The sequence below is a fragment of the Pseudomonas sp. ICMP 10191 genome, assembly GCF_001467335.1.
Lineage (GTDB): Bacteria > Pseudomonadota > Gammaproteobacteria > Pseudomonadales > Pseudomonadaceae > Aquipseudomonas > Aquipseudomonas cerasi.
In genome coordinates, this window is record NZ_LKGW01000179.1 from 112191 (window position 1) to 168023 (window position 55833).

Consider the following 55833-nt stretch of genomic DNA (forward strand, 5'->3'; position numbering starts at 1 on the left):
CGACTTCAAGGTCTACGCTGCGCCGGGTATCGAAATCTGGTGCGGTGATTTCTTCGCGCTGACTGTGCTCGATATCGGTCATTGCGCGGCGTTTTACGACCGCGCCGCGATGATCGCCTTGCCAGCGGACATGCGTGAACGCTATGTGCGGCAGCTTGAAGCGCTGATGCCGCAGACGTGCAGTGGTTTGCTGATCACCCTGGAATACGATCAGACCCTGCTCGAAGGCCCGCCCTTCTCCGTGCCGCACACATGGCTGCACAGGGTCATGTCAGGGAACTGGGAGGTCACCAAGGTTGGTGGGCAGGATACGCTGCACAGCAGTGCCAGGGGGTTGAAGGCCGGATTGGAGCGTATGGATGAGCATGTTTATGTGTTGGAGCGTCTGTGACTCTGAGAGCGCAGGCCTCCCGACTCTCACTTCCGTTGCTGTGCGTTGAGTCAATTCTTGGAGGCAGCACAACGTCATGCCTTGTCCATAGTCACTGCACACAAAAGCGCTTTTTTATCGCGATCGCACTGACGACGCAAATTGCGACGTTAGTGACGGCTGAGTCCTGGCGCTGATCCGGGGGTAACTCGGCAGGACGCCGAGTTAGCCGCACCGGGCCATGGATGGCCCGTTGCGGCGACCCCCGGATCAATGACAGGGCGAAGGAACCCGACGAAGTCGGGCCGGAAACAGGAGCGAGGGGATTTGCCTACTTTGGCCCCATCAAAGTAGGTCGCCGAGGGGCGAAAAGGTGACCTGAGTCGAACCTCATTTCCCCTGACAAAGAAAAACCAGCGTCTCACGCGGAGCGTGGGTGCGACCATCTGATTCAACCGCGGCGGCGCAGGGCCTCGATGCGTTGCTCCAGCGGCGGGTGGCTCATGAACAGGCCGGCGAGGCCTTTCTTGAGGCCGGCGTTGATACCGAAGGCAGTCAGGCTGTCGGGCATGTTCACCGGTACGCCCTGTTCGGAGCGCAGGCGTTGCAGCGCACCGATCATGGCACCCGTACCCGCCAGTCGCGCACCGGCATCGTCAGCGCGGAATTCGCGTTTGCGCGAGAACCACATGACGATGGCGCTGGCCAGAAAGCCCAGTACCAGCTCGGCAAAGATCGTCGTGATGTAGTAAGCGATGCCCTGACCGTTTTCAGTCTTGAAGATCACCTTGTCGACGAAATTACCGATGATGCGGGCGAAGAACATCACGAAGGTGTTCACCACACCCTGCACCAGCGCCAGCGTCACCATGTCGCCGTTGGCGACATGGCCGATTTCGTGCGCCAGTACGGCTTTCACCTCATCCGGCGAAAAGCGCTCGAGCAGGCCTTGGCTGACCGCGACCAGTGCATCGTTCTTGTTCCAGCCCGTGGCGAACGCATTGGCTTCGTACGCCGGGAAAATACCGACTTCCGGCATCTTGATGCCCGCGTCGCGGGACAGTTGTTCCACGGTCTGCAGCAACCATTGCTCATGGCGGGTGCGAGGCTGGCTGATGATCTGAGTACCGGTGCTCATCTTCGCCATCCACTTGGAGATGAACAGCGAGAACAGCGAGCCCGCGAAACCGAACACAGCGCAGAAAACCAGCAGCTGATTGAGGTTCAGATCAACCCCGTTGGCCGCCATGAACCCATTGAAGCCAAAAAGGCTCAGGGTGATGCTGGCAATCAGCACGACCGCAAGGTTAGTGGCCAAAAACAGCAAAATGCGCATCATGGTCGAAACGTTCTCCTCAGGTAAATATGTAACTCGATGCCGGGTATATAAGGTGATGCTTGCTGCTATTCAACAGAGGGACTATTTCAAACTGTGTCCTCTGGTCGCAATCAATGCTAATCCCGCAAGGCTGAACGGCGCCTGAGCCAGAGTGGTCGATGCCTGAAGCGTTTACGGCAGGAGGTTCATGCTGTTTCGGGCAGACAGAAATAAACTGCCCCGAGCGGGTCGGGGCAGAGAGGTCAGGCGAGAGGGCTCTGGCTGTTTACTGCCGATAACCCTTCAGGAAATTGCCGATGCGACCAATGGCCTGCTCCAGCTCATCGACGCGGGGCAGGGTCACGACGCGGAAGTGGTCAGGGTACGGCCAATTGAACGCAGTACCCTGAACCACCAGCAGCTTCTCGGAAAGCAGCAGGTCGAGGACGAACTTCTCGTCGTTGAGGATCGGGCAGACCTTCGGGTCAATGCGCGGGAACGCATACAGCGCGCCCATCGGCTTCACGCAGCTGACACCGGGAATGTCGTTGAGCAGTTCCCAGGTGCGGTTGCGCTGCTCCAGCAGGCGGCCAGGAGGAAGAATCAGGTCGTTGATACTCTGATAGCCGCCCAGTGCAGTCTGAATGGCGTGCTGGCTCGGTACGTTGGCACACAGGCGCATGTTGGCCAGAATGTCGATGCCTTCGATGTAGCTCTGCGCGTTGTGTTTCGGCCCGGAAATGGCGATCCAGCCGGAACGGAAGCCCGCAACCCGATACGACTTGGACAGACCGTTGAAGGTCAGACACAGCAGGTCCGGTGCCAGCGAGGCGGTGCAGATGTGCACTGCGTCGTCATAGAGAATCTTGTCGTAGATTTCGTCGGAGAACACCACCAGATTATGCTGGCGAGCCAGCTCCAGCATGCCCAGCAGTACTTCGCGCGAGTACACCGCACCCGTCGGGTTGTTCGGGTTGATGATGACCATCGCCTTGGTGTTCGGGGTGATCTTGGCCTTGATGTCTTCAAGATCCGGCCACCAGTTGGCCTGCTCGTCGCACAGATAATGCACCGGGCTGCCACCGGACAAGGCGACAGCAGCGGTCCACAGCGGATAGTCGGGGGCCGGAACCAGCACTTCGTCGCCATTGTTGAGCAGCGCCTGCATCGACATCACGATCAGCTCGGACACGCCGTTGCCCAGGTAGATGTCTTCGATGCCGACGCCTTCGACCTGCTTCTGCTGGTAATACTGCATTACCGCCTTGCGGGCGCTGAACAGGCCCTTGGAGTCGCTGTAGCCCTGCGCAGTCGGCAAGTTGCGGATCACGTCCTGCAAAATTTCGTCCGGCGCCTCGAAACCAAACGGTGCCGGGTTGCCGATGTTCAGCTTGAGGATGCGATGGCCTTCCTCTTCCAGGCGTTTGGCGTGCTTGAGCACCGGCCCGCGAATGTCATAGCAGACGTTTGCGAGCTTGTTCGATTTGTTGAACTGCATGGTGATGATCCCGAAAATGGACGAGCTGTCGCCGGCTTGCAATGAAGGTCGCTACATTCGCCATGAAAATGGGTTTGTGTACGACAAACGCGGGTGCCAGACTGACGTCTGACCTGGCGCAATGATACGTGCCACCTGATCTGCGGAAAAGGTACAGATCAGGGTTTTTCGAATTCGGAGGTGTACCCGTGGAAAAGTTGCAGAAAACGCTGGAAGAGTGGAAACAGATGCTCGACCCGGAGCAGTACAACGTCTGCCGTCTGAAAGGCACCGAGCGGCCGTTCTCCGGCAAGTACAACGAGACAAAGACCGACGGCATCTATCACTGCATCTGCTGCAATGAGCCGCTGTTTGATTCCACCACCAAGTTCGATTCAGGCTGCGGCTGGCCCAGCTTCTATGCGCCGCTCGAGGGCAGTGCGGTGGTCGAGGTTCGCGATATGAGCCACGGCATGATTCGTACCGAAGTGGTCTGCGCCAAATGTGATGCGCACCTGGGCCACGTGTTTCCGGATGGACCGCCACCCACCGGCCTGCGTTATTGCATCAATTCGGTATGCCTGGATCTGGTGCCACGCACCTAGACGTCTTGCAGATTCAGTCACCGCCCTGTTCCAATTTCAGTATCGAGGCCTCCTTTGATGAGTGAAAACCTGCTGAGCATCCCGGTCACGACGATCAAGGGCGAACAGAAAACCCTCGCTGATTTTTCCGGCAAGGCGTTGCTGGTGGTCAATACCGCCAGCAAATGTGGCTTTACCCCTCAATACAAGGGGCTGGAGAAGCTCTGGCAGGACTATCGGGATCAGGGGCTGGTGGTGCTGGGCTTTCCCTGCAACCAGTTCGGCAAGCAGGAGCCAGGCGACGAGGGAGCGATTTCCGGTTTTTGCGAGCTTAACTACGGCGTCAGCTTCCCGCTGTTCAAGAAGATTGATGTGAACGGCGAGCAGGCCCATCCATTGTTCGTGCAGCTCAAGCAGCAGGCTCCCGGTTTGCTGGGTACGGAGCGCATCAAGTGGAATTTCACCAAGTTCCTGATTGGCCAGGATGGCCGGCTGGTCAAACGTTTTGCGCCACTGACCAAGCCCGAGGAACTGACGGGAGACATCGAGGCGCTGTTGCGTTGAGCCTTCAGTCGATGCCGGTAATGGGTATCCACTGATCCAGAATGCTGACCAGTTCGGCACGCCGGAACGGCTTGGCCAGATAGTCATTCATGCCCGCCGCCTTGCAGCGCTCGCGTTCATCGGGCATGGCATTGGCGGTAAGAGCGACGATCGGCAGGTTCGGCCAGCGGCCACTGCTGCGGATCTGGCGGCTGGCTTCATAGCCGTCCATGACCGGCATGTTGCAGTCCATCAATACCAGGTCGAAATGGCCCTGCTCCAGCTGTTCCAGGGCTTCGCCGCCATGGCTGCTGATGATCACTTCACAACCCAGCTTGCCGAGTATGCCCTTGGCGACCAGTTGATTGACCGGGTTGTCCTCCACCAGTAACACCCGCGCCAGACGTGGCGCAGTGTGTTCGAGCGCCTGTGTGTCCTTGAGGCCCGTTTCTTCCTGACCCAGTATGCGCCGCAGTGTGTGGTAAAGCGCGTTGCGCGCCAATGGCCGGGCCTGCTGTTGCAGCGGGGCCAGGGCGGCGACCTGTTCGCCAGGCATGAAGTTGCCATAGGCGGTTACCAGCAGGATCGGCACGGGCGTGGTGGGGCGAATCGCGAACAGGCACTCGGGGCAGTCGGTAATCACCAGGTCCGGGCTGCTGTCGAGATCCACGGCTTCCGGGCGATCGTCGATGCTGCGTCGCTTGAGGTCGACGCCCCAGAACGGCAGCAGACTGCCAAGCAGCTCCACCAGGCCGCTGCCTGCCGAACTGACCACGGTCACCCGGCCTTTGAGCGGGGTCTGAGTGACCGCGGCCACGTGCACCGGCAGCGGCAGTTCGGCGCAGAACTGGCTGCCGAAGCCGGACTGTGACTGGATGCTCAGCGTGCCATTCATGGCCTCGCAGAGGTTATTGGTCAGCGCCAGGCCGAGTCCGGTGCCGCCGTACTGGCGGGTGATGGCGGTTTCAGCCTGGGTGAACGGCTGGAAGATTCGGGTCTGCGCGTCCTGCGCAATGCCGATGCCGGTGTCGCGGACTTCGATGCGCACCCGGTTTTCACCGGAGCTGGCGTCCCGATGGTGAGTCAGACGCACATCCACACGCCCGAAACGGGTGAATTTGAGGGCATTGGACAGCAGGTTGCTGACGATTTGTCGCACCCTGGTCGGATCGCCGGTGACCATGGCCGGGAAGTCCGGGGCGATCAGGCAGGTCAGTTCCACGCTGGGCGCTGCGTTCTGCGACAGCAGGTTGGCGGTGTCCTCGATCAACATCCCCAAGTCGAAAGGAATGCGTTCGATCTCCAGGTGACCGGCATCGAACTTTGACATGTCGAGAATATCGTTGAGCAGCTCGACCAGCACCTTGCCGGAGTCGTGGGCGATCATCAGTTGCTGGCGCTGTTCGGCACTCAGCGGACTGTCCAGCGACAGTGCCAGCATGCCCAGCAGGCCGTTGAGCGGGGTGCGAATCTCATGGCTCATGTGCGCCAGAAACGCAGAGCGCGCGTGAGCCATGTCCAGTGCGGTACTGCGCGCTATCTGCAGTTCTTCATTGGACTCGCGCAGGCGCAGGTTGCTGGCCTTGAGCTCGTTGGTGCGCGCCGAAACGATGTTTTCCAGTTCGTTGAGGTGGTCGGTCAGCCGGTCCTCGGCCGCGCGTCGCCTGGAAAACTCGCTGCTCATGGTTTCAAACTGACGGTTGAACGTCTCGACCAGCACGCCGATTTCATCCTGGGCATGGTAGGGCGGGCAGGTTATTTTCCCCTGGTCAGGGTTGCGCGGATCGCGACTGCTCAATTCGCGGATCACCCTCACCAGTGGCTTGGTCAGGGTCGCGTAAAACAGAATGGTCAGAATCCCGGCCAGCGCCAGGCTGCGGACAAAGCCGTTGAGCAGGGTGATTTCAGCGCGTTGCAGAAAATGGCTGCCGAACGCGAAGGTGTCCACGGTCAGGTACAGTGTGCCGATGGTTTCATTGGGCAGGTGATTGAGGTGCAGCTTTTCCTGAAACTGCCGGCTTTCGCCGAACAGCCAGTCGCTGAACACCCGATAACGCCCGGTGGCCATCGGACGCTCGACGCTGGAGAGCACGGCGTCGTTGTTATCGGTAAGCCTGGCGCTGACCACGGCAGGGGAGCGCAGCAGGCCGAGTGTGAGTTCCTGGGCCAGCTCGGAGTCGATGTTGTAGGCGATGCGCGACGCCGGGTTCTGAATGATTTCCAGCAGTGACTTGATTTCACGATTGATGGAAGCGTCTTCGCTGGCATAATCGATTGCAATCTGAAACAGGCTCAGCAAGGTCCCCAGCACGAAGCCGATCGATACAGCCAGGCGCGCCTGCTTGAACGACAGCCTGTTTTTGAGCGATATATCCATGAGTACTGCCACTTCTGGTGCCCGGTGCCGGCCAAGCATAGCTGATCGGCACCGCTGACTAATCAGTTAAATATAAGGAGATCCCGTGGATTCTCGGTTGGATGCTTTTCTGCAGCGCGCCGACGCCGTGCTGGCCCGACTGGAACCCTTGCTGCCAGCGCTGCGCGAGCCGGTCGACTGGTCGCAGGCACTGGCCGCGCGCTGGGTGCGAGAAGGCCGCAGCGGTTACCTGATGCCTTTGCAGGTGAGCCTGGATACACGCCTGACCGATCTGATCGGCGTCGACCTGCAACGTGATCAGTTGGGGCGCAATACCCGTCAGTTTATCGATGGGCTGCCTGCCAACCATGCCTTGCTGTGGGGTTCGCGCGGTACCGGCAAGTCGTCCTTGATCCGCGCGCTGCTGGCCGAGTACGCCCCGGCCGGCCTGCGTCTGATCGAGATCGAGCGTGATCATCTGGGCGACTTGCCGCGTGTGGTCGAACAACTGCACAAGCTGCCGCAGCGCTTTGTACTGTTCTGCGATGACCTGTCGTTCGAGTCGGGCGAGGGCGATTATCGCGTACTGAAAAGTGTGCTCGACGGCTCGCTGGAGCAGGCACCGGACAACGTGCTGCTGTACGCGACCTCCAACCGTCGTCACCTGGTGCCCGAGAAGGAAAGTGACAACGTTGACTGGAAGCACGTTGACGGCGAACTGCACCCCAGTGAGGCCGTCGAAGACAAGATCGCCTTGTCTGACCGGTTCGGGCTGTGGCTGTCGTTTTATCCGTTCACTCAGGAACATTATCTGAACGTGGTCGAACACTGGATCACGCAATTGGCGCAAAAAGCCGGATTGCAGTGGCAGCGTGACGAAAACCTGGAAAAAGCCGCGATTCGCTGGGCAACCGCGCGCGGCAATCGCAACGGCCGCTGCGCCTATCAATTTGCACGTTACTGGGTAGGACTTGAATTGTTGGAGCAACACACATGATTGATTTGCAAAACACCGGTGCGGGCCTGGACGGCTACGGTCTGTTGGCCGCCCAGCTCGAAGCCCTGCTGGCCGACGAGCGCGATTTCATCGCCAATGCGGCGCAGTTCTCGGCGTTTCTCTATACCCAGCTCGACGATCTGAACTGGGCGGGCTTTTACCTCAATCGCAATGAAGAACTGGTACTGGGGCCGTTTCAGGGGCAGATCGCCTGCGTGCGCATTCCTTTCGGTCGCGGCGTTTGCGGGGCGGCCGCGCAGAGTCGGCAAACCCAGCGCGTTGAGGACGTTCACGAGTTTCCCGGACACATTGCCTGCGACAGCGCATCGAACAGCGAGTTGGTGGTGCCATTGATCAAGGACGGGCGTCTGATCGGCGTTCTGGACCTGGACAGTCCAAGCGTGGGGCGTTTCAAGGAGGGGGATCAGGCAGGGATCGAGCGTCTCGCGGCTATCTTTCTGGCATCGACCGACTGCTGAGCCAGTCGGCCTGNCAATCGTAGATGACTTTCTTCTTCCATTCCGACTCGGTGTCGTCCTGCTTCAGGCCTTCGGTCAGTGCGTTGTCGTCGTCTTCGGTCGGTGCGGTGTTGGTCAGCACTACCGAGTTGGCACGGGCCAGTTGTTTTTCCATCGCCAGCAGCTGCTGTTGATAAGTAACCGGGTCCGGCTGGTTGCGCAAATACTGTACGCCGCGCTCGAACGCCAGACGTGCCTGGCCTGGCTGATCCTGAGAAAGTGCGGTCTGGCCAAGGTTGTTGAAGAACTCGATGTGCAGATTGACCAGAATCGTGCGGATTTCACGGATCCAGTGTTTCGCTTCGCTGGTCTGCAGGAAACCGTCATGTGCAGCGCGCGTCACCTGACCGTGCAGGGCTTCCAGCAGAAAACGCACGTCCTTGGCCTTGGCTTCGGTCTGGATCGGTGTGACCGGGTTGGGTATGTCGATGCCTTCGCCCTTGGCAATCTGCTGTTCCAGTTCGCCGATGCGGTGCTTGAGCTGAGCGTTGCCTTTCTCCATGTTCAGCATGCGCTGTACAACGTTCAGCTCCAGCCGCGTCAGCAACAGCTTCAAGGCGGGTGACATCAGCTGACCCGGGAACACTTCGGTGATCTCGCTGCAGCGACGCAGGCGATCCCCGAGTTCGACCTTGGTGCGAGCCTTCTCCAGTTTGCCGTTTTCAGCGACGTGATTCAGGTAGCCGATCGCGATGAGCAGTGCGATACCTGCTACTACCATCAGCGTGATCATGAGTGGAGTCACTGTGCAAACCTCATTCGTTCAATTAGTTTTAGTGCGAGTGTAGTGGCTAAGCACTACTGCGCATAGATGTCCCTCTCGGAGTTTGTCGGCATCTCTTCTATATAGATTAGGGGAGATTGATCAGCCGGGCGCCCGGCGACAGCCGGTCAGCGTCAGAACGGCATCGAAGTTATTGATTTCAATAAATTTTCACATGGGGGTTGACGACCCCTCAATCCATCCATAGAATGCGCGCCACTTACAGCGTAAAGCACACAGCGTAGCGCAAATAAGTAGTGAATGTTGTACGTGTGTCCCCTTCGTCTAGTGGCCTAGGACACCGCCCTTTCACGGCGGTAACAGGGGTTCGAGTCCCCTAGGGGACGCCATAATTGCGGGAATAGCTCAGTTGGTAGAGCACGACCTTGCCAAGGTCGGGGTCGCGAGTTCGAGTCTCGTTTCCCGCTCCAATTTTAAGCAGCTTTGCCTTAGGGCAGGGTTGAGTGAAACCAGAACACGTCTTCGGATGATGTCTGGAACTGAAACACACACCATTGTGTTTCAGGCAGTGTCCCCTTCGTCTAGTGGCCTAGGACACCGCCCTTTCACGGCGGTAACAGGGGTTCGAGTCCCCTAGGGGACGCCATNNNNCCGCTCAACAGAGCGGCGTTTTTGTTTGTGCGTTTTAAGCCAGATGTTTTAACGTTATATAAAGGAACGCCACTCTAAGAGCGGCGTTTTTTCATTTCAGGCTCGAGGCATCTGCGGCAATTCGTTTGCTCGCATGTCGAACACCAACACCTCTGCGTCAACCCCTGCGCTCAGGCTCAGAATCTGTTCGTCGCGTACACGCACGCCATCCCCTTCACCCAGTTGCTCGCTGTTGAGCACCACACTGCCACGGGCAACGTGTACGTAGGCATAGCGGTTGGCTGCCAGCTTCAGGGTCGCGCTTTCATCGCCATCGAACAGACCGGCATACACTCGAGCGTCCTGGCGCACCTTGAGCGCACCGTTCTCGCCTTCGGGCGAAATGATCAGCTGCAAGCGGCCGCGTTTCTGCTCTGGGCTGAAATGCCTCTCCTGATAGTCGGGCGCCGCGCCTGCAACATTCGGCACGATCCAGATCTGCAGAAAATGCACGCCCTCGGTCTGCGAATGGTTGAACTCGCTGTGTGCCACACCCGTGCCGGCGCTCATCAACTGCACGTCGCCAGGGCGAATCACCGAGCCAGTGCCCAGTGTATCCTTGTGTTCCAGCGCGCCTTCCAGCACATAGGAAAAGATCTCCATGTCCCGGTGAGGATGCTGACCGAAGCCTTTGCCTGCACTGACACGGTCGTCGTTGATCACCAGCAGGTCGGAAAAACCCTGTTCCTGCGGATTGCGATAGCCGGCAAAGGAAAAGGTGTGAAAGGATTTCAACCAGCCGTGGTCGGCTGCACCACGATCAGAGGCTTTGCGAAGAGTCAGCATGATTCTTTCTCCATCTATCGACGCTGCACATTCAGCAATCGATCACGTAGGAGCAAGAGTACGGCTTATCGACTGTCGCAATAAGTAGCTGAAATATGAATAACTGTCTCGCTGAGGTTGACAGTACCCAGCGCTGCGTTACGCTCTGTCGAACGCCATTAGCGCTTGATCAGGTCGCAACATATGAACCCTTTCGAAGACATGCGCATGTTCTGCCAGGTGATGGAGTCAGGCAGCCTGACCGCCGCGTCCGACAAGCTGGGCCTGTCCAAGCAGTTTGTCAGCCGGCGCCTGATGCAACTGGAGGAGCGGCTGGGCGTACGCCTGCTCAACCGTTCGACGCGACGTCTGGATGTCACGCCGTTGGGGCAGAGTTACTACGAATCCGCCCTGCGCCTGCTGGCCGAGCTGGAACAGGTGGAGCAGGGCATCGCCGGGCAGAACAACGAACCGCGTGGCACCTTGCGCGTGAGTGCGCCGCTGTCGTTTGCCGTTACGCACCTGGCGTGCCTGCTACCGCTGTTTTTGCAGCGCTATCGCGACGTGGCGGTGGAAGTGGACCTGAGTGATCGTCCGGTGGATGTGATCAGCGAAGGCTACGACGTGGTGCTGCGTATCGGGGTGCTGGAAGATTCCAGCCTGATCGCCCGGCGCATTGCCTCGATCGACCGGGTGTATTGCGCCAGTCCGGCGTACCTGGCCGAGCGCGGCACACCACAAAGGCCCGAAGACCTGCACACCCATGATTGCCTGCCCTATGGCCACAGCCGTCAGGCGCAATGGCGTTTTCAGGGGCACGACAAGCCTTTGACCCTCAATGTCAGCGGGCGCATGCGTGCCAATAATGGCGAGTTGCTGAGGGAATCGGCGATTGCCGGGCTGGGCATCACCTATTTGCCGACCTTCATTGTTGGCGCGGCGTTGCGCGACGGCAGCCTGGTGCGGGTGCTGGACGAGCTGCGCCCCGAGCCCTTGACGCTGTCAGCGGTTTACCCGCAACACCGTCAGGCGTCGCGACCGGTGCAGGCATTCATCGAGTTCCTGCGCGAGCGTCTGGAGTCAGGCATTGAGCTGAATGATCGGCAAGCTTGAAGCAGGCTGGCGGCCGATCTGTTGATGATTAACTTGCATCTTAGGCTAGAACAAAAATGAATTTAGCTAATTTTTGTTCGGGTGTTAGGGTCGTTGCCGATCATTTCGATTTGCCCAATGCCTGTGGAGAACGTACCTGTGCCAACGACCCTCGTCCTTTGGAGCCAACGCTTGCTGAAGGGGCTGGCGTTGGGCCTTGTGGCCTCGCTCAATACCCAGGCGGCCAATCTGATCGTCGGCGATCAGAGCTACAGCGCGCGTACCGTGATGGAAGCCGCCGGGGTGCTTGAGAATTTGCCTTACGAACTGGAATGGAAGCAGTTCACCGCAGGCTCGCCGGTCGCCGAGGCCTTGAACGTCGGCAGCCTGGACATCGGCTTGCTGGGTGATTCGCCTGCGCTGTTCATGGGCGCGCTGGGCGCTCCGATCAAGGTGATCGGAGTGTCACGGCAGAACCTCGACGGCGTTGCCATCGTTGTGCGCAAGGACTCGCCGATCAAGACCGTGGCGGATCTGGCGGGCAAGAAAGTCGCCATCTGGAAAGGTTCGTTCAGCCAGCAACTGATGCTCACTGCACTGGACAAGGCAGGTGTCGCCCGCGATGCCGTTGAATATCGCTACCTCAGCGCACTGGATTCCTCCCACGCGCTGGATGGCGGCTCGGTGGATGCGATTGCCACCTGGGAACCCTATGTGACTCAACAGGAGCGGCAGGGCGCGCGGATTATCGCCACTGCCGAGGGCTTGATTCCTGCGCAAAGCTTCATCGTCGCCAACGATCAGGCGATCAAGGACAAGCGTGCGCAGATCAGCGATTTCCTGCAGCGCCTGCAGGCCGCCCGCGCCTGGTCGGTCAGCGATCCGCAGCACAATGAACGCTATGCCAACGCCTGGGCCGCGCTGACCAAGGCCGATGCCGAGGTGGCTCGGCGCTGGTTTTCCCGTGCTCAGGTGGTGGTCGTGCCGATCACTGCACAAGTAGTTGCCGGTGCGCAGCAGACCATCGATTTTTTCAACAACGCGGGGCTCACCAAGCGTTATCCTGCTGCCAGCGTGTTTGACGAGTCGTTCAGTGCAGCGCTGGCCGATCAGGCGCAGGCAGCGCGCTGACCGAGCGCCTGCCACTGCGCTTATCCGGGGGCCTTCACCATGAGTTTCACATCACTGCATTGGGGCGCTTATCGTCCACAAGTCGAGGACGGCAAGTTGGCCGGGCTGCTGCCCGCAGAATGGGACAAGGACCCTTCTCCGATAGGCGATTCGGTTGCCGACGCGATTACCTCACCGACCCGCATCAGGCGCCCGGCGATACGCCGCAGTTTTCTTCAGCAGGCCGGTGGACGACCCGATCTGCGTGGTCAGGAGCCGTTTGTCGAGGTCTCCTGGGACGTCGCGCTGGATCTGGTCGCCAGCGAGTTGCAGCGAGTCAGGCACGAACATGGCAATCAGGCTATTTTTGGCGGCAGCTACGGCTGGGGCAGCGCGGGGCGCTTTCATCACGCACAAAGCCAGTTGCATCGCTTCCTCAACTGCATCGGCGGTTATGTGTTCAGCACCGACAGCTACAGCCTGGGTGCCGGGCGGGTGCTGATGCCGCACATCGTCGGCAACATGGACTGGTTGCTGGCGGCGCATACCTCGTGGAAGAACCTGGCCGAGCATTGTGAGCTGTTCGTCGCGTTCGGTGGCTTGCCCGCCAAGAATGCGCAGACCAGCCCCGGCGGTGCCAGCGACCATCTGTTGGGCGACGCGCTGCGACGCATGTCCGCCGCGGGCGTGCAGTTCGTCAATGTCAGCCCGCTGCGTGACGATCTGGTTGGCCCGACGCATAACCAGTGGCTGGCGGTACGTCCCGGCAGCGACACGGCGTTGATGATGGCGCTGTCCTGGGTGTTGATCAGCGAAGGGCTGCACAACGAGGATTTCGTCCAGCGCTATACCGTGGGCTATGAGCGTTTTCGCGATTATCTGCTGGGCCACACCGATGGCCAGCCGAAAGACCCGCGCTGGGCCGAGGCGCTGACCGATATTCCTGCGCAGCAGATTGTCGAGCTGGCACGACGCATGGCCAGCAAGCGCACCATGATCAACGTCGCCTATTCATTGCAGCGCTCGATACACGGCGAGCAACCCTTCTGGATGACGGTGACCCTGGCCGCGCTGTTGGGGCAGATCGGTTTGCCCGGTGCCGGTTTCGGCCTGGGGTATGGTTGCATGAACAACACCGGCAGTGGCCGCAAGGCGTTCTCGGGGCCGCGCTTTTCCCAAGGCAGCAACCCGGTCACGGACTTCATTCCGGTCGCGAGGGTGACGGATATGCTGCTCAATCCCGGCACACCCTTCGATTACAACGGACAGCAGCGCACGTACCCGGACATTCGCCTTGTGTACTGGGCGGGTGGCAATATCTTTCACCACCATCAGGACCTCAATCGGTTGCTGGAGGCGTGGCAGCGGCCGCAAACCATCATCGTTCACGAACAGTTCTGGACCGCCCAGGCGCGCTATGCAGACATCGTACTGCCGGCCACCACGGCTCTGGAGCGCAATGACATCGGCAGTTCGGCCTCCGACCGCTTCATGATCGCCATGCAGCAGGCGATCGAGCCAGTGGGCGAATCGCGTGACGACTACTCGATCCTGGCCGCGCTGGCCGAGCGACTGGGGGTGGCACAGGCGTTTACCGAAGGCCGGGATGCCCAGGAATGGCTGCACTTTATCTACGACGAGTCTCGGCAACGGGCCGAAACGTTTGGCATCACCCTGCCGGAGTTTGAGCAGTTCTGGCGTGAAGGTGTACTGGAAATAGACTACCCGCACACCGACAACATACTGCTCGAATCCTTTCGCCAAGACCCAGACGCGTATCCGTTGCCGACACCGTCCGGGCGCATCGAAATTTTCTCCGAGCGCATCGCAGGCTTTGGCTATGCCGATTGCCCCGGTCACCCGGTGTGGCTGGAGAAGCCTAGGCCAACCCACGCGCTGCACATGCTGTCCAACCAACCGAAAACCCGTCTGCACAGCCAGTACGACCACGGCAGCTACAGTCGCTCCTCGAAAATTCAGGCGCGCGAGCCGCTGACCCTTAATCCGCTGGATGCTCGCGCACGCGGACTGGTCGATGGCGATGTGGTCAAGGTGTTCAACGAGCGGGGCGCGTTTCTGGCCGGGGTGATCGTCTCGGACGGCATTCGCCCCGGCGTAGTGCAGATTGCCACCGGGGCCTGGTTCGACCCGCTGGTGCACGGCGAACGGGGCAGCCTGGAAAAACACGGCAACCCGAATGTGATCACCGAAGATGTAGGCGCCTCCAGCCTGTCACAGGGCTGTGCAGCGCAGACGGCATCGGTGGACATCGTCAAATGGGACCAGGATCTGCCGCCGGTGACGGCGTTCGAACCGCCGTCACTGCTCTGACAGGGGGTTAATGGTCTTTGCTGCGCGCCGCAAAGGCCGCCCTGCCCACGCCCGTCAGTACTGCGTCGTTCTGTGGGGTGTGCACCCGACCGCACAGGACGTTGCGGTAGTGGCGCTGTAATGGGTTGCTGCGTGACAGTCCCGGATTCCCCGAAGCCTCGATGGCCAGCTCTACCGCGCGGATGGCGTTGCCGGTCACCAGGTATTTGATCTGCCCGGCGTGCTGGGCAGGTGTGTGCCCGTGGGCAGCCGATTGCAACAGGCTGCGATTGGCGAACAGCAGGGTATCGATCTGCCCGACGGTTTCCTGAAAGCGCGGCAAGGTCGACAGCGACGCGCCGAGGTTGGAGGGCGTGCGCTGTTCCAGCCAGTGCACCAGCCAGTCGCGGGCGGATTGAGCGATGCCGTCGTAGACCGACGACAGCAGCACCGACATCCACAGCAGGCCCGATCCATCCAGTTCGGATTGTGGGGCGCTCCACGGGCTGACGCTGACGGCGTGATCAAGTGGCACCAGCACGTTGTCGAATCTGACTTCGTGGCTGCTGGAGGCGCGCATGCCCAGATGATCCCAGTCCTCAATGACGGTGATGCCCGGCGTGTCCTTGTGAACCAGCCAGCTGCCCACCAGCGGGTCATCGTCATCGCTGCGCGCCCACACGGCAAACCAGGTCAGACCGTGGCTGCCGGTGGAGTAGATCTTGCTGCCGCTGATGCGCCAGCCTTGAGCGGTGCGGCGCGCGATGGTGCCTGGCAGGCCACCCCGCGCGGGCGTTCCCAGATCGGGCTCGACGCGCAGAGCGTTGATCAACGCGCCCTCGCGCACGGCTTGTTCGGCCACTTGCACGCGCAGATGGCTTGGCCAGTTGCGGTTCTCCTGCAGCCTTGAATGCTGCAGGTATTGCATGACCAGAATCAGCGCCGTCGACGGCTCTCCCCTGGCCACCGCACTGATCACCTGTTGAGCACGGGGCAAGTCGGCACCGCCGCCGCCCAGTTCGGTCGGAACGGTCAGGCCAAGCAGGCCGTGAGCGTGCAGCAACTGGAAGTTGGCATGGGGAAATTGCGCGCTGATGTCGTATTGCTCGGCGGTTTCGGCCAGTGCTGCGGTCAGTTCCGCCAGCCGTTTGCTGAAGTCCTCGTCGGACTCGGGCGCGTTATGCAACTGGCGCGGGATAGGGCGCAGGGGCGAGAGTGTCATGCGGTGTCCTTGTCGCAGCGTTTATGGGGCGGTGGCCTGCGCGATCTGCGCGCGCGATGCGTTGAAGCTTTTGTCGAAGCCTGTCGAAACGTCGATCCGTTTGCTCAGGATGCCTTCAGCCAGGTAAGTGTTGGCCGTGTTTTGCAGGCCCTGGACAATCTGATCGTCAATCGGCGTACGTTGCATTTTCGTCGCCTTGGCTACCGCCAGATGCACCGCCAGGGGCAGGCCGGTGACTTTCGCCTGGGCCGCTGCGTACTCCTCGGGATGGGCGTTGGACCAATTGAAGGCGCGTTCCACACGCGCAACGAAATCGTCCAGTTGCGCGCGCTTGCCTTCGATGGCCTTGCTGGTTGCGGCAAGGTAGAGGTGGTTGCTCAGCAGTTCGCTGCCGCTGACCAGCACCCGCGCGTCGCTTTGCGTGATGGAGATCGTGGTGTACGGGTCCCAGGTCGCCCAGGCGTCCGCATCGCCACTGTCCAGCAGCAGACGCGATTCACTGGGTAGCAGATTGATGAAAGTGACGTCACTGGTTTTCAGCCCGGCCTCATGCAGGGCGCGGATCGCCAGATAATGGCCGATGGAACCGCGTCCGGTAACGATGCGTTTGCCCTTGAGGTCGGCAACGGTCTTGATCGGCGAGTCCTTGGGCACCAGCACAGCGGTGGTGAAGCGGCCCTGGGCATGGGTGATGCTGACCACTTTCAAGGGTGCACCCGCGCCCAGAGCGAATACATAAGGCGCATCACCCAGCGCACCGATATCCACCGCGCCCGCATTCAGTGCCTCTCCCAGCGGGGCTGCCGAGGGGAATTCGGAAAACTGGATCTCGTAAGGCACGTCTTTGAGCTCTCCGGAGACCTGCAGCAGGATTTTCAGCAGCGACTTTTGATTGGCGACCAGCAGCGGCGCCTGCTCGGCAGCCAGCACCTGCTGACCTGCCAGCAGGCTGAGCAATGCGCCCAGCAGCAGGCTTTTAAAGGGGCGGGCGGATTTGAAAAAAGGCAGCATCGAGGTGTTTCTCCATTGAGTTGATTGGTCGTCCAGACACCCATCGTTCCTCACGCAGAGCATTGGCACGATGGTCGTTTATCCGCTCAAATCACATAAAACCCGTGTGTGCCGTCACGTCCCAGTTGCTCCACCAGGCCGAATTCCCAGTCCAGATACGCCTGCATGGCTTCGCGCGGTGCGTCGGTGCCTTCGTACGGGCGGCGGTAGCGATCGATGCGTGGCGAGGCCAGTCGGCTTTCGCCGTGTTCCAGCGGCAGACCGGCCTTGATCCAGCTTGCGGTGCCGCCTTCGAGCAGAAACACCGGCTTGTCGGTCAACGCTTCGAGGTCGGCTACGGCAAAGCGCGCCAGACGGCTGCTGCCGCAGGTCAGAACATAACGGTCAGCGGGTGGCAGCTTGCCCAGCGCCTGTTTGAGGTCGGCGCGCAAGGTCCACCAGGCACCGGGAATGTGCTGTTTGACATAGTTGGCGCTGGCGGTGAAATCCAGCACCGCCACGTTGACCTGTGTCTGCCAGTGGGCGAGGGTCTCGACGCTGATCGCCTCCACCTGCGGTGGCGTCGGGAAGGGCGCGTCCCAGTCGCCCTGTTCGCTGAAGTCTGCTGCATCCAGGTCATCGAGCACCGACACGTCCCAACCCAATTGCGCCAGCCAGGACGCCGACATGTTGGCGCGTACGCCGTCGTCGTCCAGCAGAGCGATTCGCGCACCGCGTACGCTGGCGAAATGATCGGTTTCCTGCACCAGTTGCCCGCCCGGTGTAGAGCGCGCGCCTGGCAGATGGCCTTTGGCAAACTCTTCCGGGGTGCGGACATCGAACAGGTAAGTGGTGCGTGACGCATCGGCTTGCCAGTTTTGCAGATCAGCACGGCTGGCACGTTTGACGCTGGCGCGATCGGCCACCTTGCGGGCATCGGCACTGGCGGTTTCGCGGGTCTCTTCACTGACTGCCGCAAAGCGCCGGTTCTGGCCATGGTCCAGCGTCTGGCCGGCCAACAGCCAGCCAATCGTGCCATTGCGCAGCGCGTTGATCGGGTTGGGCAGGCCCGCGTTGACCAGTGACTGGGTGCCGATGATGCTGCGCGTGCGACCGGCACAATTGACGATGATTCGAGTAGAGGGATCTGGTGCCAGCTCACGTGCCCGCAGCACCAGTTCGGCGCCCGGTACGCTGATGCCGCCGGGAATGCTCATGGTCTGGTATTCGTCATAGCGCCGGGCATCGAGCACCACCACGTCGGCATTGCTGTCGAGCAGGCGCTTGACCTCTTCTGCGGCCAGCGACGGGGTGGCGCGGTGATGCTCCACCAGCTCGCCAAACGCCTTGCTCGGCACATTCACGTCGATGAACAGTTCGCCGCCAGCCGTGCGCCAGCCCTGCAGGCCGCCGTCGAGCAGCTTCACGTTGCTGTAGCCCAGTGTCTGCAGGCGTTGCAGGGCGACCTGCGCCAAGCCTTCGCCATCGTCGTACAGGGTCACGGCAGTGTCGCGTCGCGGAATGCGGGAGAAAGCCTCCAGCTCCAGCTTCGACAGCGGGATGTTCACGGCAAACAGTGGATGAGCCTGGGCAAAGGGGGCCTCTTCGCGGACATCTACCAAGGCCAGCTCCTGGCGGTCCAGCAAGGCCTGGCGAATATCGGCGAATGATCGGGTGGCAGATGTGGTCATGGGGTCGGGCTCCCTGTTGGCTGATCCTGATGGGCAGTGGCTGCGGCGTTCGAATAGCCGGAAATGAACAGTTTTTCGGTGCCGTCGAGGTCATAGACCGCACGCTTCACGGTGCCGATATCGGCGCCGTAAACGTGGATGCTGATCGACACCTGATCGCTGAAGGCGTTGCTGACCTGATGAACATCGTTGCTGTGCGGTGACAGCGCCTCGACCTGGCCGGGTTGCAGGCGAATCGCCGGGCCGCTGGTTTCCAGGCGTCCTTGCGCGTTGCGAAGGTAACCCTGGGAATCTTCCGCGCCGCGCAACATGCCGATCAGCCCCCACACGCGATGGTCGTGAATCGGCGTGCGTTGCCCTGGCCCCCAGACGAAACTGACTACCGAAAAGCGCTGCTGTGGATCGACATGCAGCAAAAATTGCTGGTAGCGATTGGCATCGGGTACGGCGAACTCTTCTGCCAGCCAGTCATCGTGGCTGACCAGTTGCGCCAGCAGCTTGCCGCCGCGGCGCAACAGATCGCCTTCGTGCGGTTCGCTGCCAAGCAGTTCGGTGAGTGCATCGATAAAGGCCCCGAGTCGTTCCGGGTGTCGGTTCTGAGTCATGTCCATTTCCAGATCAAGGCCGGGCAATGGTTTGATATAAGCATAATATGGATATTTAATATGCTATTTTTTAATGATTAGGTTATAACGAAAACGTCTTTTACTTCTTTGTGGTAATCCGCGAAATCTACGCTCGGGCTATCCATGAGCGCCTGCTGGTACTATGCTTTTTGCCTATGTTTAATCTCTTCTTTATGTGCGGTCCGAATGAAAATTGATGATATCGATGCGTTCGTTGCAGTCATCCGCTGCCAGTCGATCAGCCACGCCGCTGAATCGCTGGACCTGACCCAGCCCGCCATCACGCGCCGGGTGCAGAATTTCGAGCAAGCCCTCGGGGTCGAGCTGTTCGACCGCAATACCAAGCCGCTCAAGCCGACCCCGATGGGTCTTCAGGTGTACCAGAAGTGCCTGGCGATCCTGCGCGAGATGGATTCGTTGCGCGAGCTGGTGGCCAGTGACACGCCGCCCAGCGGTCTGCTGCGTCTGGGCGTGCCACAAACCATCGGTGACGTGGTGCTGCTCGATGCGCTCAGGCAGTTGCGTGGGGAATTTCCCGACCTGCGTGCTCAGGTCAGCACCGGTTGGGGCAGCCACCTGATCGGCAAGATCGAAAACGGCGAGCTGGATGCGGCGGCTGCACTGTTTCCGGCAGGCAAGATATTTCCGGACAACATCATTGGTCAGTCGATTGGCAAGATGGAGCTGGTGGTGGTCTGCGCCAAGGGCCTGGTGCCGAAAAAGCCCGGCAAGCTGGCAGACTGTTATGAGCAGGGCTGGGTGCTGAATCCGGACGGTTGCGGCTTTCGTGCAGGTTTGCAGCGCACGCTGACCGATCAGGGCCTGAGCATGAAGGTCAATCTGGAAACCTTCGGCACCGAGCTGCAACTGGGGCTGGTGGCCGATGGCATGGGGCTTGGCCTGGTGCCCAGGCCGTTGCTGGAACGAAGCGCGCACCGCGAGCAGTTGGTGGCGTTGCCGCTCAAGGACTTCAAGCCGGTGATGGACTTGTGGCTGTTCTACCCGCGCTTCCTGGGTAACCTGCAAGCGCCGGTCGAAGCCTTTGGCGCACTGGTTGCCCGCTCGCTCAAGCCGGTCTCGGCCGCCGCCTGAACACCGCATCGCGGGCAGGCGGTCTGGCGCTGGGCGTCAGACCGGCCCGCAGGATATAGGTTGAATCAGGCGACCTGTTCACGAGCCTGCTGTTCACGCTGCGCCACCAATGCGCGAGTCAGCGGGATCAGCTTCTTGCCGTAGTCGATGGCATCTTCCAATGGATCGAAGCCGCGAATCAGGAAAGTGGTAATCCCCAGGTCGTAGTAATCCAGCAGCGCTTCAGCGACCTGTTCCGGGGTACCGACCAGCGAGGTCGAATTGCCCTGGGCGCCGAGCAGGCCGGCAATGCCTGTCCACAGGCGCTTGTCCAGGCGCGATCCTTGTGCTGCGGCGGCCAGCAGACGGCGTGATCCTTCATTCGGTGGTTCGCGACGTACGAAGCCGTTGCGGTCTGCCAGGGCCTTGGCCTTTTCCAGAATGCTGTCGGCGCGTGCCCAGGCCTGTTCCTCGGTCTCGGCCAGAATCGGACGCAATGACAGGCTGAAACGAATGGTCCGCCCATGTCTGGCGGCTTCGGCGCGAACCTGTTTCACCACGTCACGCACCTGTTCGTATGTCTCGCCCCACAACGCATAGACATCGGCGTGTTTGCCGGCCACAGCAATTGCCGCTGCCGAGGAACCGCCGAAGTACAGAGGGATATGTGGCTGCTGCGGGGATTTGACCAGTGAGTGCGCACCCTCGAACTGATAGTAGGTGCCGTTATGATCGAACGGCTTGTCGCTGGTCCATTCCTGACGCACCACGCTGAGGTACTCGTCGCTGCGTGCGTAGCGTTCGTCCTTGCCGATGTGGCTGCCGTCGGCACGCAGTTCCTTGTCGTCACCGCCGGTGATGATATGCACGGCAGTGCGCCCGCCATTGAACACGTCCAGCGTCGCGAACTGCCGTGCCGCCACTGTAGGGGCGATGAAGCCCGGGCGATGGGCGACCAGGAACTTCAGTCTGGTGGTGACGCTGGCGGCATGCGCTGCGACCAGCGTGCTGTCCGGGCTGTTGGAGTGGTAGGCGATCAGTGCGCGATCAAAACCGGCATCTTCATGAGCCTTGGCCACGGTCTTCACGTAGTCGGGCTGGATGGTCGCGCCGCTGCGCGGGTGGATTTCAGAACCGGGTTGCGTGGCGATATAGCCAATGAATTCGATGCTCATGAAAACTCCTGCCAATGGTTGAGGTCCGTTCGACCTTGTCGAGAGGCACCATAAAGGCAAGGAGCAGACGATGTGAAATTCGATTTCGGTCTAAGTTAATTATAAAAAATATGCATTATCGTATCGGTTGGTGATCAAATATTTTAACTATTAGCTTAGGTCTAAATCGAATTTCACGTGGCGTTCTTATGCTCATAACATGGCCTTCATAATGCATCGGGTGCGCCTTGCCCGATTTGTCCAGGAAGGATGTACCCATGTCTGACACAACACTCATCCCCGCGGAACCCGGTTTTCTGGTGGTCAATAAACCCGCACAGGGCCGCGCCTCGCAACCGGGTCGCCCGCGCTGGCAAGTGCCGGGCTCTGTCTTGCGCCTGCTCAGCCCGCTGGCGCTGTTGCTGCTCTGGGAACTGGCCTCACACACCGGGCTGCTGCCAGTCCGCGTGATTGCCGCGCCGTCGCAGATCGGCGGTACGCTCTGGTCGATGATCGTCTCGGGCGAACTGGCTCACCACTTGTGGGTTTCATTGCAACGGGCGCTGTTGGGCTTGAGCATCGGCGTCAGTATTGGCGTGGTGGCTGCGCTGGTGACCGGGCTTTCCCGACGCGGCGAAATCGTTCTCGACTCGCCCATGCAGATGATGCGCACCGTTCCTTCGCTGGCACTGGTGCCACTGTTCATCCTCTGGTTCGGCATTGGCGAGTTCACCAAAGTGGCGCTGATCGTCATGGGCACCACCTTTCCGGTGTACCTGAACCTGTTCTCCGGCATCCGCAATATCGACCCGAAACTGATCGAGGCTGCCAACACGCTCGGGCTGAGCCGCCGAGAGCTGATCTGGCACGTCATCCTGCCCGGCTCGTTGCCTGCGTTTTTTGTCGGGCTGCGTTATTCACTGGGGATTTCGTGGCTGGCCCTGGTCTTTGTCGAGCAAATCAACACCACCGCTGGCATCGGTTATCTGGCCAGCGATGCGCGGGACTTCATGCGCACTGATGTAATCGTTATCTGTCTGTTGATCTACAGCGTCCTTGGCCTGGTGATCGACGGCATCATTCGTACGCTGGAGCGCTATGCGCTGGCCTGGCGGCCGACCTTCGTGAGGCATTGAAAACATGGCGACTCTCGATTTGCGCAACACTTCAACTGTCGCGCCCGAGGCAGGGCAGGCACCTGTGCAACTGCGCAGCGTGGTGCGTCAGTTTGGCCGGCAACGGGTCATCGACGGGCTGAATCTGGACATTGCTCCAGGGGAATTTGTCGCCTTGCTCGGCGCCAGTGGCTCTGGCAAGACCACCTTGCTGCGCACCCTGGCCGGGCTGGACGAGATCGACAGTGGCGAACTGCGTGTGCCGGTGGCGCGGGCGGCGGTGTTTCAGGAGCCGCGCCTGATGCCGTGGAAAAGCGCATGGAAAAACGTGGTTCTCGGCCTGCGCATCAACGATGCCAAGGCTCGGGCCGAAGCGGCCTTGACCGAAGTTGGCCTGGCGCATCGGCTGAATGCCTTTCCGGCCACCTTGTCCGGTGGCGAAGCGCAGCGTGTGGCGCTGGCGCGGGGGCTGGTCCGTGAGCCAAAACTGTTGCTGCTCGACGAGCCTTTCGCTGCACTCGATGCCCTGACGCGCATTCGCATGCATCAGCTGATCATCGACCTGTGGCGCAAGCACACCCCGGCAGTGCTGTTGGTGACGCACGATGTCGATGAGGCGATCCTGCTCGCGGACCGGGTCATCGTGCTGGCCGATGGCAGGATTGCCGATGACATTCGCGTCGACCTGCCGCGCCAGCGTGACAGCGGGCAGGCCGGGTTCCAGCTGATTCGCAGCCGCTTGCTGGGCTTGCTGGGCGTCAAGGTGCGCGCGGCTGCCGATACTGCTCCGCAAGCGCCGGAACAGGATGTGACCCTCAGTGCGCTGCGTCGCTTCGCCAGCGCTCGTTGATTCGGCGCACGCTGCGTATCATGGCCGTCTGAATTTCCGAAGGGGACGCCCATGTCTGCCGAAAAACCTGAAGTCATCATCACTTATTGCATTCAATGCCAGTGGCTATTGCGCGCTGCCTGGCTGGCCCAGGAACTGCTGAGCACGTTCAGCGACGATCTGGGTAAAGTCTCGCTGCAGCCAGGCACCGGCGGCGTGTTCCACATTACCTGCGACGGCGTACAACTCTGGGAACGCAAGGCCGATGGCGGCTTTCCCGAAGCCAAAGTGCTCAAGCAGCGGCTGCGTGACCAGATCGACCCGGCCCGCGATCTGGGCCACAACGACCGCCATACTCCGGAAAGTGCTCAGTAATACAGGCGACTGTCACGACATCGCCACGCACGTGTCACATTCGGTTAACCGGCATGCTCCACTCTTCTGGAAACCCTGCCGGAGGTCGTCACATGACCAGTGCTCAGCTCGCCACACCCAGCCGCAAACAACGCGTGCGCACCTTGTGGATTTCCGACGTTCACTTGGGCACGCGCGATTGCCAGGCCGAGCACCTCTCCGCGTTTCTCAAGCGCTATCAAGCTGACAAGGTGTATCTGGTCGGCGACATCATCGATGGCTGGAAACTGCGCGGCGGCATGTACTGGCCACAAGCACACACCAACGTGATTCGCCGCTTGCTGACCATGAGCAAGCGCGGCACTGAAGTCATTTACGTCACCGGCAATCACGATGAATTCCTGCGCCGCTACTCCAAGCTGGTGCTGGGCAACATCCAGCTGGTCGACGAAGTCGAACACGTGACGGCCGATGGACGTCGCTTCCTGGTCATTCACGGCGACCAGTTCGACGTGATCACCCGCTACCATCGCTGGCTGGCCTTTCTGGGCGACTCGGCCTATGAATTCACCCTGACCCTCAACCGCTGGCTCAACCACTGGCGCGCCAAGTACGGCTATGGCTACTGGTCGCTGTCGGCGTACCTCAAACACAAGGTCAAGAGTGCGGTGAATTTCATCAGCGATTTCGAGGAAGCCATCGCCCATGAATGCGTGAAGCGCGGGCTGGACGGGGTGGTCTGCGGGCACATCCACCATGCGGAAATCCGTCAGGTGGGCGGCGTGGAATACCTCAACTGCGGCGACTGGGTCGAATCCTGTACCGCCCTGATCGAACACCTGGACGGCAACATCGAACTGTTCCGTCTGGCGGATGCGCATTTGAAGGCGCAACAGGTTGCTGTCGAGGAACCCGCCAGCGAAACGCTTGCCTGAAGCAAGCGGCCTAGAACGGCACCTTGCCCAGGAGCATGTCGCGGTACATCACGAAGTCGCCGAGCAGGCTGTAAAACGGATGCTTGAACGTGGCCGGACGATTCTTCTCGAAAAAGAAATGCCCGGCCCAGGCAAAGCCGTAACCCGCGACCGGCAACAGCCACAACAACCCCCACCGGCCGCTGCCCACACCAAACGCCAGCAGGAAAATCACCAGCGATGTACCGACAAAATGCAGACGCCGACTGGTAGCGCTGCTGTGCTCGGCAAGATAGAAAGGATAGAACTCGGCAAAGCTCGAAAAACGCCTGATGGTATCCACGGTGCCTGTCCTCGTGTGGGTTCTTATTGTTATACACAAATTTAGCCGGCTGTCGTGCCGATGTGGAGTATTCGAGTCCTGCTCATGTTTACGACTATCGTGCCAACGCTCCGCGTGGGAACGATAAATCAAATGCCGTCTTCGCGAATAAGCGAAGCGTCGCTCGGTCCGCTCCGACGCCCAGCCAGACCTCAATGCCGCCAGAATGCCGGTACACAGAGCACCAGCACAGTAATGATTTCCAGACGGCCAAGCAGCATGCCGCCGGACAGAATCCATTTGGCCGCATCCGGCAGGGTAGAGAAATTGCCCGCTGGCCCGATGACCTCACCCAGCCCTGGCCCTACACCCGATACCGTACTGGCAGCGCCGGTCAGCGCCGTCATCCAGTCCAGCCCGAGCAGCGACAGCATCAGCGCGATCAGACAGATAGTGATCGTAAAGAAAAACGAAAAGGTCAGGATCGAGCGCACGATCTCATCGTCCAGTCGATGGCCATTGTATTTCTGCTTCATCACCGCGCGCGGATGGATCAGTTGATTGAGGTTGGTCTTGAGCAGAATGTAGGCCACCTGAAAACGGAAGATCTTCACGCCGCCCGCTGTCGAGCCGGAACAGCCGCCGATAAAGCCCAGATAAAAGAACAGCATCAGCGAGAAATTGCCCCACAGGCTGTAGTCACCCAGTGCAAAACCCGTCGTCGTCACCACCGAGGTCACGTTCAGCGCGACATGGCGCAGCGCCTCGGTCCACGGCAGGTCCGTGGTGTTGGCGTACCAGACCGTCATGACCAGCCAGGTGATCAACAGCAGCCCGATCAGCCCCTGAACCTGCTCATCCTTGATCAACGCCTTGCGATTGCCGCGCAGGGTGGCGACATACAGGGTAAAGGGCAGACTGCCGAGGATCATCACCACGATCGCCACCCAGTGCACCGCCGGTTGCGGCCATTTGGCCAGCGATTGGTCGGACGTGGAGAAGCCGCCGGTGGAAATCGCCGACATCGCATGGTTGATCGCGTCGAACAGACTCATGCCCGCCGCCCAGAAGGCCAGGCTGCCCAGCGCGGTAAAGCCGACGTAGGCGAGCACGATGAACTTGGCCACCATGTGCGAGCGGGGCATGACCTTTTCCGAGCGATCCGAGGACTCGGTCTGGAACAGACGCATGCCGCCGATGCGCAGCAAGGGCAGAATCGCCACGGCCATACCGATGAAGCCGATGCCGCCCAGCCAGTGCAGCATCGAACGCCAGATCAGAATGCCCGGTGACATGCTGTCCAGGTTGCTGAGTACTGTCGAACCGGTGGCAGTAATGCCCGACATGCTTTCAAAAAACGAGTCGGTGTAACTGATGTGCTGGGTCAGCAGAAAGGGCAGGGCGGCGAAAATGCACACCACGATCCAGCTGGAGACGGTCAGCATGTACATGTCCCGCGGGCGCAACTGAACGTTGTCGGGGCGTCCGGGCACCACCAGCGCCAGGCCGGCGATAAAGGTAATGGCGCTGGCCCACAGGAATTCGCGCAGGTCCTCGAAACGGTCGTAGATGACCAGCGTGGCCATGGGCACGATCATGGCGACAGCCAGGGTGATCAGGAAGATGCCGATAATGAAACCGATGATACGCAAGGTCGGCAACGACATGACAGGCTCTGGCTGGTGTGAGGAAAGGCGCCATTCTACCTGCGCTTGAGGGCATGTAAACCGGCGCCGCCGAGGACCGGCTGCGAGCGCAGAGGTAACGAATTGTCCGTCGCACTCGTTATTGACGCTAAACAGGCTCTAGAATGCTCGATCACTTTTCAAGGAGACAGTCCATGCAGGCGCTCGACGTTTTGCTCAATCGTGTATCGGTTCCACGACTGGTCGACCCGGCCCCGGACGCTGCGCAGCGGGAAATCCTGTTCGGTGCTGCATTGCGCGCGCCGGACCATGGACAGCTCAAGCCGTATCGTTTTCTGACGGTCGAAGGCGCGGCCCGTGACCGCATGGGCGAGATGCTGGCGCAGGCGCTGCAGGAGAGTGGCGCTGAAGTTACCCCGCAGGCGCTGGAAAAGGCCCGTCTTGGCCCATTGCGTGCACCCTTGGTGGTGGTCGTGATCGCGCGCTTGCAGGACCACTTCAAAGTCCCGCACTCGGAACAGCGGATCACCGCCGGATGCGCCGCACATGGCGTGTTGCTGGCAGCGTATGCACTGGGTATCGGTGCGGTCTGGAGGACTGGCGAGCTGTCCTATGCGCCTCAGGTGGCCAAGGGCTTCGGCCTTGAAGCCGGCGAAGAAGTGCTCGGCTTTCTGTACCTGGGCACCCCGCTGAACCCGCCGCGCGAAGCGCCAAAAGTCGATGTGGGCGGGTTTGTCAGCGAGTGGCAGGGCTGATCAGACAGACGATAAACTGAGCGGCTCTCTGGGCAGATCCAGCGTGGCGATAAACCCGCCTTCCGGGTGATTGCCCAGCATCAGGGTGCCGCCATGTCGCTCCGCTGCGCGTTTGGCGATCGCCAGCCCCAGGCCGTGACCGGGCGTGGTCTGGCCGGGGGCGCGGTAAAACGGCTCGCCCAGTTGTGCCAGATGTTCGTCGGCAACCCCCGGACCATGATCGCGGACGCTCAGACGGACGTGATCGCCGACCTGAGTTGCCTGCAGATCGATGCGCTGACCGGAGGGGTTGAAGCGCAGCGCGTTGCGCAGCAGGTTGTCCAGCGCACGTTCGATCATGTCCGGCCAGCCTTTGAACTGCAGGCTGTCCTGCACCTCGACGCGAATGTTCTGGTCGATACCATCCAGTTGGGTGTCGTTCTTCAGGCGCTGCAGCAGCGCTTCGAGGTCGACAGGCTCAGGGCCGCGAAGCTCGGCGTCGAGGCGCGCCAGGGCCAGGATCTCGCTGATCAGCGCCTCCAGCCGGTCACACTCACGGCCCAACCGTGGCCAGAGCTTTTCACGCTCGGCAGGCTCGGCACGTTCAGCCAGCGCCAGGGCGATGCGCAATCGGGCCAGCGGTGAGCGCAATTCATGAGACACATCGCGCAGCAACTGGCGCTGACTGCCGATCAGGCTTTGCAGGCGCGCGCCCATGCGGTTGAAGTCCTTGGCCAGCACGCCGAACTCGTCACGCCGGTTGGCCAGCTGTCCGAGGCTGTGCTGTTGATAGCTGGTTTGCCCCAGGTCGTGCACTGCACCGCGCAGGCGACTCAGCGGTCGTGTAATCGACAGCGTCACGAACAGGCTGAACAGGGTCAGCACCACCAGCGCAATGCCCAGCGCGCTCAGCGGCCACATCAGACTCTGACGGTGCCATTCGTCGAGCTCCGGGTGCGGAACGCGGTAGATGAACAGGTAGGTTTCGCCGGTCTTCGGGCTGCTGTACTCGGTGGCCAGACGGCGCCAGGGCAGTTTGCGCCCCTGATCGTCGTCTTCCCGCTGCCGCGCTTCCAGAGCTGCGGCGCGCGGCGGGAAGGTGCCACGCACCATCGGCTCGCCGCTGTCGCTGAGCACTTGTGTGTCGATACGATTGCGACGTTTGATGTCCTGAAGAAATTCCTGAGCGTTATCCGCGCCCTTGTCCTCGAAGCGTTGCGTCCACTGTTCGGGTAACGAGTTGAGCACCGGGTGACGACTGAGGATCCACGCATCCTGATTGAGCATGTGCCCCATGAGCACCGACAGGCCGCCTACCAGAGCGATGGCCAGCCAGAAGCTGGCCAGGATTCGCCAGAACAATGAACGCACGGGATTTCCTCGGTCTCAGTAAAAAAGCCCGGCATGCGCGTGCATGCCGGGTTGTGTTCAGCTCATCGGGCCGCGAGGCCTGATGGTTACAGCGTTTTTGCTGCTTTTGCCGCTTTCCAGGCCTTGAACTCGGCCCATTCGGCGCGACGCTCATCTTCTTTCTTCTTGATCTCGTCAAACAGCTTCTGCTGGTCAGGCCTCAGCAGTGCACGAACTTCGCTGTCGGTCTTGGAGCGTTTGGCTTCGATTTCGTCGTGCATTGCTTTCTGGTCGGCAGCAGGCATTTTTTCCAGGTAGCTTTGAGTGATTTCGCGACGCTCGTGCCGTTGCTCGCGCATCAAGCGTTCGATCTGCTGACGCTGTTCACGTGTCAGGTCCAGCTCGGCCATCGGTCCCATCGGGCCAGGGCCGCGATCCATACGTGGGCCAGGGCCAGGGCCGCGGTCATCGCGATCCATGTGCATGGCAGGTGCGTCAGCATCCGGGCCACCGGCAGGTGGCGCTGGTGGTGCGGCCATGGCAATGGTCGGCAGGGCAGTGGCAAACATCAAAGCGATCAGGGTCTTGCGCATTGTGTATCTCCTTGTCTCTAGTGCGGCTCGATGCCGATGAGCCCAGTTTAGGGAGATCAAGGTCAAGCGCAGTCAGCGCTTGGTAAAGCTTGTGTAAGGAGACCGTTGCAAGTTGTCAGCTTAAGGCTACACGCCAGAAGCGCCGGGCTTTCAGCTTGCTGCGTCAGGCTTGCCACGTGAAGCGACTCAAAGCGCGTAGTAATAGCCGCGGCTGCGCAGCGCGACGATGCGTGGGCGGCCATCGGCGTGCGGGCCGATTTTCTTGCGCAGGTTGCTGACGTGCATGTCCAGACTGCGGTCGTACAGGGTCAGTTTGCGGCCCAGGGCCAGTTGCGCCAGTTCCTGCTTGTCCAGCGGTTCGCCGGGCTGGCGCATCAGCGCTTCCAGCAAGCGGCTTTCGGACACCGTGAGGGTCAGCTCCTTTTCGTCGACACTGACCACACCGCGCATCGGGCTGAAGGTCAGGTCGCCCAGTTCTAGCTGGCTGGATGATGCGACCGGATGACTGCGGCGCAGCACGGCGCGCAGGCGGGCAGTGAGTTCGCGAGGGTCGCAGGGCTTTGCCAGGTAATCGTCAGCGCCCAGTTCAAGACCCAGAATGCGGTCCAGCGGCTCGCCGCGTGCCGAGAGCATGACCACCGGCAGGTCGGGGTGGTCGGCACGTAATTGCTTGAGCAACTCCAGACCGCTGCCGTCAGGCAGCATCACGTCCAGCACCACGGCAGCGGGTGCGGCGTCGGCCAATGCCTGACGCGCGCTGGTTCCGTCGTGACAGGCGCGCACCTGAAAGCCTTCCTGGCTCAGCCAACTGCTCAGCAGTTCGCACAGTTCCTGATCATCATCAATTAGTAACAGCTCGCTCATGACTCACTCAATTTAGCCACTGCCGACGTTGCCTACGCCAACCGCTGACCAATATACCGCACAGAAGGGCGAACATCGCAACGCCACCGCCTGCGATGAACCATTGTTGCTGCTCGGTCAGCAGGCGCGGGGGCGCTGCGGACAGTGCTTCTTTGAGCTGCAACTTGAGCTTTTGGTTCTCCTGACGCAAACGTGTCAGCAAGGCGTTGTTGCGTTCCGGATCGGCGTTCTGTAACTGCCGGGTCAATTCTTCGCGCTGCCGCTCGCTGTCCTTGAGACGCACCTGGAGGTCGGCCATCTGGCTGGCGGTGCCTGGCTGATGCGAAGACTGTACTGCGCCACCTTCACCGACCGTCTCGGCGTTTACCTGCACACTCGCCGCCATCAATATCGCCAACAGACACCACGTCGCTGAACGCATCTGAACTCCCTTTTACCGAGCCGTGTAAATTCGCACATTGAGCGGGTTATCGGCAGGCAGGCGGGAATGATGAATGAAGGGCGGGGCGGCAGGACGGCCCTGCTTCGTTGGAAGCAGGGCGTGCAGGTGTTGTCGAAGGGCGGGGATCAGGGCAGGACTTGCTTGAACGGCTTGACCACGACGTTGGCATAGACGCCAGCGGCAACAAATGGATCGGCTTCGGCCCACGTCTTGGCGGCGCTTTGCGATTCGAACTCGGCAACGATCAGGCTGCCGCTGAAACCGGCAGCGCCCGGGTCGTTGCTGTCGACTGCCGGGTGTGGACCGGCCAGCACCAGACGGCCTTCATCCTTGAGCGCGTTGAGGCGATCGAGGTGCGCCGGGCGAACGCTGAGGCGTTTTTCCAGCGAGTTTTCGACGTCGGTGGCGATGATTGCGTAGAGCATGTCAGTCCTCGGATTTGGTCGTATTGGGAGCGGTGTCGTGCAGGTGGCGTGACAGGTAGATTCCTTGGCCGACCAGGAAGATCAGGGTCATGCCCAGGCTGCCGAATACTTTGAAGTCGACCCAAAATTCCTGATAAGTGAAGGCCACATACAGGTTGGCTGCGCCACAGAACAGGAAGAATATGATCCAGGCGATGTTGAGCCGGGTCCAGATCGCTGCCGGCAGGGTCAGTGCATGCCCCATGATGCGCTGGATAAGCGGACGGTCGCCGATGAAATGACTGCCGGCGAAGGCGACGGCAAACAGCCAGTTGACCACCGGGGCTTTCCATTTCAGGAAGGTTTCGCTGTGGAAGGCCAGGGTCAGGCTGCCGAACACCAGGCACGCCACCAGCGTGAGCCATTGGCTTTTTTCCAGCTTGCGTTGTTTGACGTAGAGAATGCCGTAGACCACCACCGAACTGATGATCAGCATCGCCGTTGCACTGAAAATGCCGCCTACCATATAGGTATTGCCGAGGATATCCACGGCACGCGGCTCGGTTTTGTAAACGATGAAGAACAGGAGCAGCGGGATGAAGTCGATGAATTGTTTCACAATGGCAGCCAGAAGCAGGATGTGGCGGCATAATAACAAACATCAATGAACACGAAAGCATCACTATGAATGTAGACCTGCACTGCCACAGCACCGCTTCCGACGGGGCGCTCTCGCCTATGGCACTGGTTGCGCGTGCTCATGAAAACGGCGTGCGCGTCCTTTCGCTGACCGACCACGATACCCTCGAAGGGCTTGAAGAGGCCCGTGCGGCGGCGCATTCATTGGGTATGCAACTGGTCAACGGGGTGGAGCTGTCCTGCACCTGGGGCGGCGCGACCATCCATATTCTGGGTTACGGATTCGATACCCAGGCCCCGGCGCTGACCGAAGCCATCGGCCGTTTGCATGAAGGACGCTGGCTGCGTGCGGAAGAAATCAGCCGTAAATTGGCGATCAAAGGTATGCCTGGCGCGCTGGAAGGCGCTCGCGCGATTCAGCAGGAACTGGGTGACAGCGGTAATGCGCCTGCGCGTCCGCACTTTGCCGACTTCATGGTGCGCTCGGGTTTCGTCAAGGATCGCGCCGAGGCATTTCGCAAATGGCTGGGGGCGGGCAAACTGGGCGATGTGAAGCAGCACTGGCCGACGCTGGAGGACACGGTCGCCACCTTGCGGGCGTCGGGTGCGTGGGTCAGCCTTGCGCATCCTTCACATTATGACTTTACCCGCAGCAAACGGCGTAAACTGGTCGGCGATTTCGTCCAGGCCGGTGGGCACGCCATAGAAGTGGTCAATGGCATGCAGCCTGCCGATCAGGTCGGAACCCTGGCTATCCTTGCACGCGAGTTCGGTCTGCTGGTCTCTGCCGGCAGCGACTTCCACGGTCCTGGCACCTGGGGCGAGATCGGTACTTATCGTCCCGTGCCTGAAGATCTACCGCCTTTGTGGTGCAGATTCAAACATGAACAGCCTACTGCCGCCGTCTGAACAGGAAGTAATCGTGAGTCAATTTTTCCAGGTCCATCCGGAAAACCCGCAGCCGCGCCTGATCAAACAGGCCGCTGAAATCATCAAGGCCGGCGGGCTGGTGGTGTACCCGACAGATTCGTCCTATGCACTGGGCTGCCAGATCGGTGACAAGAGCGCCATCGAGCGCATCCGCCGCCTGCGTCAGCTGGACGACAAGCACAACTTCACCCTGATGTGCTGCGACCTGTCGCAGTTGGGGCTGTTTGCCAAGGTCGACACCGGCGCGTTCCGTGCACTGAAGGCGCACACGCCCGGGCCGTACACCTTCATTCTCAATGCCACCCGTGAGGTGCCGCGCCTGGTGCTGCACCCCAAGCGCCGCACCATCGGCCTGCGGGTGCCAAGCCATCCCATCGCCCAGGCCCTGCTGGAGCAATTGGGTGAGCCGCTGATGAGCGTCAGCCTGATCATGCCGGGCGACAGCGTGCCGCTCAGCGATCCCTACGAGATGCGCCAGATTCTCGAGCATCAGGTCGACCTGATCATCGACGGCGGGATCGGCGGTATTTCGGCGTCCACGGTCATTAACCTGGCCGAGGGTGAACCTCAGGTCGTTCGGGTCGGCTGTGGTGATCCGACGCCGTTCGGTGAACGTGCCTGATGACAGCCGTCGAGGCAGTGGACAGCCAGGCAGACGCCCAGCAGGAACTGCCGTTCGCGCTGGTCTACGGGCGTGCTGTCACGCAGATGCCGCTCGACCTGTACATCCCGCCCGACGCGCTGGAGGTCTTTCTCGAAGCGTTCGAAGGCCCGCTTGACCTGCTGTTGTACCTGATCCGCAAACAAAACATCGACATCCTCGATATTCCCGTTGCCGAGATCACCAAGCAGTACATGGGTTACGTCGAGCTGATGAAAACCGTGCGCCTGGAGCTGGCTGCCGAGTATCTGGTCATGGCCGCCATGCTGGCCGAGATCAAATCGCGCATGCTGTTGCCGCGCTCGGCGGAAGTCGAAGAGGAAGAAGGCGATCCACGCGCCGAGCTGATTCGCCGCTTGCAGGAATACGAACGCTTCAAAGTCGCCGCCGAGGGTATTGACGGGCTGAGCCGGGTGGGCCGCGATGTCATCGTGCCGAAACTGGACGCTCCCGAAGCCCGCGCACGCAAGTTGCTGCCGGATGTCAGCCTTGAAGAAGTGTTGATGTCGATGGCCGAAGTGCTGCACCGTGGCGACATGTTCGAAAGCCACCAGGTCAGCCGCGAGGCACTGTCCACCCGCGAGCGCATGAGCGATGTCCTGGAACGTCTCAAGGGCGGCGGTTTTGTGCCGTTCGCCGAGCTGTTTACCGCCGAAGAGGGGCGTCTGGGTGTGGTCGTGACGTTCATGGCGGTGCTTGAGCTGGTCAAGGAGTCACTTGTCGAACTGGTCCAAAACGAGCCCTTTGCGGCGATCCATGTCCGGGCGCGAGCCGAGTAGAGCAAGAACACACCCATGAACCTCAACGAACCCCGCGAACTGGCCCCGCTGCTTGAAGCATTTCTGCTGGCCTCCGGAAAACCGCAGACGCTGGAGCGCCTGTATGAGTTGTTCGAGGAAGGTGAGCGCCCTGAGCCTCCGGTGTTCAAAAAGGCACTCGAGGTGTTGCGCAAGTCCTGTGAGGGGCGCGCCTTCGAGCTCAAGGAAGTGGCATCGGGTTATCGCCTGCAGATTCGTGACCGCTTCTCGCCGTGGGTCGGGCGGTTGTGGGAAGAGCGGCCGCAGCGTTACTCCCGGGCCATGCTGGAGACCCTCGCGCTGATCGCTTACCGCCAGCCGATCACGCGAGGCGAGATCGAAGATGTCCGTGGTGTCGCGGTCAACAGCCACATCGTCAAGACTCTGCTCGAGCGCGAGTGGATTCGTGTGGTGGGCTACCGGGATGTGCCCGGCAAACCGGCCATGTTCGCGACCACCAAAGGCTTTCTCGACCACTTCAATCTCAAAAGCCTCGACGAGCTGCCGCCGCTGGCCGACCTGCGCGAGATGGAAACCGAGCCGGTGCTGGATTTCGAAGAGGCACCGGTGCCTGCGCACCTGCAAGCCCTGGCCGACGCCAGCCTCGACCCGGACGCAGAGCCGGAAGCCCCGCGTGACGAAACCAGCTTCCGCAGCCTGCTGGTGGAACTGGACTCGATGGAGCAGGGCCTCAAGACCGACTTCGACGACCTGCTGCGCGCGGAGCCAGAGCCTGAAGGCGACAAAGGCGACGATGAGGTCTGATTGACTCGCGCTCCCACGCTGAAGCGTTCAGCGTGGTACACAAGTCTCGTGGGAGCGAGCTTGCTCGCGAAGGCGATGGTGCAGGCTCGCTATTTTCGGATTCTGTGCGGGCCCTTTCGCGAGCAAGCTCGCTCCCACATGACCTGTATGTAGCCATGAGCGCTCTGCGTCCTCTTGATACCTCGTCCTGGAGCGTGCAGAACGATAATCAGGACTGTCGTGCCAACGCCCAGCGCATTTCGGTCGAATTCATACGCCAGCCCAGGGTCACATCTGATACCACTCGCCATGAGATTCGCTGCCCATGAGTTCGACCAAGAACCCCTGCATCAGCCTGTGCAAGTTCGATGATGACATTTGTCTGGGATGCGGCCGCAGCAAGCGCGAAATCAAGGCCTGGAAGAAACTCGACAAGGACGACAAGCGCACGGTGCTCGAGGAGTCTGCCAAGCGGCTGGCCAAGCTCAAGACCGCCGGTCGTAAAAAGAAGAAGTGATTCGGGCATTTGCCGTTGACGCCGGATGCGTAAACCGGCGCAGGGGCGTATGATGGCCGACCCTCGGCGATCAAGTGTCGCCCGGGCTTTCAAGTATTTCGCCTTGCCGCTATCCACAGCGCGCCGGGCACAGGTCTTGCCGGTTCTCGGCCAGCCCTGATTCGACACACCGGGAGGTGCCCAGATGAGTGAAAAAGACAAGCAGGACAGCCAGGAAATCGGACCCGCAGGCGAAAAGCTGCAGAAGGTTCTGGCGCGCATTGGCGTGGGTTCACGCCGTGACGTGGAAGCCTGGATTACCCAAGGCCGTATCAAGGTCAACGGCAAGGACGCGACCCTCGGTCAACGCGTCGACCTGCATGACGCCATCAGTGTCGACGGTCGCGTCATCAAGCGCGAAGAAGCGGCCGAAACGGTCCGTCGCGTCATCATGTACAACAAGCCCGATGGTGAAATCTGCACCCGTGACGACCCGGAAGGCCGTCCGACCGTGTTCGACCGTCTGCCGCGTCCGAAGGAAGGCCGCTGGATCAACATCGGTCGTCTCGACATCAACACCACCGGCCTGCTGATGTTCACCACCGACGGTGAACTCGCCAACCGCCTGATGCACCCGTCGTTTGAAATGGACCGTGAATACGCGGTTCGTGTGCGTGGCGAAGTCGATGACGACATGCTGCTGCGCCTCAAGAATGGCGTGATTCTCGAAGACGGTCCTGCACGCTTCACCGATATCCAGCAGGCACCGGGCGGCGAAGGCTTCAACCACTGGTATCACTGCGTGGTGATGGAAGGCCGTAACCGCGAAGTGCGTCGTCTCTGGGAATCCCAGGGGCTGGTGGTCAGCCGCCTGAAGCGCGTGCGTTACGGACCGGTGTTCCTCAACTCCGACCTGCCGATGGGCCGCTGGCGCGAAATGAGCCAGTACGAAGTCGATATTCTGGCAGCTGAAGTTGGTCTGCAACCTGTGGCCCAGCCGCAGATGAATGCCAAGACCAAAGACAAGATGGAGCGTCTGCAGCGTCAATCGTCGCGCCCTCTGGGCAAAGGCGAGCGTGTTCGTACCTTGCGTCCGGCGGCTGGTGCTCCGGCGACCGGCGGCGAGCGCGCACCGCGTCAGCCGCAGATCACCGGCAGCGAGCGCGATCGTCCGCGCGGTGGCGATTCGACTCAGCGTCCTTCGCCGCGCAAGGATTCGGGCAAGCCCGGTTCACGCGCGCCGCGTCCGGCCGACAACAGCCGTGGTACGCCGGTCGCCGAGCGTCCGAGCGACATGAACAAGCGTCCGGCCAAGCCGGGCCCGAAGCGTATCGGCATCAAGCTGGTCAACGATGATGCGCCGTCAGGCAAACGTCGTGGCCCACCGGCAGGTTCAGGTCAGCGTCCAGGCTTCGGTCGTCGCAAACCTGAGTGATCGCTCGGTGTGAATGAATGGCAACGCCAGTCCACAGGGCTGGCGTTGTCGTTTTCGGCGCTCTGAAAAGCGCTGTCACACTGCGGTCACGCATCGACCTTCCGGTTTTGAACCTCAGCCGGAATGCCCGTGTACAATGCTGCGCTTTTTTCTGTGAAACAGTGCTGTTCAACGCTCCGGGCCATCCGCCTCGAACGCTGCAATTCTGTTGCGTCACAAGCGCAGCAGGTTCTATTTCGTCACAGCACAAGATCGATCAGGTGGCTATTGAATGAGTGAAACAACCTCACCCTCGGGCGAACTGAAACGCGGCCTGAAGAATCGACACATCCAGTTGATCGCCTTGGGCGGTGCCATCGGGACGGGCCTGTTTCTCGGCTCGGCGGGCGTGCTGAAATCAGCCGGGCCGTCGATGATTCTCGGTTATGCCATCTGCGGCTTCATCGCCTTCATGATCATGCGCCAGCTGGGCGAGATGATCGTCGAAGAGCCGGTCGCCGGGTCGTTCAGCCACTTCGCGCACAACTACTGGGGCGGTTTCGCCGGGTTCCTGTCGGGCTGGAATTGCTGGCTGCTGTACATTTTGGTCGGCATGTCCGAGTTGACCGCCGTCGGCAAATACATCCATTACTGGTTGCCGGACATCCCGGGCTGGGTATCCGCAGCGGCCTTCTTCGTGCTGATCAATGCCATCAACCTGACCAACGTCAAGGTGTTCGGCGAGACCGAGTTCTGGTTCGCGATCATCAAGGTGGTGGCGATCATCGGCATGATCGCGCTGGGCAGTTACATGCTGGTCAGTGGCAGCGGTGGCCAGCAGGCCTCGGTGACTAACCTCTGGGAGCATGGCGGGTTTTTCCCTAACGGCGTCGGCGGCTTGGTGATGGCGCTGGCAATCATCATGTTCTCCTTCGGCGGGCTGGAGATGCTCGGTTTCACCGCTGCCGAAGCCGAACAGCCGAAGACCGTGATCCCCAAGGCAATCAACCAGGTCATCTACCGCATCCTGATTTTCTACATCGGCGCGCTGGTGGTGCTGTTGTCGCTGACGCCCTGGGACAGCCTGCTGGCCAGTCTCAATGCGTCTGGCGATTCCTACAGCGGCAGCCCGTTCGTGCAGGTGTTCTCGATGCTGGGCAGTGACACGGCGGCGCATATTCTTAACTTCGTGGTGCTCACAGCGGCACTGTCTGTGTACAACAGCGGCACCTACTGCAACAGCCGCATGCTGGTGGGCATGGCCGAGCAGGGCGATGCACCCAGGGCGTTGGCCCAGGTCGACAGGCGCGGGGTGCCGGTCAAGGCGATTTTCGCCTCTGCCGCGGTGACACTGGTTGCGGTGCTGCTCAACTATTTCGTGCCGCAGCAGGCGCTGGAACTGTTGATGTCGCTGGTGGTGGCCACGCTGGTGATCAACTGGGCGATGATCAGCTACTCGCACCTGAAATTCCGCCAGCACATGAATCGGACCGCGCAAGTGCCGCTGTTCAAGGCGCTGTGGTATCCCTATGGCAACTATGTGTGCCTGGCGTTTGTGGTGTTTATCCTCGGCATCATGCTGATGATCCCCGGCATCCGCATATCGGTGTACGCGATACCGGTCTGGCTGGCGGTGATGTGGGTCTGTTACCGGGCCAAAAACAGGCGTAGCGTTATCGTGCCTGCCCAGTCCTCCGGCAAGTAGCCTTGCCCGTTGCCGAGAAGAAGATAACCCGATGCTGGTGATTTCCAACAACGTCCATCTGCCCGACGCCGAGATCGAATTGACTGCTATCCGTGCTCAGGGCGCAGGAGGGCAGAACGTCAACAAGGTCTCCAGCGCCGTGCATTTGCGTTTCGATATCAATGCCTCGTCGCTGCCGCCGTTCTACAAGGAACGGCTGCTGGCGTTGAGTGACAGCCGGATTACCAGCGACGGCGTGATCGTGCTCAAGGCCCAGCAGTATCGAACCCAGGAGCAGAACCGTGCCGATGCGTTGCTGCGCCTGAGTGAGCTGATCGTCAACGCGGCCAAGGTCGAAAAGAAGCGCCGCCCGACCCGCCCGACTCTCGGCTCCAAGACCCGACGCCTGGAGTCCAAGAGCAAACGCGGCTCGATCAAGGCTGGACGCGGGAAAGTGGATTTCTGAAGTGTTTTTCAGTCTCGTGCCACGCTGGAGCGCTTATCGCTATAAATAAGTCCGCTCTTGATTCTGGCCGCAGGCCGTGCGGACTTGTTCGCGAAAGGGCCCGTACCGTCGCAGAAAATTTAGCGTTCAAAACAACGCCTTCGCGAACAAGTTCGCTCCCACAAGAGCCCTCCCGCCCACGTTAGAACGTAGGAGCGAACCGGCGCCCACGCTCGAACGTAGGAGCGGACTTGTTCGCGAAAGGGCCCGTGCCGTCGCAGAAGATTTGACGTTCAAAACAATGCCTTCGCGAACAAGTTCGCTCCCACGCCCTGCGGGCAGAATCCTGAAAATTCCGCTTTCCGGGCTATTCAGGACCTGTATATCTATGAGCACCGATCATCGCTGGCGCAACGCCTGCGCCTGCTTGTACAGATAAACGCTCAACGCCAGCCCGGTAAGTGACGCCAGTGCCGCGAACAGGAAGATCGAGACGAAGCCGAAGCCGGCAGCAATCGCGCCTGCCAGTGGCCCGGTGATGCCCAATGACAGGTCTATGAACAGCGAATAAGCGCCTACTGCTGCGCCTCGGCTTGACGCCGGGACCAGATTGACCGCTTCCACACCCAGCGCCGGGAACACCAGCGAGAACCCGAAACCGGTCAGCGCCGCGCCAGCCAGTGCCAGGTTTGGAGTGGGTGCCAGCCACAGCAGCAACAGGCCCAGGCTTTCCACCGACAGACAGACAATCGCCACTCGAAAGCCGCCCAGGCGATTGATCAGGTTGCCGAACAGCAGGCGCGCGGCGATGAAGCTGCCGCCAAACAGCGTCAGGCACAGCGCGGCATTCGGCCAGTGGTTGCTGGCGTAATACAGGGTGATGAACGTCGCGATAGTGCCGAAACCGATACCGCCCAGCGCGAGGCCCATGCCATGCGGAAACACTCGCCCCAGCACATGCATGAACGGCAGTCGCTCACCCTGCACAATCGGCGCGGGCTCTTTGTGCCATGTCAGGTAAAGCCCCAGCGCGCACAGCAGCATGATGCTCACGCCCACTGTCCACAGGCCGAGTTCGTCAACCATCCACACACCTAATGGCGCACCAATGGCCAGCGCGCCGTAGCTGGCGATACCATTCCAGGAAATGACCTTGGCGGTGTTCTGCGCGCCGACCCGGCCTATGCCCCAGCCAATCGAACCCGAACCGACCAGGCTTTCCGCGGCACCGAGGATCACCCGGCCAATCAGCAGAATCACCAGGCTCGCCATCGGCCAACTGTCCAGCCATACCGGCACCAGCATGAACACACCGCTCAGCCCGCAGCCGGTCAGCCCGATCTGCACGGCCTTCTTGCTGCCCAGATTGTCGATGATGCGACTTGCCCAGGGCCGACTGATCAGCGTGGCCAGGTATTGCACGCTGATGACCAGTCCTGCGATGACTGCACCGAAGCCCAGATCACTGTGGACGTAGCCGGGCAGAACGGCGAGGGGAATGCCGATGTTCAGGTAGCCGATGAAGGTGAACATCACAATGGAAACGACGGTCAGGGTAACGGCCATCGGGGTTTGCGGTGTGTTTTTCGGTGTCTCGGACATGGGGCGGGCTTTCATTCTGTGCGGGCATGGCGTTCGAGCGGGCAGGGAAAAACCCTTAGCAAGCTCTCGAAGTGCTCATCATACCGATGCATCGGGTGATGCAGGTGCAACAGATTGAAATAAACGTGAATGGAAGGTTATTCGTGCCTGGGTGCCACAAGGTGTGTGGTCACGAGGGCGGCCAGGGCGTTTTCCTGAGTACCGAAGCGGGCGAGCAGGGCGCTCTGTTTTTCCGGGCTGAGGCGTGACCAGATCTCGATCATTTTCTCGGCGGTGCCAATCAGGGCGCTGGCTTGCGTTTCAGTGAAGTCGCTCATAAAAATCTGCTGTTTGCCTGTTGCTGGTTTTCCAGGCGTATTGAAAACCGGCAAAACCGTTTTTCGATACGCCTGAAAACAATCGCCTTCAGTCTTTGCGTCCGGCTTTCTGGCTGTCTTGAGCCGAGGGTGCTGCTTTCATTGCGACAGGTTGACCAAGCTCTTGCTGAGCCAGAGTCGACTGTTGTGGTTCCTGTTGGCCTGGTGGGAAGTTAGGGATTTCATGCATCGTCGTCGCTCCTCGCAAGGGGTTGCAGATAGAACCGTGCTTTAAAAAGCCTGCGCAGGATAACCCACCGAAAATGACAATCAGGATATTTTTTTACCCCGATTGCCCTGATCGTGAAACAAAATGGCTTTTTTACTGTCCGGCTTTTTATCTCGCGAGGCGCTGACGAGCTTGATTTCATTGGGCCAGACCGTGTGAGCAGGGGCCGCGGCCCGTTGAACATTTTATTTTCGGCCTTCTGCATCCTTGGCCACTTCGTCAGTGCGCGCGGCCATGATGAAATCGTTGCGGTGCAGGCCCTTGATCGAGTGGCTCCACCAGGTCACGGTCACTTTGCCCCACTCGGTCAACAGGCCCGGGTGATGGCCTTCCGCTTCGGCAATTTCGCCCACTGCGTTGGTGAACGCCAGCGCCCATTTGAAGTTCTTGAACAGAAACACTTTTTCCAGCTGCATCACCGCGTCGCGGACCTCGATGTTCCAGTCCGGGATCTGCTTGAGCAGTTCCGGCAATTCGGCTTCGCTGACCTGCGGCGCGTCGGCACGGCAGGCTTCACAGTGAGCTTGATTCAAGGTGGTCATAAGCAGAGGGTCCTTTTCGGATAGCGGGCCGAGGGTCAGGCGGCGTGGCTTTTGGTTTTAGGTGGAAATTTGGGAGCGTGCAAGCCCAACTGCATGCCTTGCCCGACCAGCGCCATGATGTCTTGCTGCGCCAGATCGAACAGACGCTTCAAATCCGGCAGGACAAAGTACAGCGGTTGCAGAATGTCGATGCGATACGGTGTGCGCATCGCTTCAAGCGGATCGAAAGGCTGGTGTTCGGGGGCTGACGACAAGCTGTAAACCGCCTCCTTTGGCGAAGAAAGAATACCGCCGCCGTAGATTTTCCGTCCTTGTGGTGTGTCGACCAGGCCGAACTCGATGGTCATCCAGTACAGCCGGGCCAGGTACACGCGTTGTTCCTTGCTCGCGCTCAGGCCGAGTTTGCCGTAGGTGTGGGTGAATTCGGCAAACCATGGATTGGTCAGCAGCGGGCAGTGGCCAAATATTTCATGAAAGATGTCCGGTTCCTGCAGGTAGTCCAGTTCTTCTGCGGTACGAATGAACGTTGCCACCGGAAAACGCTTGCTGGCCAGCAGCTCAAAGAACGTCTGGAAGGGGATCAGCGCGGGAACTCGCTCGACCTGCCAGCCAGTGGTCGCGCCCAGAACCTTGTTGATTTCGCCTAGCTGAGGGATGCGATCGAGCGGCAGGCCCAGTTGTTCGATGCCGTCCAGATACTCCTGACAGGCGCGCCCTTCGATGATGGTCATCTGCCGGGTGATCAGGGTGTTCCATACCGCATGTTCGTCCGCCGTGTAATCGATGAAACCCGAAGCGTCCGGCTCGCGTGCCACGTAAAGCGTCTGGGCCATGCTGATGTCCTCGAAAGGCTGCTGTTTTTAAAGTGTTCTTGTCAAAGCCTGTGGTCAGGAATAACCCGGTTTCGGAGGCACGTCAGCGGCTGTGAGCGGGGTGGCGCGAGGATTTGATCACTGGTCCGTAACGAAAAGTTTACGATTACGATAGGCGGGGCCTGAAATCAGCCATTCTGTCGCTCGCGAAGTGTGAATGCGTAACGTATTGTTGACATTAATTTTGCTGCCTCACAAAAAACTACCCTCACAGGGGCGATGACTCATGCGCATCAAGGTGCACTGCCAGAACCGCATCGGCATTCTTCGCGACATTCTCGATCTGCTGGTGGCTTACGGTGTCAACGTGGCACGCGGTGAAGTGGGGGGCGAGCACGGTGATGCGATCTATCTGCATTGCCCGAACCTGATCAACCTGCAGTTCCAGGCCCTGCGCCCGAAGTTCGAGGCGATCACCGGGGTGTTCGGCGTCAAGCGTGTCGGGCTGATGCCCAGCGAGCGCCGGCACATGGAGCTCAATGCCTTGCTCGGCGCGCTGGAATTCCCGGTGTTGTCCATCGACATGGGCGGGGCCATCGTTGCGGCCAATCGTGCCGCCGCGCAGTTGCTGGGTGTGCGGGTCGATGAAGTGCCGGGCATGCCCTTGTCGCGTTACGCCGAAGATTTCGACCTGCCTGAGCTGGTGCGCGCCAGCCAGTCGCGGATCAATGGCCTGCGGGTCAAGGTATGCGGCGATGTGTTTCTTGCCGACATCGCGCCTCTGCAATCGGAACATGACGACAGCGAGGCGATGGCCGGGGCCGTGCTGACACTGCACCGCGCTGATCGGGTCGGTGAGCGCATTTACCATGTGCGCAAGCAAGAGCTGCGTGGCTTCGACAGCATTTTTCAAAGCTCGAAGGTCATGGCTGCTGTGGTTCGCGAGGCGCGGCGCATGGCGCCCCTGGATGCGCCGCTGCTGATCGAGGGGGAAACCGGTACCGGCAAGGAATTGCTGGCCCGCGCCTGTCACCTGGCCAGCCCGCGCGGCCAGTCACCGCTGATGGCGCTCAACTGCGCCGGGTTGTCGGAGTCCATGGCCGAGATCGAGCTGTTCGGCTATGACCCCGGCGCGTTCGAAGGCGCGCGAGCGGAAGGGCGGCTGGGGCTGTTGGAACTGACCGCGGGCGGCACGCTGTTTCTTGATGGCGTGGGTGAGCTGAGCGCGCGCATGCAGGCCAAGCTGCTGCGCTTCATTCAGGACGGAAGCTTTCGCCGGGTCGGCAGTGACGAGGACATGTTTCTCGATGTGCGGGTGATGTGTTCGACCCAGGTCGATCTGTCGGAGCTGTGCGCCAAGGGCATGTTCAGGCAGGACCTTTATCATCGCCTTAACGTGCTGTCGCTGCATATACCGCCGCTGCGCGACTGTCTGGACGGTCTTGAGCCTCTGGTGGAGCATTTTCTCGATCAGGCCAGCCGGCAGATCGGCTGTTCGCTGCCCGGCATATCACCTGCGGCCATCAAGCGTCTGAGTCAGTACCACTGGCCCGGCAATGTGCGGCAACTGGAAAACGTATTGTTTCAGGCTGTATCGCTGTGTGACGGCGGCAAGGTGCAGGCCGAACACATTCGTTTGCCGGATTACGGCGTGCGACAGGGATTGAGTGAGGTGTCGCTGGAGGGCGGGCTGGGCGCAATTATCGGGCGCTTTGAAAAGTCGGTGCTGGAACAACTGTATGCGCAATATCCCAGCAGTCGCCAATTAGGCAAACGCCTGGGGGTGTCTCATACAACGATTGCCAACAAGTTGCGCGACTATGAAGTGGGGCGCGAATCAGATCCGCATTCAGTCGATAAATAACTCGCTGATTGATGACTCTGCAACTTAACGTCGTGCATGCGCCTCGCACCTTATAGAGCGGCGAGGCGTCGTGCACAGGCTGTGACAGCGAAAAGCCTCAACCGTTGCTGCAGCCGTTGCCCATCACCTGATAGCTCATAATGTGGCGTGCGCCTTGCGAGTCCTCATACACCATGCGTGCCGGGACCACTTCGCAGACATTGGGGACCTGGCTGATGGAGATAACCCGGGCGATATCCAGATGCGTGCCGTAGGTATATTGCTCGACACGCGCCTGTTGCGCCGCCACTTTGGTCTGAGATTCTTCGGCCATGGCGAAACTGCTGATGCCGCACAGGGCCAGGGCCATTAATAAAGCTTTCATTGTCGTTTACCTTTTTGAAAGTGAGCGCCGTCGCATCACGTTTTTGACGTCATGGGCTCAGGCGGTCTGATGCGTTTTTCGAGTTGGAACAACACTGCGTGGGGGCAGTTGATGTTTGCCTTGTTGGCGGATCGAATTCTATGCCTGTTGCAACAGCGCATATATAAAGACTTTGGATAAGCGCTTTTATCAAAATGGTAATAATCTGACGTACTGCTTCACGCGTGCGGCTTGTCGTCATGGCCCCGGTCCCGCCGGTAAGACCAACGTCGAATGGCCCCTGCGGATGAGGCGGGATACAACAGGGGCATAAAACAACAACTATCCACCGAGGTAACCAAGATGAGTGCAGCTTCCCTGTACCCCGTCCGCCCAGAAGTCGCAGCGACTACGCTGACGGATGAAGCGACCTACAAGGCCATGTACCAGCAGTCGGTGGTCAACCCTGATGGTTTCTGGCGTGAACAGGCTCAGCGCCTCGACTGGATCAAACCTTTCACCGTGGTCAAGCAGACCTCGTTCGATGATCACCGTGTCGATATCAAATGGTTCGCCGATGGCACGCTGAACGTCGCCTATAACTGTCTGGATCGCCATCTGGAAGAGCGCGGCGACAGCATCGCCATCATCTGGGAGGGCGACGACCCTTCCGAGCACCGGGAAATCACCTACCGCGAACTGCACGCCGAAGTGTGCAAGTTCGCCAACGCGCTGCGTGGCCAGGACGTGCACCGTGGCGACGTCGTGACGATCTACATGCCGATGATCCCCGAGGCTGTGGTCGCCATGCTGGCGTGCGCCCGGATCGGTGCGATTCACTCGGTGGTGTTCGGCGGTTTCTCGCCCGAAGCGCTGGCTGGCCGGATCATCGATTGCAGTTCCAAAGTGGTTATCACCGCCGACGAAGGTCTGCGTGGCGGCAAGAAGACTGCGCTCAAGGCCAACGTCGACCGCGCCCTGACCAACCCGGAAACCAGCAGCGTGCAGAAGGTTATCGTCTGCAAGCGCACCGGGGGCGAGATCGAATGGAACCGTCACCGTGATATCTGGTACCACTCGCTTCTGGAAGTGGCGTCCAGCACCTGCGCGCCGAAAGAGATGGGCGCCGAAGAGTCGCTGTTCATTCTCTACACCTCGGGCTCGACCGGCAAACCCAAGGGCGTGTTGCACACCACCGCAGGTTATCTGCTGTATGCGGCGCTGACCCACGAGCGCGTGTTCGACTACAAGCCTGGCGAAATCTACTGGTGCACCGCTGACGTCGGCTGGGTGACCGGGCACAGTTATATTGTCTACGGCCCTCTGGCCAATGGTGCGACCACGCTGCTGTTCGAAGGCGTGCCAAACTATCCGGACATCACCCGTGTGTCGAAAATCATCGACAAGCACAAGGTCAATATTCTCTACACCGCGCCGACCGCGATCCGCGCCATGATGGCTGAAGGCACCAAGTCCGTTGAAGGCGCCGACGGTTCCAGCCTGCGCCTGCTGGGTTCGGTGGGCGAGCCGATCAACCCGGAAGCCTGGGCCTGGTACTACAACACGGTCGGCAAGCAGAACTGCCCGATTGTCGATACCTGGTGGCAGACCGAAACCGGCGGCATCCTGATCAGCCCGTTGCCAGGCGCGACCGCCCTGAAGCCGGGCTCGGCGACACGTCCGTTCTTTGGCGTGATCCCGGCGCTGGTGGACAACCTGGGCAACCTCATCGAGGGTGCTGCCGAGGGTAATCTGGTAATCCTCGATTCGTGGCCGGGCCAGTCGCGCTCGCTGTACGGCGATCACGACCGTTTCGTCGATACGTACTTCAAGACCTTCCGCGGCATGTACTTCACCGGTGACGGTGCCCGTCGTGACGAGGACGGTTATTTCTGGATCACCGGGCGTGTGGATGACGTGCTCAACGTTTCCGGGCACCGCATGGGTACCGCGGAAATCGAAAGCGCGATGGTTGCGCACCCGAAAGTCGCCGAGGCGGCCGTGGTCGGTGTGCCGCATGACCTGAAGGGGCAGGGCATCTACGTCTACGTCACCCTCAACGGCGGTGAAGAACCAAGCGACGCGTTGCGTACCGAATTGCGCAACTGGGTGCGCAAGGAGATCGGCCCGATTGCCTCGCCTGACTTCATTCAGTGGGCGCCCGGCCTGCCGAAGACCCGTTCGGGCAAAATCATGCGCCGTATCCTGCGCAAGATTGCGACTGCCGAGTACGATGCGCTGGGTGACATCTCCACCCTGGCTGACCCGGGCGTGGTGCAGCATCTGATCGACACGCACAAGACCATGAATGCTGCCTGAGCGATCCTGTGACTGAAGCGCTCCGTTCGGTGAGAGCCGAACGGGGCGCCTTTGTTTCAAGTGTCTGACTTGGAAAACGGGATATATATCGGGTTGTTACCGGTCTACACGGTGTTGTCGAACGCTGCTTCGTTGTAGGACACGTCCGAGATTTCTGTGTAGGAAGGTGCGACACCGCAGGGCTTTTAAACCGCCATGTGACACGCTGGGCTTGCCGGATTAAAAGGGTTTGCCAATAATGGGCGCGCTTTTTGCTGTTATGACAGGTTGAGTCTGTGTTGCTGGATCAGCAGATACAGGCCCCGTCAATACCGTGTAGTGGGTTTTCATGCGCTTCTGTAACTAGTTGTCGCATTGAAGAAATATCGACTTCGAGCCTGTCGTTAAAATGCCCCTCATTCGCCGAAGGGCTGTGAGCCGCCTGCGCGGTGTCACGTACCCGGCGTCGCTTTTCCCCGAGGTTGTCCTCTCGCACATTGGGCGCTTGCTCACTTTGCCACTTGTCGTGCTTTACCGATGGAGTCCCTGGAAATGAAAAAGCTCATGCTTATTGGCGCGATGGCGTTGTCCGTGCTCGCCCAGCCGATCTTTGCTGATGAAAAACCACTGAAAATCGGTATCGAAGCGGCTTACCCTCCGTTCGCGTCCAAGGCCCCGGACGGCAGCATCGTCGGCTTTGACTACGACATCGGCAATGCGCTGTGTGAAGAAATGAAGGTCAAGTGCACCTGGGTCGAGCAGGAGTTCGACGGCCTTATTCCGGCGCTGAAAGTGCGCAAGATCGATGCGATCCTGTCGTCGATGTCCATCACTGACGACCGCAAGAAGTCCGTGGACTTCACCGGCAAGTATTACAATTCCCCGGCGCGTCTGGTCATGAAGGACGGCACTACGGTCAGCGACAGCCTGGCAGAACTCAAGGGCAAGAAGATCGGCGTGCAGCGTGGCTCGATCCACGAGCGGTTCGCCCGCGAAGTGCTCGCTCCCAAAGGTGTCGAAGTGACGCCGTACGGTTCGCAGAACGAAATCTACCTGGACATCGGTGCAGGCCGCCTCGACGGTACTGTCGCCGACGCCACGCTGTTGCAGGATGGCTTCCTGAAAACCGACGCTGGCAAAGGCTATGCGTTTGTAGGCCCGTCGTTCGTCGATCCGAAATACTTCGGTGACGGCATCGGCATTGCCGTGCGCAAGGGCGACAAGGCCAACCTTGACCGTCTCAACGCCGCCATCGCCGCGATTCGTGCCAACGGCAAGTACAAGGCCATTCAGGACAAGTATTTCGATTTCGACATCTACGGCAAATAAGTCGTCGTCCTTACCCTGACCAATGGCGCAAACAGAATTGCCTGGATTGCGCCATTTTTATTCCACGCTTGAGGACCGCACATCATGTTGAAAGGTTACGGAGCTGTCATCCTCGAAGGTGCCTGGCTGACGTTGCAGCTGGCCCTGTCGTCGATGGCTCTGGCGATCGTTCTAGGTCTGATCGGCGTGGCGCTGAGGCTGTCTCCGGTACGCTGGATTGCCTGGCTGGGCGATCTGTACAGCACGGTGATTCGTGGCATTCCCGATCTGGTCCTGATTCTGCTGATCTTCTACGGCGGCCAGGACCTGCTCAACCGCGTTGCCCCCTTGCTGGGGTTTGACGACTACATCGACCTTGATCCGTTGATGGCCGGCATCTGCACGCTGGGCTTCATCTTCGGCGCGTATCTCTCGGAAACCTTTCGCGGCGCATTCATGGCCATCCCCAAGGGGCAGGCCGAGGCAGGCATGGCGTATGGCCTGAGCAGTGGCAAGGTGTTCTTCCGCATTCTGGTGCCGCAGATGATTCGTCTGGCGATTCCCGGCTTCACCAACAACTGGCTGGTGCTGACCAAGGCCACCGCGCTGATTTCCGTGGTCGGTCTGCAGGACATGATGTTCAAGGCCAAACAGGCGGCCGATGCCACCCGCGAGCCTTTCACCTTCTTTCTGGCGGTTGCGGCGATGTACCTGGTGATCACCAGTGTGTCGCTGCTCGCCTTGCGTTACCTCGAAAAACGCTACTCGGTAGGCGTGAGGGCGGCTGACCTATGATCTTTGACTACAACGTGATCTGGGACAGTCTGCCGCTGTACTTCGGCGGCCTGCTGACCACCCTCAAGCTGTTGGCGATTTCGCTCGCGTTCGGGCTGCTGGCGGCATTGCCGCTGGGCCTGATGCGGGTCTCGAAAAACCCCTGGGTGAACATGCCTGCCTGGCTGTACACCTACGTGATTCGCGGCACGCCGATGCTGGTGCAACTGTTCCTGATCTACTACGGGCTGGCCCAGTTCGACGCGGTGCGCGAAAGCTTTTTGTGGCCCTGGCTGTCCAGCGCTACCTTTTGTGCCTGCCTGGCGTTCACCATCAATACCAGCGCCTACACGGCGGAGATCATCGCCGGCAGCCTCAAGGCCACACCGGCCGGTGAAATCGAGGCCGCGCGGGCCATGGGCATGTCGAAAGCCAAGATGTACCGGCGCATTCTGCTGCCCTCGGCCTTGCGCCGGGCGCTGCCGCAGTACAGCAACGAGGTCATCATGATGCTGCAGACTACCAGTCTGGCGTCCATCGTGACCCTGATCGACATCACCGGCGCGGCGCGTACGGTCAATGCGCAGTTCTACCTGCCTTTCGAGGCTTATATCACCGCAGGCGTTTTCTATCTGGGCCTGACATTCATTCTGGTGCGGCTGTTCAAGATCGCCGAACGTCGCTGGCTGGGCTACCTCGCCCCACGGAAGGTCTGAAATGCAAAGAACCGATCATGTATTGCCGTGGAGTACCCTCGGCACCGAACGCACGCTGAGTGTCTTTCGCTTCGGCACCGGTGAGCGCAAGGCGTACATTCAGGCCAGCCTGCATGCCGACGAACTGCCCGGCATGCGCACAGCCTGGGAGCTGAAAAAGCGTCTGACCGAACTTGAGCAGCAAGGCCTTCTCAAAGGTGTCGTCGAACTGGTGCCGGTGGCCAATCCACTGGGCCTGGGGCAGTTGCTGCAAGGCGCGCATCAGGGCCGTTTCGAGTTCGGCAGTGGCAAGAACTTCAATCGTGACTTCACCGAGCTGAGCGAACCGGTCGCCGAGTTGCTGGAAGGACAGTTGGGCGATGACCCGCGTGCCAACACCCGGCTGATTCGTCAGGCAATGAGCGCTGCGCTCAAGGCTCTGCCTGCGCCGCAAAGCGAACTGCAAGGCATGCAACGCATCCTGCTCAGTCATGCCTGTGTCGCTGATGTGGTGCTCGATCTGCACTGTGATGCCGATGCCGCGCTGCACATGTACGCCTTGCCGCAGCACTGGCCACAATGGCGTTCGCTGTCGGCGCATCTGAATATCCAGGTGGCGCTGCTTGCCGAAGATTCCGGTGGCAGCTCCTTCGATGAGGCCTGCTCGCTGCCGTGGCTGCGTCTTTCGCGGATTTTCCCGCAGGCGCAAATCCCGCTGGCCTGCCTCGCGACCACTCTTGAGCTGGGCGGTCAGGCCGACACCGGCAAGCCGCAGGCACTCGCGCACGCCGAGGGTATTCTGGCGTTCCTCGCCGAACAGGGCTTTATCAGCGGCGACTGGCCGCAGCCGACGCACGAAGCCTGCGAGGGCTTGCCGTTCGAAGGCACCGAATTGCTCTATGCGCCGCACCCTGGCGTGGTGACGTACCTGCGCGCTGCAGGCGACAGGGTCGAGGTGGGCGATCCGCTGTTCGAAGTGATCGACCCACTGTCCGATCAGGTCAGTACCATTTGTGCGAATACTGCCGGGGTGTTGTTCGCCATCGAGCGGCTTCGTTACGCTCAACCCGGTTTCTGGTTGGCCAAGGTGGCGGGGCGCACGGCGCTGCGTCACGGACGTCTGCTCAGTGATTGACCGTTCTGTGGAAACCCAAAGCATGAACAAACTGGAAGTGCAGGATCTGCACAAGCGCTATGGCAGTCACGAAGTGATCAAGGGCGTGTCCCTGACCGCAAAAGCCGGCGATGTCATCAGCATCATTGGCTCCAGCGGCTCGGGCAAAAGCACCTTTCTGCGCTGCATCAACCTGCTCGAACAGCCCCATGCCGGCAAGATCCTGCTCAACAACGAAGAGTTGAAGCTGGTGCCGAACAAGGACGGCGGCCTGAAGGCTGCCGACGCCAAACAGTTGCAGCGCATGCGCTCGCGTCTGTCGATGGTGTTTCAGCACTTCAATCTGTGGTCGCACATGACTGCACTGCAGAACATCATCGAAGCGCCGGTCCATGTGTTGGGTGTGTCGAAAAAGGAAGCGCTGGAGAAGGCCGAGCACTATCTGGCCAAAGTCGGCGTGTCCCATCGCAAGGACGCTTACCCTGGGCACATGTCCGGCGGTGAGCAGCAGCGCGTGGCGATTGCCCGCGCACTGGCGATGGAGCCCGAGGTGATGCTGTTCGATGAGCCGACCTCGGCGCTGGACCCGGAACTGGTCGGTGACGTGCTCAAGGTCATGCAGGGCCTGGCTCAGGAAGGCCGCACCATGGTGGTGGTGACTCACGAAATGGGTTTTGCCCGTGAGGTCTCCAATCAGCTGGTTTTCCTGCATCAGGGCGTTGTTCTGGAGCGTGGCGATCCGCGCGAAGTGCTGGCCAATCCGCAGACCGAGCGTTTGCAGCAATTCCTGTCCGGCAGCCTGAAGTGACGATCGGCAGCGCATGACGATGCCTTTTTATGCCAGAACAGGGCATGCTGCGCGACGCGCGACACGACCTGGATGTTCCAGACCGAGCTATCTTTCCAGACTCGGCTTTTGCGGCGATACGTATCGGATGTCCCAATGACTGCCCATCGAATAGGTTTCCTCGTCTGGCCTGGCACCAAAGCCCTGACCCTGGCACTGGCCGAGGAAGCCTTGCGCGTTGCGCAGCGCGTTCATCCCGAAGTGGTCTATGAACTGTCGTTCCTGCAGGCCGAGGCCGCGGAGCCTTCGGCGGTTGCCGGCGCGTGGCAGTTGCCGGGTGAGCCCTGGGCGGGGCGGCTGGAAGGCTTTCAGAAGCTGTTTTTACTGGCTGACGAGCCTCCTGCAGGTGTGGCCCCGGCGCTGGGCAGCGCGCTCAAGCAACTGGTGCGTGCCGGTTGTTCGATTGGCGGGCTGTCGGCGGGCGTCTATCCGCTTGCGCAACTGGGCCTGCTGGATGGCTACCGGGCCGCTGTGCACTGGCGCTGGCAGGACGACTTCGCCGAGCGCTTCCCCAAGGTCATCGCCACCAGCCATTTGTTCGATTGGGACCGGGATCGCCTGACTGCCTGTGGTGGCATGTCGGTGCTCGACCTGCTGCTGGCGGTGCTGTCCCGTGATCATGGGGCCGAACTGGCGGGGGCGGTTTCCGAGGAGCTGGTGGTCGAGCGCATTCGCGAAGGCGGCGAGCGTCAGCGCATTCCGCTGCAGAACCGTCTGGGCTCCAGCCATCCCAAGCTGACCCAAGCGGTACTGTTGATGGAGGCCAACATCGAAGAGCCGTTGACCACCGACGAAATCGCCCAGCACGTGTGCGTGTCTCGTCGTCAATTGGAACGGATCTTCAAGCAGTACCTTAACCGTGTGCCCAGTCAGTATTATCTGGAGCTGCGCTTGAACAAGGCGCGCCAGATGCTGATGCAGACCAGCAAGTCGATCATTCAGATCGGCCTTTCGTGCGGTTTTTCCTCGGGGCCGCACTTCTCCAGCGCTTACCGCAATTTCTTCGGTGCCACGCCGCGTGAAGACCGCAATCAGCGACGCAGCAGCAGCCCGTTCGAACTTTCCCCTGTGCCTGCCGAACGCGGTTGATTGCCTTGTCGCGATAGAAGTGCTGCCGCGACAGCTCTGGTCCAGACAGGCCAGCCTCAATCCGTTTAAACTGCGCCTTTGTGACGCAAATTGTCGCATTGCCGAAAACCTTGAAAAAACCCGGTTTTGCGCTGTAACAAGTTGTCGCCTGGCGGCAAGGCCGAACACAATTCAGTCCTTACAATCTTTCCATCGCTCGCCAGTTTCAGGCAGGCGTTCCTCATCAGGAGACTCCGATGTCCGTTGAGCATGCTGCGGTGCAACGCGCCGATTTCGACCAGGTAATGGTCCCCAATTACGCCCCGGCCGGGTTCATCCCCGTGCGCGGTGCGGGCTCCCGGGTCTGGGATCAGGCGGGGCGCGAACTGGTGGATTTCTCGGGCGGGATCGCCGTCAACGTATTGGGCCACTGCCACCCGGCGCTGGTCGGTGCCTTGACCGAGCAGGCCAATAACCTCTGGCATGTGTCCAACGTCTTCACCAACGAGCCGACCCTGCGTCTGGCGAAAAAACTGGTGGATGCGACGTTCGCCGAGCGCGTGTTCTTCTGTAACTCCGGTGCTGAAGCCAACGAAGCCGCTTTCAAGCTGGCGCGTCGTGTGGCGCATGATCAGTACGGCCCGGAAAAGTACGAAATCATCGCGGCCCTGAACAGTTTTCATGGCCGTACCCTGTTCACTGTCAGCGTGGGTGGGCAGCCGAAGTACTCCGATGGTTTCGGGCCGAAGATCACCGGCATCAGCCATGTGCCGTACAACGACCTCGACGCACTGAAGGCCGCCGTTACCGACAAGACCTGTGCCGTGGTGTTGGAGCCGATCCAGGGCGAGGGCGGTGTGCTGCCGGGTCAGCTTGAGTACCTGCAAGGTGCGCGCAAGCTGTGTGACGAGCACAACGCGCTGCTGGTGTTCGATGAAGTGCAGAGCGGCATGGGCCGTAGCGGCCATCTGTTCGCCTACATGCATTACGGCGTGACCCCGGACATCCTTTCCAGCGCCAAGAGCATCGGCGGCGGCTTCCCGCTGGCGGCCATGCTCACCACTGAAAAGCTCGCCAAGCACTTTGCGGTCGGCGTCCATGGCACCACCTATGGCGGTAACCCGCTGGCTTGCGCGGTCGGTGAAGCGGTCATCGATGTCGTCAATACGCCTGAAGTGCTGGCTGGCGTGCAGCGCAAGCATCAACAGTTCAAGACCCGTCTGGAAAGCATCGGCCAGCAGTATGGCGTGTTCAGCGAAGTGCGCGGTCTGGGCTTGCTGATCGGTTGCGTGTTATCCGATGCCTGGAAAGGCAAGGCCAAGGACATCTTCAATGCGGCCGAGGCCCAGGACCTGATGATTCTGCAGGCCGGCCCTGACGTGATTCGTTTCGCGCCGAGCCTGGTGATTGAAGACGCAGACATCGAAGAGGGCCTGAACCGCTTCGAACGCGCCATCGCCAAACTGACATCCTGACTCGATTGCAACCTTGCGGTGCCCGCCTGATGGCGGGTGCCGAACCTGTTTCCTGCGCCATGCGGCCTGACGCCGCGTGGTGCTCTTACTAGCGCCGGTCGTAAAGGCTGGTCGATCTACAAGGAGTGGCACCATGCTGGTAATGCGCCCTGCGCAAATGGCTGACCTGGCCGAGGTTCAACGCCTCGCTGCCGACAGCCCTATCGGTGTCACGTCCTTGCCCGACGATGCTGGCCGCCTGACCGACAAGATCGGCTCGTCGGAGGCTTCGTTTGCCGCCGAGGTCAGCTTCAACGGCGAAGAAACCTACTTCTTCGTGCTCGAAGACAGCGAAAGCGGCAAGCTGGTGGGCTGCTCGGGCATCGTGGCCTCGGCGGGCTATTCCGAGCCGTTCTACAGTTTCCGCAACGAAACCTTCGTGCATGCTTCCCGTGAGCTGAAGATCCATAACAAGATTCACGTGCTGTCGCAGTGTCATGACCTGACCGGCAACAGTCTGCTGACCAGTTTCTACGTAGTCCCGGAGCTGGTCGGCACGGCATGGTCGGAGCTCAATTCGCGCGGCCGTCTGCTGTTTGTCGCCAGTCACCCCGAGCGCTTTGCCGATTCGGTGGTGACCGAGATCGTCGGTTACAGCGATGAGCAGGGCGACTCACCATTCTGGGATGCCATCGGGCGCAACTTCTTCGATATCAATTACGCCGCTGCCGAACGCCTGTGCGGGCTGAAAAGCCGGACCTTCCTCGCCGAGCTGATGCCGCATTACCCGATCTACGTGCCATTGCTGCCTGACGCGGCGCAGGAGGCCATGGGTCAGGTGCATCCGCGTGCGCAGATCACCTTCGACATCCTGATGCGCGAAGGCTTTGAAACCGATCACTACATCGACATTTTCGACGGTGGACCGACGCTGCACGCGCGGGTATCCGGGATCCGTTCGATTGCCCAGAGCCGTCTGGTTCCGGTCAAGGTCGAGCCCGGGCAAACCAGCGATGTCGGCAAGGGCGGGCGTCTGTATCTGATCGCCAATGGCCTGTTGCAGGACTACCGCGCGGTGCTCCTGGAGCTGGACTGGGCGCCCGGCAGGCCAGTGGTGCTGAGCCTCCAGGCTGCCGATGCCCTGGGTGTTGGTGAAGGTGCCAGTGTGCGGATCGTCGCGATCTGAACCGGACGTTCGATAGCTGATTAGCGAGTTTCAAGGCTCTTGATGAGCCGCTGAGGAGATAACATGATCGTTCGTCCTGTACGCAGCAGCGACCTGCCCGCGTTGATCGAGCTGGCGCGCAGCACCGGCGCCGGTCTGACGACCCTGCCCGCCAATGAGCAGCGTCTGGCGCACCGGGTAGGCTGGGCCGAAAAGACCTTTCGCGGCGAAGCCGAGCGCGGCGACGCCGATTACCTGTTCGTGCTGGAAGATGATGACGGCCGGGTGGTGGGCATTTCCGCCATCGCCGGAGCGGTCGGTCTGCGCGAGCCCTGGTACAACTACCGGGTTGGTCTGACCGTCAGTGCTTCACAGGA

At 60.4% G+C, this 55833-nt stretch carries 56 protein-coding genes and 3 tRNA genes (2 of these 59 running past the window's edge); 36 read left to right on the top strand and 23 right to left on the bottom strand.

Translation table 11 applies throughout. From position 1 onward, the window contains the following. Positions 1 to 391, top strand: partial view of a thiopurine S-methyltransferase gene (locus AO388_RS26015; RefSeq protein WP_058417430.1) — the 3' portion only. Its footprint begins 266 nt before the window's first position; 391 of the gene's 657 nt are visible here — the last part of the coding sequence; the start codon falls outside the window, past its left edge; its stop codon occupies positions 389 to 391. Between the two features lie 430 nt (positions 392 to 821). Here the strand turns inward: AO388_RS26015 and htpX are convergent, their stop codons facing one another. Both htpX and AO388_RS26025 read right to left on the bottom strand, forming a co-directional pair. Beyond that, positions 822 to 1709, bottom strand: a complete 888-nt coding sequence (htpX, locus tag AO388_RS26020) for a protease HtpX (RefSeq protein ID WP_003369784.1) — start codon at positions 1707 to 1709, stop codon at positions 822 to 824. A 265-nt stretch (positions 1710 to 1974) separates the two neighbouring features. After that, on the bottom strand, positions 1975 to 3186 hold the full coding sequence (locus tag AO388_RS26025) for a pyridoxal phosphate-dependent aminotransferase (protein ID WP_003314686.1): 1212 nt from the start codon (positions 3184 to 3186) through the stop codon (positions 1975 to 1977). Between the two features lie 188 nt (positions 3187 to 3374). Between AO388_RS26025 and msrB the strand changes: the two genes are divergently transcribed. Both msrB and AO388_RS26035 read left to right on the top strand, forming a co-directional pair. Continuing rightward, positions 3375 to 3770 carry a peptide-methionine (R)-S-oxide reductase MsrB gene (gene msrB, locus AO388_RS26030; protein ID WP_003434456.1) on the top strand — a complete coding sequence of 132 codons (396 nt, stop codon included), beginning with the start codon at positions 3375 to 3377 and terminating at the stop codon, positions 3768 to 3770. A gap of 57 nt (positions 3771 to 3827) precedes the next feature. Beyond that, positions 3828 to 4313 (top strand): glutathione peroxidase, encoded by a 486-nt coding sequence (locus AO388_RS26035; RefSeq protein ID WP_003369788.1) that lies wholly within the window; start codon positions 3828 to 3830, stop codon positions 4311 to 4313. A gap of 4 nt (positions 4314 to 4317) precedes the next feature. Here the strand turns inward: AO388_RS26035 and AO388_RS26040 are convergent, their stop codons facing one another. After that, the gene (locus AO388_RS26040) at positions 4318 to 6669 is read right to left on the bottom strand and encodes a hybrid sensor histidine kinase/response regulator (RefSeq protein ID WP_003369790.1); all 2352 of its coding nucleotides are present in this window, start codon (positions 6667 to 6669) and stop codon (positions 4318 to 4320) included. A gap of 85 nt (positions 6670 to 6754) precedes the next feature. Here AO388_RS26040 and AO388_RS26045 point away from each other — a divergent pair, with 85 nt between their 5' ends. Together AO388_RS26045 and AO388_RS26050 are read left to right on the top strand one after the other, a co-directional pair. Next, positions 6755 to 7645: an ATP-binding protein gene (locus AO388_RS26045; RefSeq protein WP_003418057.1), complete on the top strand. Its 891-nt coding sequence runs from the start codon at positions 6755 to 6757 to the stop codon at positions 7643 to 7645. Further along, positions 7642 to 8124, top strand: coding sequence for a GAF domain-containing protein (locus AO388_RS26050; RefSeq protein ID WP_003369796.1), 483 nt, complete (start codon positions 7642 to 7644; stop codon positions 8122 to 8124). The genes AO388_RS26045 and AO388_RS26050 overlap by 4 nt, the downstream gene beginning before the upstream one ends. Here the strand turns inward: AO388_RS26050 and AO388_RS26055 are convergent. Beyond that, on the bottom strand, positions 8096 to 8896 hold the full coding sequence (locus tag AO388_RS26055) for a hypothetical protein (protein ID WP_058417431.1): 801 nt from the start codon (positions 8894 to 8896) through the stop codon (positions 8096 to 8098). The genes AO388_RS26050 and AO388_RS26055 overlap by 29 nt on opposite strands. Before the next feature lie 304 nt (positions 8897 to 9200). On the opposite strand from AO388_RS26055, the gene AO388_RS26060 reads away from it, so the two are divergent. From AO388_RS26060 to AO388_RS26070, 3 genes are all read left to right on the top strand, one after another. After that, positions 9201 to 9276: transfer RNA gene (locus AO388_RS26060), tRNA-Glu, on the top strand. Between the two features lie 5 nt (positions 9277 to 9281). After that, a tRNA-Gly gene (locus AO388_RS26065) sits at positions 9282 to 9357 on the top strand. Positions 9358 to 9457: 100 nt separating this feature from the next. Beyond that, a tRNA-Glu gene (locus AO388_RS26070) sits at positions 9458 to 9533 on the top strand. A 101-nt stretch (positions 9534 to 9634) separates the two neighbouring features. On the opposite strand, the gene AO388_RS26075 is transcribed toward AO388_RS26070, so the two are convergent. Beyond that, positions 9635 to 10363 carry a pirin family protein gene (locus AO388_RS26075; protein WP_058417432.1) on the bottom strand — a complete coding sequence of 243 codons (729 nt, stop codon included), beginning with the start codon at positions 10361 to 10363 and terminating at the stop codon, positions 9635 to 9637. Between the two features lie 183 nt (positions 10364 to 10546). Between AO388_RS26075 and AO388_RS26080 the strand changes: the two genes are divergently transcribed. The 3 genes from AO388_RS26080 (at position 10547) to AO388_RS26090 (ending at position 14875) form a co-directional block, all read left to right on the top strand. Then, positions 10547 to 11455, top strand: coding sequence for a LysR family transcriptional regulator (locus tag AO388_RS26080; RefSeq protein ID WP_054080860.1), 909 nt, complete (start codon positions 10547 to 10549; stop codon positions 11453 to 11455). A 117-nt stretch (positions 11456 to 11572) separates the two neighbouring features. Then, complete coding sequence (locus tag AO388_RS26085) at positions 11573 to 12565, top strand: ABC transporter substrate-binding protein (protein ID WP_177343144.1); 993 nt, start codon at positions 11573 to 11575, stop codon at positions 12563 to 12565. A 39-nt stretch (positions 12566 to 12604) separates the two neighbouring features. Continuing rightward, positions 12605 to 14875 (top strand): molybdopterin guanine dinucleotide-containing S/N-oxide reductase, encoded by a 2271-nt coding sequence (locus AO388_RS26090; protein ID WP_058417433.1) that lies wholly within the window; start codon positions 12605 to 12607, stop codon positions 14873 to 14875. A 7-nt stretch (positions 14876 to 14882) separates the two neighbouring features. On the opposite strand, the gene AO388_RS26095 is transcribed toward AO388_RS26090, so the two are convergent. The 4 genes from AO388_RS26095 to AO388_RS26110 all read right to left on the bottom strand — a co-directional run bounded on the left by AO388_RS26095 (position 14883) and on the right by AO388_RS26110 (position 19362). Beyond that, positions 14883 to 16076, bottom strand: coding sequence for an acyl-CoA dehydrogenase family protein (locus AO388_RS26095; RefSeq protein ID WP_058417434.1), 1194 nt, complete (start codon positions 16074 to 16076; stop codon positions 14883 to 14885). A 21-nt stretch (positions 16077 to 16097) separates the two neighbouring features. Further along, positions 16098 to 17087 carry an ABC transporter substrate-binding protein gene (locus AO388_RS26100; RefSeq protein WP_058417435.1) on the bottom strand — a complete coding sequence of 330 codons (990 nt, stop codon included), beginning with the start codon at positions 17085 to 17087 and terminating at the stop codon, positions 16098 to 16100. An 86-nt stretch (positions 17088 to 17173) separates the two neighbouring features. After that, positions 17174 to 18757, bottom strand: coding sequence for a rhodanese-related sulfurtransferase (locus AO388_RS26105; protein ID WP_058417436.1), 1584 nt, complete (start codon positions 18755 to 18757; stop codon positions 17174 to 17176). Next, positions 18754 to 19362, bottom strand: a complete 609-nt coding sequence (locus tag AO388_RS26110) for a hypothetical protein (RefSeq protein WP_003434491.1) — start codon at positions 19360 to 19362, stop codon at positions 18754 to 18756. The genes AO388_RS26105 and AO388_RS26110 overlap by 4 nt, the downstream gene beginning before the upstream one ends. A 207-nt stretch (positions 19363 to 19569) precedes the next feature. On the opposite strand from AO388_RS26110, the gene AO388_RS26115 reads away from it, so the two are divergent. Further along, positions 19570 to 20475 (top strand): LysR family transcriptional regulator, encoded by a 906-nt coding sequence (locus AO388_RS26115; protein WP_044309947.1) that lies wholly within the window; start codon positions 19570 to 19572, stop codon positions 20473 to 20475. 65 nt (positions 20476 to 20540) lie between these two features. On the opposite strand, the gene AO388_RS26120 is transcribed toward AO388_RS26115, so the two are convergent. Continuing rightward, entirely contained in the window at positions 20541 to 21629 is a 1089-nt protein-coding gene (locus tag AO388_RS26120) for an LLM class flavin-dependent oxidoreductase (protein ID WP_003434496.1), read from the bottom strand. 257 nt (positions 21630 to 21886) lie between these two features. Between AO388_RS26120 and AO388_RS26125 the strand changes: the two genes are divergently transcribed. The 4 genes from AO388_RS26125 to AO388_RS26140 all read left to right on the top strand — a co-directional run bounded on the left by AO388_RS26125 (position 21887) and on the right by AO388_RS26140 (position 24841). Beyond that, positions 21887 to 22744, top strand: a complete 858-nt coding sequence (locus tag AO388_RS26125; protein WP_058417437.1) for an ABC transporter permease — start codon at positions 21887 to 21889, stop codon at positions 22742 to 22744. A gap of 4 nt (positions 22745 to 22748) precedes the next feature. Beyond that, positions 22749 to 23573, top strand: coding sequence for an ABC transporter ATP-binding protein (locus tag AO388_RS26130; protein ID WP_058417438.1), 825 nt, complete (start codon positions 22749 to 22751; stop codon positions 23571 to 23573). Between the two features lie 51 nt (positions 23574 to 23624). Continuing rightward, the gene (locus AO388_RS26135; protein WP_003369824.1) at positions 23625 to 23927 is read left to right on the top strand and encodes a SelT/SelW/SelH family protein; all 303 of its coding nucleotides are present in this window, start codon (positions 23625 to 23627) and stop codon (positions 23925 to 23927) included. A gap of 92 nt (positions 23928 to 24019) precedes the next feature. Continuing rightward, positions 24020 to 24841, top strand: a complete 822-nt coding sequence (locus AO388_RS26140; protein WP_003342638.1) for a UDP-2,3-diacylglucosamine diphosphatase — start codon at positions 24020 to 24022, stop codon at positions 24839 to 24841. A 10-nt stretch (positions 24842 to 24851) separates the two neighbouring features. Here AO388_RS26140 and AO388_RS26145 read toward each other — a convergent pair whose 3' ends face one another. Next, on the bottom strand, positions 24852 to 25163 hold the full coding sequence (locus tag AO388_RS26145) for a DUF962 domain-containing protein (RefSeq protein ID WP_003393857.1): 312 nt from the start codon (positions 25161 to 25163) through the stop codon (positions 24852 to 24854). A 191-nt stretch (positions 25164 to 25354) separates the two neighbouring features. Next, positions 25355 to 26809 carry a TrkH family potassium uptake protein gene (locus AO388_RS26150; RefSeq protein ID WP_003369828.1) on the bottom strand — a complete coding sequence of 485 codons (1455 nt, stop codon included), beginning with the start codon at positions 26807 to 26809 and terminating at the stop codon, positions 25355 to 25357. Between the two features lie 173 nt (positions 26810 to 26982). On the opposite strand from AO388_RS26150, the gene AO388_RS26155 reads away from it, so the two are divergent. Further along, positions 26983 to 27543, top strand: coding sequence for a nitroreductase family protein (locus AO388_RS26155; protein WP_003369830.1), 561 nt, complete (start codon positions 26983 to 26985; stop codon positions 27541 to 27543). Here the strand turns inward: AO388_RS26155 and AO388_RS26160 are convergent, their stop codons facing one another. The 6 genes from AO388_RS26160 to AO388_RS26185 all read right to left on the bottom strand — a co-directional run bounded on the left by AO388_RS26160 (position 27544) and on the right by AO388_RS26185 (position 31794). Beyond that, on the bottom strand, positions 27544 to 28893 hold the full coding sequence (locus AO388_RS26160; protein ID WP_044309943.1) for a sensor histidine kinase: 1350 nt from the start codon (positions 28891 to 28893) through the stop codon (positions 27544 to 27546). It lies immediately after the preceding gene. A gap of 86 nt (positions 28894 to 28979) precedes the next feature. Then, entirely contained in the window at positions 28980 to 29465 is a 486-nt protein-coding gene (locus tag AO388_RS26165; protein ID WP_003369834.1) for a Spy/CpxP family protein refolding chaperone, read from the bottom strand. 186 nt (positions 29466 to 29651) lie between these two features. Next, positions 29652 to 30329, bottom strand: coding sequence for a response regulator transcription factor (locus AO388_RS26170; protein WP_003434516.1), 678 nt, complete (start codon positions 30327 to 30329; stop codon positions 29652 to 29654). 7 nt (positions 30330 to 30336) lie between these two features. After that, positions 30337 to 30750, bottom strand: coding sequence for a hypothetical protein (locus AO388_RS26175; protein WP_003369839.1), 414 nt, complete (start codon positions 30748 to 30750; stop codon positions 30337 to 30339). Positions 30751 to 30896: 146 nt separating this feature from the next. Continuing rightward, a complete protein-coding gene (locus AO388_RS26180) occupies positions 30897 to 31196 on the bottom strand; it encodes a YciI family protein (RefSeq protein ID WP_003369841.1) in 300 nt (99 codons plus the stop codon). A 1-nt stretch (position 31197) separates the two neighbouring features. Next, a complete protein-coding gene (locus tag AO388_RS26185; RefSeq protein WP_003314713.1) occupies positions 31198 to 31794 on the bottom strand; it encodes a septation protein A in 597 nt (198 codons plus the stop codon). A gap of 65 nt (positions 31795 to 31859) precedes the next feature. On the opposite strand from AO388_RS26185, the gene AO388_RS26190 reads away from it, so the two are divergent. The 8 genes from AO388_RS26190 (at position 31860) to arfB (ending at position 39006) form a co-directional block, all read left to right on the top strand. Next, entirely contained in the window at positions 31860 to 32723 is an 864-nt protein-coding gene (locus tag AO388_RS26190; protein WP_003369844.1) for a PHP domain-containing protein, read from the top strand. Between the two features lie 13 nt (positions 32724 to 32736). Beyond that, positions 32737 to 33366, top strand: coding sequence for an L-threonylcarbamoyladenylate synthase (locus tag AO388_RS26195; protein WP_003434523.1), 630 nt, complete (start codon positions 32737 to 32739; stop codon positions 33364 to 33366). Between the two features lie 119 nt (positions 33367 to 33485). After that, positions 33486 to 34184 carry a segregation and condensation protein A gene (locus AO388_RS26200; protein ID WP_170846047.1) on the top strand — a complete coding sequence of 233 codons (699 nt, stop codon included), beginning with the start codon at positions 33486 to 33488 and terminating at the stop codon, positions 34182 to 34184. 15 nt (positions 34185 to 34199) lie between these two features. Further along, entirely contained in the window at positions 34200 to 34967 is a 768-nt protein-coding gene (scpB, locus tag AO388_RS26205) for an SMC-Scp complex subunit ScpB (RefSeq protein WP_003369852.1), read from the top strand. Positions 34968 to 35271: 304 nt separating this feature from the next. After that, a complete protein-coding gene (locus AO388_RS26210) occupies positions 35272 to 35463 on the top strand; it encodes a DUF1289 domain-containing protein (protein WP_002554453.1) in 192 nt (63 codons plus the stop codon). Between the two features lie 184 nt (positions 35464 to 35647). Further along, entirely contained in the window at positions 35648 to 36877 is a 1230-nt protein-coding gene (gene rluB, locus AO388_RS26215) for a 23S rRNA pseudouridine(2605) synthase RluB (protein WP_058397103.1), read from the top strand. A 271-nt stretch (positions 36878 to 37148) separates the two neighbouring features. Further along, on the top strand, positions 37149 to 38561 hold the full coding sequence (locus tag AO388_RS26220; RefSeq protein ID WP_003434532.1) for an amino acid permease: 1413 nt from the start codon (positions 37149 to 37151) through the stop codon (positions 38559 to 38561). A 31-nt stretch (positions 38562 to 38592) separates the two neighbouring features. Continuing rightward, a complete protein-coding gene (gene arfB / locus AO388_RS26225) occupies positions 38593 to 39006 on the top strand; it encodes an alternative ribosome rescue aminoacyl-tRNA hydrolase ArfB (RefSeq protein ID WP_003314723.1) in 414 nt (137 codons plus the stop codon). Positions 39007 to 39384: 378 nt separating this feature from the next. Here arfB and AO388_RS26230 read toward each other — a convergent pair whose 3' ends face one another. The 4 genes from AO388_RS26230 to phhA form a co-directional block, all read right to left on the bottom strand. Continuing rightward, a complete protein-coding gene (locus tag AO388_RS26230) occupies positions 39385 to 40587 on the bottom strand; it encodes an MFS transporter (protein WP_003434534.1) in 1203 nt (400 codons plus the stop codon). A 137-nt stretch (positions 40588 to 40724) separates the two neighbouring features. Continuing rightward, the gene (locus AO388_RS26235) at positions 40725 to 40904 is read right to left on the bottom strand and encodes a hypothetical protein (protein WP_003369861.1); all 180 of its coding nucleotides are present in this window, start codon (positions 40902 to 40904) and stop codon (positions 40725 to 40727) included. 453 nt (positions 40905 to 41357) lie between these two features. Next, complete coding sequence (locus AO388_RS26240; RefSeq protein ID WP_003369864.1) at positions 41358 to 41714, bottom strand: 4a-hydroxytetrahydrobiopterin dehydratase; 357 nt, start codon at positions 41712 to 41714, stop codon at positions 41358 to 41360. A 35-nt stretch (positions 41715 to 41749) separates the two neighbouring features. Beyond that, positions 41750 to 42547 (bottom strand): phenylalanine 4-monooxygenase, encoded by a 798-nt coding sequence (gene phhA, locus AO388_RS26245; protein WP_003369866.1) that lies wholly within the window; start codon positions 42545 to 42547, stop codon positions 41750 to 41752. Between the two features lie 265 nt (positions 42548 to 42812). On the opposite strand from phhA, the gene AO388_RS26250 reads away from it, so the two are divergent. Then, positions 42813 to 44390 carry a sigma-54-dependent transcriptional regulator gene (locus AO388_RS26250; protein ID WP_058397101.1) on the top strand — a complete coding sequence of 526 codons (1578 nt, stop codon included), beginning with the start codon at positions 42813 to 42815 and terminating at the stop codon, positions 44388 to 44390. 97 nt (positions 44391 to 44487) lie between these two features. Here AO388_RS26250 and AO388_RS26255 read toward each other — a convergent pair whose 3' ends face one another. Next, positions 44488 to 44754 (bottom strand): DUF2790 domain-containing protein, encoded by a 267-nt coding sequence (locus tag AO388_RS26255; protein WP_058397100.1) that lies wholly within the window; start codon positions 44752 to 44754, stop codon positions 44488 to 44490. A gap of 342 nt (positions 44755 to 45096) precedes the next feature. On the opposite strand from AO388_RS26255, the gene acs reads away from it, so the two are divergent. The 10 genes from acs to astA form a co-directional block, all read left to right on the top strand. Then, entirely contained in the window at positions 45097 to 47052 is a 1956-nt protein-coding gene (gene acs / locus AO388_RS26260; RefSeq protein WP_003434545.1) for an acetate--CoA ligase, read from the top strand. A 531-nt stretch (positions 47053 to 47583) separates the two neighbouring features. After that, positions 47584 to 48360 (top strand): ABC transporter substrate-binding protein, encoded by a 777-nt coding sequence (locus tag AO388_RS26265; RefSeq protein WP_003434548.1) that lies wholly within the window; start codon positions 47584 to 47586, stop codon positions 48358 to 48360. An 84-nt stretch (positions 48361 to 48444) separates the two neighbouring features. Continuing rightward, positions 48445 to 49134 carry an ABC transporter permease gene (locus AO388_RS26270; protein WP_003369874.1) on the top strand — a complete coding sequence of 230 codons (690 nt, stop codon included), beginning with the start codon at positions 48445 to 48447 and terminating at the stop codon, positions 49132 to 49134. Next, positions 49131 to 49829, top strand: coding sequence for an ABC transporter permease (locus AO388_RS26275; RefSeq protein ID WP_003314733.1), 699 nt, complete (start codon positions 49131 to 49133; stop codon positions 49827 to 49829). The genes AO388_RS26270 and AO388_RS26275 overlap by 4 nt, the downstream gene beginning before the upstream one ends. Position 49830: 1 nt before the next feature. After that, a complete protein-coding gene (locus AO388_RS26280; protein ID WP_024663514.1) occupies positions 49831 to 50943 on the top strand; it encodes a succinylglutamate desuccinylase/aspartoacylase family protein in 1113 nt (370 codons plus the stop codon). 22 nt (positions 50944 to 50965) lie between these two features. Further along, positions 50966 to 51730 carry an ABC transporter ATP-binding protein gene (locus tag AO388_RS26285; protein ID WP_003434561.1) on the top strand — a complete coding sequence of 255 codons (765 nt, stop codon included), beginning with the start codon at positions 50966 to 50968 and terminating at the stop codon, positions 51728 to 51730. Positions 51731 to 51865: 135 nt separating this feature from the next. Next, positions 51866 to 52858, top strand: coding sequence for a transcriptional regulator ArgR (gene argR / locus AO388_RS26290; protein ID WP_003434564.1), 993 nt, complete (start codon positions 51866 to 51868; stop codon positions 52856 to 52858). A gap of 236 nt (positions 52859 to 53094) precedes the next feature. Next, positions 53095 to 54312, top strand: coding sequence for an aspartate aminotransferase family protein (locus AO388_RS26295; RefSeq protein WP_004416903.1), 1218 nt, complete (start codon positions 53095 to 53097; stop codon positions 54310 to 54312). 133 nt (positions 54313 to 54445) lie between these two features. Beyond that, complete coding sequence (gene aruF, locus AO388_RS26300) at positions 54446 to 55477, top strand: arginine/ornithine succinyltransferase subunit alpha (protein ID WP_058417439.1); 1032 nt, start codon at positions 54446 to 54448, stop codon at positions 55475 to 55477. Between the two features lie 63 nt (positions 55478 to 55540). Continuing rightward, positions 55541 to 55833, top strand: partial view of an arginine N-succinyltransferase gene (gene astA, locus AO388_RS26305; RefSeq protein WP_044309931.1) — the beginning only. 733 nt of this gene lie beyond the right edge of the window; only the first 293 of its 1026 coding nucleotides appear in the window; its start codon is at positions 55541 to 55543; the stop codon falls past the right edge of the window.

What these genes read in the sequence shown, in the direction of transcription:
- htpX (WP_003369784.1), bottom strand. Translation starts at nt 1,709, where the DNA reads ATGATGCGCATTTTGCTGTTTTTGGCCACTAACCTTGCGGTCGTGCTG.
- AO388_RS26025 (WP_003314686.1), bottom strand. Translation starts at nt 3,186, where the DNA reads ATGCAGTTCAACAAATCGAACAAGCTCGCAAACGTCTGCTATGACATT.
- AO388_RS26035 (WP_003369788.1), top strand. Translation starts at nt 3,828, where the DNA reads ATGAGTGAAAACCTGCTGAGCATCCCGGTCACGACGATCAAGGGCGAA.
- AO388_RS26040 (WP_003369790.1), bottom strand. Translation starts at nt 6,669, where the DNA reads ATGGATATATCGCTCAAAAACAGGCTGTCGTTCAAGCAGGCGCGCCTG.
- AO388_RS26050 (WP_003369796.1), top strand. Translation starts at nt 7,642, where the DNA reads ATGATTGATTTGCAAAACACCGGTGCGGGCCTGGACGGCTACGGTCTG.
- AO388_RS26075 (WP_058417432.1), bottom strand. Translation starts at nt 10,363, where the DNA reads ATGCTGACTCTTCGCAAAGCCTCTGATCGTGGTGCAGCCGACCACGGC.
- AO388_RS26080 (WP_054080860.1), top strand. Translation starts at nt 10,547, where the DNA reads ATGAACCCTTTCGAAGACATGCGCATGTTCTGCCAGGTGATGGAGTCA.
- AO388_RS26085 (WP_177343144.1), top strand. Translation starts at nt 11,573, where the DNA reads ATGCCTGTGGAGAACGTACCTGTGCCAACGACCCTCGTCCTTTGGAGC.
- AO388_RS26090 (WP_058417433.1), top strand. Translation starts at nt 12,605, where the DNA reads ATGAGTTTCACATCACTGCATTGGGGCGCTTATCGTCCACAAGTCGAG.
- AO388_RS26095 (WP_058417434.1), bottom strand. Translation starts at nt 16,076, where the DNA reads ATGACACTCTCGCCCCTGCGCCCTATCCCGCGCCAGTTGCATAACGCG.
- AO388_RS26100 (WP_058417435.1), bottom strand. Translation starts at nt 17,087, where the DNA reads ATGCTGCCTTTTTTCAAATCCGCCCGCCCCTTTAAAAGCCTGCTGCTG.
- AO388_RS26105 (WP_058417436.1), bottom strand. Translation starts at nt 18,757, where the DNA reads ATGACCACATCTGCCACCCGATCATTCGCCGATATTCGCCAGGCCTTG.
- AO388_RS26110 (WP_003434491.1), bottom strand. Translation starts at nt 19,362, where the DNA reads ATGACTCAGAACCGACACCCGGAACGACTCGGGGCCTTTATCGATGCA.
- AO388_RS26115 (WP_044309947.1), top strand. Translation starts at nt 19,570, where the DNA reads ATGAAAATTGATGATATCGATGCGTTCGTTGCAGTCATCCGCTGCCAG.
- AO388_RS26120 (WP_003434496.1), bottom strand. Translation starts at nt 21,629, where the DNA reads ATGAGCATCGAATTCATTGGCTATATCGCCACGCAACCCGGTTCTGAA.
- AO388_RS26125 (WP_058417437.1), top strand. Translation starts at nt 21,887, where the DNA reads ATGTCTGACACAACACTCATCCCCGCGGAACCCGGTTTTCTGGTGGTC.
- AO388_RS26130 (WP_058417438.1), top strand. Translation starts at nt 22,749, where the DNA reads ATGGCGACTCTCGATTTGCGCAACACTTCAACTGTCGCGCCCGAGGCA.
- AO388_RS26135 (WP_003369824.1), top strand. Translation starts at nt 23,625, where the DNA reads ATGTCTGCCGAAAAACCTGAAGTCATCATCACTTATTGCATTCAATGC.
- AO388_RS26140 (WP_003342638.1), top strand. Translation starts at nt 24,020, where the DNA reads ATGACCAGTGCTCAGCTCGCCACACCCAGCCGCAAACAACGCGTGCGC.
- AO388_RS26150 (WP_003369828.1), bottom strand. Translation starts at nt 26,809, where the DNA reads ATGTCGTTGCCGACCTTGCGTATCATCGGTTTCATTATCGGCATCTTC.
- AO388_RS26155 (WP_003369830.1), top strand. Translation starts at nt 26,983, where the DNA reads ATGCAGGCGCTCGACGTTTTGCTCAATCGTGTATCGGTTCCACGACTG.
- AO388_RS26165 (WP_003369834.1), bottom strand. Translation starts at nt 29,465, where the DNA reads ATGCGCAAGACCCTGATCGCTTTGATGTTTGCCACTGCCCTGCCGACC.
- AO388_RS26170 (WP_003434516.1), bottom strand. Translation starts at nt 30,329, where the DNA reads ATGAGCGAGCTGTTACTAATTGATGATGATCAGGAACTGTGCGAACTG.
- AO388_RS26175 (WP_003369839.1), bottom strand. Translation starts at nt 30,750, where the DNA reads ATGCGTTCAGCGACGTGGTGTCTGTTGGCGATATTGATGGCGGCGAGT.
- AO388_RS26180 (WP_003369841.1), bottom strand. Translation starts at nt 31,196, where the DNA reads ATGCTCTACGCAATCATCGCCACCGACGTCGAAAACTCGCTGGAAAAA.
- AO388_RS26190 (WP_003369844.1), top strand. Translation starts at nt 31,860, where the DNA reads ATGAATGTAGACCTGCACTGCCACAGCACCGCTTCCGACGGGGCGCTC.
- scpB (WP_003369852.1), top strand. Translation starts at nt 34,200, where the DNA reads ATGAACCTCAACGAACCCCGCGAACTGGCCCCGCTGCTTGAAGCATTT.
- AO388_RS26210 (WP_002554453.1), top strand. Translation starts at nt 35,272, where the DNA reads ATGAGTTCGACCAAGAACCCCTGCATCAGCCTGTGCAAGTTCGATGAT.
- rluB (WP_058397103.1), top strand. Translation starts at nt 35,648, where the DNA reads ATGAGTGAAAAAGACAAGCAGGACAGCCAGGAAATCGGACCCGCAGGC.
- AO388_RS26220 (WP_003434532.1), top strand. Translation starts at nt 37,149, where the DNA reads ATGAGTGAAACAACCTCACCCTCGGGCGAACTGAAACGCGGCCTGAAG.
- arfB (WP_003314723.1), top strand. Translation starts at nt 38,593, where the DNA reads ATGCTGGTGATTTCCAACAACGTCCATCTGCCCGACGCCGAGATCGAA.
- AO388_RS26230 (WP_003434534.1), bottom strand. Translation starts at nt 40,587, where the DNA reads ATGTCCGAGACACCGAAAAACACACCGCAAACCCCGATGGCCGTTACC.
- AO388_RS26235 (WP_003369861.1), bottom strand. Translation starts at nt 40,904, where the DNA reads ATGAGCGACTTCACTGAAACGCAAGCCAGCGCCCTGATTGGCACCGCC.
- AO388_RS26240 (WP_003369864.1), bottom strand. Translation starts at nt 41,714, where the DNA reads ATGACCACCTTGAATCAAGCTCACTGTGAAGCCTGCCGTGCCGACGCG.
- phhA (WP_003369866.1), bottom strand. Translation starts at nt 42,547, where the DNA reads ATGGCCCAGACGCTTTACGTGGCACGCGAGCCGGACGCTTCGGGTTTC.
- AO388_RS26250 (WP_058397101.1), top strand. Translation starts at nt 42,813, where the DNA reads ATGCGCATCAAGGTGCACTGCCAGAACCGCATCGGCATTCTTCGCGAC.
- AO388_RS26255 (WP_058397100.1), bottom strand. Translation starts at nt 44,754, where the DNA reads ATGAAAGCTTTATTAATGGCCCTGGCCCTGTGCGGCATCAGCAGTTTC.
- acs (WP_003434545.1), top strand. Translation starts at nt 45,097, where the DNA reads ATGAGTGCAGCTTCCCTGTACCCCGTCCGCCCAGAAGTCGCAGCGACT.
- AO388_RS26265 (WP_003434548.1), top strand. Translation starts at nt 47,584, where the DNA reads ATGAAAAAGCTCATGCTTATTGGCGCGATGGCGTTGTCCGTGCTCGCC.
- AO388_RS26270 (WP_003369874.1), top strand. Translation starts at nt 48,445, where the DNA reads ATGTTGAAAGGTTACGGAGCTGTCATCCTCGAAGGTGCCTGGCTGACG.
- AO388_RS26275 (WP_003314733.1), top strand. Translation starts at nt 49,131, where the DNA reads ATGATCTTTGACTACAACGTGATCTGGGACAGTCTGCCGCTGTACTTC.
- AO388_RS26280 (WP_024663514.1), top strand. Translation starts at nt 49,831, where the DNA reads ATGCAAAGAACCGATCATGTATTGCCGTGGAGTACCCTCGGCACCGAA.
- AO388_RS26285 (WP_003434561.1), top strand. Translation starts at nt 50,966, where the DNA reads ATGAACAAACTGGAAGTGCAGGATCTGCACAAGCGCTATGGCAGTCAC.
- argR (WP_003434564.1), top strand. Translation starts at nt 51,866, where the DNA reads ATGACTGCCCATCGAATAGGTTTCCTCGTCTGGCCTGGCACCAAAGCC.
- AO388_RS26295 (WP_004416903.1), top strand. Translation starts at nt 53,095, where the DNA reads ATGTCCGTTGAGCATGCTGCGGTGCAACGCGCCGATTTCGACCAGGTA.
- aruF (WP_058417439.1), top strand. Translation starts at nt 54,446, where the DNA reads ATGCTGGTAATGCGCCCTGCGCAAATGGCTGACCTGGCCGAGGTTCAA.